This window comes from Xanthomonas sp. WHRI 6108 (assembly GCF_040202385.2).
Lineage (GTDB): Bacteria > Pseudomonadota > Gammaproteobacteria > Xanthomonadales > Xanthomonadaceae > Xanthomonas > Xanthomonas arboricola.
On the sequence record NZ_CP168198.1, the window covers coordinates 2,283,903 to 2,341,573 of the forward strand.

The window sequence follows — 57,671 nt, forward strand, 5'->3', positions numbered from 1 at the left end:
AATTCGGGCGGCGGCGGCTCGGGAAACAGGCAGCGATAGCACGGTGCATGGCCGCGCTTGCGGCCGGCATCGAACACGCTCAATTGCCCTTCGAACTGCTGTACCGCGCCGTAGACCAGCGGTTTGCCGAGTTTGACGCAGGCATCGTTGAGCAGATAGCGCGCAGGAAAATTGTCGGCGCCGTCGACCACGACATCCACGTCCTTCAGCAGGGCTTCGACATTGCCGGCAGTCACGCGTGCCTGCAGCGCCTCGACCTGCACGCGTGGATTGAGCGCGGCAATGCGCTGCGCGGCCGAGCTGACCTTGGCGACGCCGACGCTGTCTTCCACATGCAGGATCTGGCGCTGCAGATTGCTGCGGTCCACCACATCGTCATCGGCGATCCGCAGGTGGCCGACGCCGGCGGCAGCCAGATAGAACGCCGCCGGCGAGCCGAGCCCACCTGCACCGACCAGCAACACGCGCGACTGCGCCAGGCGCTGCTGGCCTTCCAGACCGACCTGCGGCAGGCGCAGATGGCGCGAGTAGCGCTCGAGAAAATCCTGCTCGTCCGGCGGCAGGGTAGGGCGCACCAAGGGAAGGCCGGCGCCGGTCCATGCGGCGGTGCCACCGAGCACCGAAGACACCTGCGTATAGCCGTGCGCGCGCAAGATCTCCGCCGTGTGTGCCGAGCGCTTGCCGCTCTGGCAGATCAGCACGATCTCGCGCGTCTGCTCCGAAAGATGCTGTGCGGGTGCGGTTTCCAGATCGTGTTGCGCAATCGCCAACGCGCCTTCGGCCTGGCCGCCGGCACGCTCGTGCAACTGCCGGATGTCGATCAGCAAGGCGCCTTGCAGGGCGCGCAGGCGGGCGTCTGCAGGGGAGATGTCGTGGCTGCTCATGGCGCCATTGTCGCGCAAACGCAGGCCGTGCGATGCACAGGACTGCCATGTTGGCATCAGGCTCACCAGCACGGCGGTAGCGTGGGCACACAAGGAGACCCCCAATGACCCCCGATATCGACGCGCAATTGAAACAACTTGCCGATGCATTGCCTGATATTCGTCGCCAGCATCCGGACGATTTCTGGGATGTATTCCACGCACGTGCAGAGAGGATCACCGCTGCCGCAGAGTCGCAGGAGCAGGCGGCGCAAATCGTCAAACGCATCGACGAAATCCTGTCGGCGCATCAGCTCGGACCTGCGGATCCCGGTGCCTGACCCGGCGGGCCTCGCTTTACGGGCAGTCTTGCAAGTGCGCATTCGCGGTCCTGAATGCTGAGTATTCCAAGGCAGCCGGACGGCTCGAGCCATGGTCCTTCGAAACAGGAGCTGGTTGCTCAGTGTGCCAGCACCGTCCGAAGTCACCCAACAGGGACGCCATGCCACCTTCACTCCATGTGAAGCGCACTGCGGTGCAGCACGGTTTCCTCTCCAGCTTTCGACGCCGGTACGACGATCGGGTCACGCGACGAGGTCCAGCATGCAGGCACACCTTCTGGCTGGAGATCCATATGAAAGTACGTCACCCGATGTTTGCGGCGCTGACCCTGTGTCTAGGCATCACCGCCGCTGCGCATGCGCAGAACGCAACGCAGGCCGGCATGCCCGCCACTGCCCAGTAACAGGCGGGCACTAATTCCCCGAGCGCGAAGGAGCGTGAGGCGCTGGGCACCCTGAGCGCCATCAACACCAGTGAAATCAGTGCGGCCAATCTCGCGCTGCAGAAGCAGGTGCAAGGTGGCGTGCGCGACTATGCGATGCAGATGCTCAAGGAGCATACCGACAACAATCAGAAGCTGGCCAAGTGGTCGCCGGACCTGTCTGCTGCCGCTGCCAAGGCGCAGATGAGCAAGGCCAAGACCGAACTGGCGATGTTGCAGAAGCTCGATACCAAGGCCTTCGAGGCTGCGTACGTCACGGCAATGGTCAAGGACCACACCGATGCGCTGGCGGCGCTGGACAAGCAACTGATTCCTGCGGCCAAGACGGCACAGGTGCTGGCGCATCTGCAGACCACGCGCAGCCATGTCGCCGAGCATCTGGCGGCTGCCAAGACGCTGCAGGCCGGCAGCAAGGGTGCCGGACGCTAATGCATGCCTGGATTGCCGGCAACACCGGGTGCCGCTGTTGAAGACCCCATGAAGTGGATGCGTCGCCTGATCATCCGGGCCGAGCCGCACCAGATCCTGGATGCGTGGTGCGATGCCAATGTGCAGCGACGCATCCTGCGTGGAGTGGCGGAGCTGGTCGCTGGCGATGGGCATGCATCGCGCTGGGCGCCGCAGGCCACCTGGTGCCGGCGCGGTATTGTCGGGTTGCAGCGTGGTGAGGCGCGCCTGGGTGAATCGGTGCGTTACCAGGTTGATGGCGGTCGCGGCCTGCAGCTGGGCGTGTTGCTGCATGTGCGGACTGCGCCTGGATGCGAGGGCAGTTGTGTCACGTTGAGTCTGCAGGGTGCAGATGAGTGGGAGCGCGCTCGGCCATCGGTCGAGCGCATGCAGCGTGCCCGGCATCTGTGGATGGGCAAGGCGTTACGGCGCCTGCGTAACGGTATGGACGTGTGAGATCGGGTCCGCTCGTCCGCACCTTGTCGATGGACTTCGAATGCCTGGCCCCCCGATTGCAGTTGCTATGGGCGGCCAGGTCTTGAGGGTTCAGTCGGATGGGGTGCTTGCGTCGACCACCCCGGGGAGCGGTTCGGCATTGCCGAAGTGCGGCCGCAAGGCATCCACTCCGTGCTGCGGCCTGGCCAGCGGGGTCAGGTCCTGGCGATTGGCGCGCCGTTGCGCGGTAGAGAACGTGGCCAGCTTGTTGCGCTGATCGATCAGCGGTTGCTGCACCTCGCCATCGCGATTGAACGACCAGGCCAGCATCGGCTCGCCCAGCGGCAATGCATCGCCCGCGGCGGTGCCGTTGCGCGAGTGCCAGGTGTGCCAGGTCTTGCCATAACTGTTGAGCTTGCTGCGCATCAGTTCTTTCTCCGCAACCAGCGGCAGGTTGGGCGCGGATAGCTGGCCCGACAGGATTTCGCCATTGTGCGGATGCCAGAAGTTGCGCTCGTGCTCTGGCAACTGCGCGAACAGTTGTTCGGAAATGATGTACTCGATGCCGGTCAGGTTGGCCTGATCGGTATTGCCGTCGTAGAGCGCGCATTGCGCCAGGTCTTCATTGACCTGATGGCAGTAGTGATGCGCTTCCATCTGTACATCTGGTGCGTCTTTCATCGGATGGAAGCCCACCAGGTAGATGTCGAGCTTGCCGACCGGCCCGGTCGGTTGCAGGACCCTGGCGCCGGCTTCCAGCACATTGGTCTTGGCGCTTTCAGGCGCGCCCGGTGGGGTAACCGAAGGCGGGCTGCGCGAGCAGCCGGCGCACAGCAGGGCGATCCAGAGCGCGGACTGTCGCATGCGATCTCCAACAATGAGTAGTGGGGCCAGCCTACGGAGGCTGATGGTTTGCGAGGCGTGAGCGCGTGCGCAGATATCCAACAGAGCTTCACCTCGCTTGAGCATCTGCTTAATGCCACGGCGGCGATGCTGCGTAGCTACGCATGCCTGGTCGCTCACCCATGTCCGCCACCACCCGCAAGATCGCGACATTCAACGTCAATGGCATCACTAGCCGGCTGCCGCATCTGCTGGAATGGCTACAGCGCGAGCAACCGGATATCGTCGGCCTGCAGGAATTGAAAGCCACGCAGGACGCCTTTCCGGAACAGGCGATCCGCGATGCCGGCTATGGCGTCATCTGGCAAGGCGAGAAGTCGTGGAACGGTGTCGCATTGCTGGCGCGCGGCGCCGATCCGGTGGAAATCCGTCGTGGGCTGCCGTGGGACCGCGGCGATACGCAGAGCCGTTATCTGGAAGCTGCAATTCACGGGGTGGTGGTGGCCTGCCTGTATCTGCCCAACGGCAATCCGCAGCCCGGGCCGAAGTTCGACTACAAGCTGGCGTGGTTTCAACGCCTGATCCGGCACGCCAAGACGCTGGTGGACCTGCCGCACCCGGTAGCACTGATCGGCGATTTCAACGTGGTGCCGACCGACGCCGACATCTACGACCCCAAGGGCTGGCGCAAGGATGCGTTGCTGCAGCCGGAGAGTCGCCAGGCGTACCAGACCCTGCTCGAGCAGGGCTGGACCGACAGCCTGCTTGCAGTGCATGGCGAAACGCCGATTTACACCTTCTGGGACTACTTTCGCCAGCATTTTGCGCGCGATCGCGGCTTGCGCATCGACCACTTGCTGCTCAATCGCACCCTGGCGCCCGGGCTGCAGGACGCCGGCGTGGACAAGTGGGTACGTGCGCTGGAAAAGGCCAGCGATCATGCGCCGACCTGGATCAGCGTGCATGTGCCCGAAGCGGTAGCCGAGCCAGCAACGCAGGCCAAGGCCGTGCCCAGGCCACGGAAGCGGGCCGTGGCAAAGGCAAGCCCGGCACGCACGTCCACGACGAAGAAAACGCCCAAGACTGCGGCGAAAAAGGCCGCGACGCGGTCTGCCGCCAGCAAGTCAACCGGACCCACCAAGCCGCGCAAGCCGGCGAAGAAAACCACCAAGTAACGCGGCAGTGCTAGCCAATACTGCCCGCGTGGCGCTCCATCCGACGCTGCTTGACCCGGTGCAGCACATGCCCGATGAGGGCGGTCAGCAGGATCAACACATTGCTGACGATAAACACGGCATTGCCGACCAGGTAGCTGTAGAGGATGAACAGCACCGAGGCGCTGATCTGGCCGATGAACAGCCAGCGCGAAACGCCCTGTGCCGTATCCGAGCGCCATTGCTTGTAGATCTGGCGGATCAAGGTGGCAATCAGGACGGCACTGGCGAGCCAGCCCACAAGGTCGACGAGTTGCATGCGGCACAGATACCGTGGGGGAACCAGGTGCCACTGTGCGATCTGCCGTGTAGGCGCTGCGTTCTAGCGGCTTCAAGCGACGTGCGCCCTGGTCGAGACGAGGGCATGCATGCAGCAGGATGCGGTGATGCCGCGATCGCTGCGCCTGTACCGGCCGCGTCGGGGGCCGGTATCCTAGCCAGGTCATCCACCGGTCGACCGTGCCTTGCTCATGATCAGCTACGCCGACGCACTTGCGATTGTCCATCGGCAGATCGCCGTGCTTGCCGGCGAGTGGGTGGACAGTGCCGATGCCGAAGGGCGTGTGCTTGCGCAGGCGTTGTCGAGCCCGGCGGAGTTGCCGGCGTTCGACAACAGCGCGATGGATGGATTTGCGTTGGTCACCGCCGGCCGTGGCGCGATCGCCGGCAGCGAACATGTGATCGGTGGCAGCGTTGCCGCAGGCGAGGATGTGGGTGGCATTGCGGCGGGCAGCGCGTGGGAAATCATGACCGGCGCCGGTTTGCCCGCGGGCGCCGATGCCGTAGTGCCGATCGAGCAGGTGGACGTGCTGGCGCACGATGACGCGCGGCCCGGTCGCGTCCGGCTGCGCGCCGATATCCGCGCCGGTCAGCATATTCGTCGACGTGGGGAAGATGTGGCCTTGCACGACCGCGTGATCGAGGCCGGCACCGTCTTGCGCGCCGCACACCTGATGCTGCTGGCCGGGCTGGGCTGTGCGCGGGTGCAGGTGGTGCGGCGTCCGCGTGTGGCCTTGATTGCGACCGGCCGCGAGTTGATTGGCGATCCGGCGCAGCCGTTGCGGCCTGGCCAGATTCGCGATGGCACCAGCAGCTATCTGCTCAGCCAGCTGCGGGCAGCCGGTGCCGAACTGGTCTGGCATGGACAGGTGGGCGATGACGATGCCGGTTTCGATCTGGCGCTTGCACAGGCGCGCGATGCGGGCGCCGAGGTGATTCTGAGCACCGGTGCGGTGTCGCGCGGTCGCTACGATTTCGTGCCCGATGCCTTGGCACGGCATGGCGCGGCGGTGCTGTTCCACAAGGTTGCGGTGCGGCCGGGCAAGCCGGTGCTGCTGGCGCGCTTCGCAGACGGTGCGCTGTATGTCGGTTTGCCGGGCAATCCGATGGCCAGCGCTGCCGGGCTGCGCTTTTTCGTGGAGCCGGCGCTGCGCGGTTTGCTTGGCATGCCGGCCGAGCGCGGCGTTCAGGTTGCGCTGGAAACCCCGATGCAGGCACGACCGCTGTGGCGGCAACACCTGCGCGCACGTTTGACCTGCAGCGCTGCCGGAGTGCTTTGCGTGCAGATCCTGCCGCAGCAGGAGTCGTTCCGCGTGGCGCCGTTGTTGCAGGCCAATGCGTGGGCGGTACTGGAGCCGCAGGACGAAGGCGCCGCGCGCGGTACGACAGCGCAGGTGTTCGGGCTGGGCCATCTGCAGCCGGCTGCACCGGCGATCGCGCCATGAGCCAGCACCTGCACGTCGTGCGATGCCGTGTTGGCGAGCAGGCGGCATGAACGCGAGGCCTGCATGGACGGGCGTGGTGCTGGCCGGCGGCCGTTCCTCGCGGATGGGGCAGGACAAGGCGCTGCTGCAGTGGCGCGGACGTCCATTGCTGGAGCACATGCAGGCGTTGCTGCGCGATGCCGGCGCGCATAATGTGGTGATCAGCGGCGATCGCCCGGACTACGCCGGGATTGCCGACGCGCAGCCGGACCTGGGGCCGCTTGGCGGCCTGGCCAGCGTGATCGATCGGCTCGCCGATGCAACGACACTGGTGGTGGTGCCGGTCGACATGCCGCTGCTGTCCCGGTCATTGCTGGAGCGGCTGCTGGCGCCACCGCATCGGCGCTGCATTACCTTTGAAGACCAGATGCTGCCGATGCGCCTGTACGTGGATGGCGTGGTGCGTGAGGCGCTCACTGCGCTGATGGCCGGCCTCGGTTCGTCACGTTCGCTGCGCGCTCTGCAGGCTGCGCTGCAATGCCATCGCATCGCTGTCACCGCCAGCGAACGCGCCGCGTTCGTCAATTGCAATACGCCCGAGCAGTGGAGTCAGCTCATTCATGAAAATCCAGATTGAAGCTCAGCAGCTGCGCTTCCGCATCGACGAAGCCGAATTGACCGATTTGCTTGCCGGGCGCACGGTCGAGAATCTGAGCCGCTTGCCGAGCGGGCAGGGCGCGCGACTGCTGCGCCACAGCGTTAGCCTGAGCGACGGTGACGCGGCCTGCAATTGCACTGCCGAGCATTGGCAGTTGTCGGTGCCGCGCGATGCGCTGGAACAGCATGCACGGCAATTGCCCAGCCGCGAGGGATTGCGCTTCAGCTTCGATGCCGTTGCTGGCGATGCCGAACAGACGGCGTTGCAGGTGACCTTCGATATCGATGTGCGCGATAGTGCGCGCAAGCGCTTTCCGAAAGCCTGAAAGTGCCATCAGCGCACACGCGCAGCGCTCATGCGTTGATTTTTTCAAGACCTGCAGCAATGCCTGGCACCCGATCGCAGGCCAGGCCACGCGCCTTTAGCGCCGCTTCGATGGCCGCAGCATCGGCATCGCTGTAGCCGGCGCCACTGCGCAACGCGACCACATGCAGGCCTTCTGTGGCCAGTTGCAGCAGCAGATGCTGTTGGGCGTCGGCCTGCTGCGGCAAGGCGCGGCGTGCGGCATCGCGTCTTGCCAGTTCCAGTACCGCATCGGGAATGTCGTCGCCGATCAGCAGGACGTCGGCCAGATTCATCGCACGCAGCGCCTTGATGGTGAGCAGGCCGGGATCGCCCGGGCCGGTGCCGACCAGTTGCACGCTGCCGCGCGCCGGCACCGCGCCGGCATCGTCCAGTGCCGCGATAAATGCGCTTTCGGCTGCGTCGTCGTTGCCGGCCTGCAGCAGCAACGGCACGTCGCCGTCGATGACGCGATCGAACCAGCGCCGGCGCCGGTTCATGTCGGGGAACTGGCTGCGGATCCGCTCGCGATGACGCGCGAACATGCCGGCAAAGCGGCCGACCGAGACATCCAGTTCGCGTTCCAACCGTTCGCGCAGGCGGCGTGCCAGCATCGGTGCGGCACCGGCGGAGGAAATGGCGATGACCAGCGGGTCGCGATCCACGATGGCGGGCACCTGATAGGTCGACAACTCGGCATCGTCCACCACATTGACCAGGCGCTGACGCGCGCCGGCAGCAGCGGCGACGCGTTGATTCAACTCGCCATCGTCGGTGGCGGCGACCACCAGCCACACGTCGTCGATCCAGGCGGGATCGAACTCGCCGTCCAGTTGTTCGAAACGGCCAGCCTGCATCAGTTCCGCCAGTTCGGGCGAGAGCGCATGCGCATACAAGCGGATCTGCGCACCGGCCTTGAGCAGCGCCAGCACCTTGCGCGTGGCGACCTCGCCACCACCGATGACCAGCACGGTGCGTGCTTGCAGGTTTGCGAACAGCGGGAACAACGGCATCAGAAGTACTCCGAAAGGATGGCTCGCACCGACGGCATGTTGCATGGCACCATCAGGCCACGTCCACGCCTCGCTGCCGCCAATGCGTGTCTTGCTGGTCAACGATACCGAAAAGCCGATCGGCGAACTGCGTCAGGCACTGACGCGCGCCGGTTATACGGTGCTCGACGATGTAGCCTCGGTCGGTGCGTTGCTGCACGCGGTACAGAGCCAGCAGCCGGATGTGGTGGTGATCGATGTCGACTCGCCATCGCGCGATACCCTGGAGCAACTGTCGATGCTGCATGCACATGCGCCGCGGCCGGTGGTGATGTTTTCCGGCGATGGCGACGATGCGTTGATCCATGCGGCGGTCGGTGCCGGCGTCACCGCCTATGTGGTCGATGGCCTGGCGCCGGCGCGGCTGGCGCCGATCGTGCAGGTGGCGCTTGCGCGGTTTGCGCAGGAAAGCAGCATGCGCAAGCGCCTGGACGATGTGCAGCAGGCGCTGCAGGACCGCAAGCTGATCGATCGCGCCAAGGGCTTGCTGATGGAAAAACGCGGCCTGAGCGAGGCCGATGCCTACGCGGCGCTGCGCCAGCAGGCGATGAAGCAGAGCGTCAAACTGGCCGAAGTGGCGCGACGCATCGTGGCCATGGCCGAGTTGCTGGGATGAACACATGAGCCAAGCCGACCTCCCCGTATTGCGCGTGGCCTACATGCCGCTGATCGATTGCGCGCCCCTGGTCGCGGCGCAGCGGCTGGGCCTGGATCGCGTCCATGGGCTGCAATTGGACTTGCAGCGGCAGGCCTCCTGGGCCGGCGTGCGCGACCGTCTGCTGGCCGGCGAGGTCGATGCGGCACATGCGCTGGCCAGCCTGGTGTATGCGATCGACCTGGGCATTGCCGGGCCGCAATGCCCGATGGCGCTGTTGATGACGCTCAATCACAACGGCCAGGCGATCACGCTGGCGCCTGCGCTTGCGCAGGCCCTGGAGGAGGGGCAGAGCTTGCCGCAGGCGCTGGCCAGCCTGGGCCGCCGCGCCGTGTTTGCGCAGACCTTCCCGACCGGCACGCATGCGCTGTGGCTCTATTACTGGCTGGCGGCACGTGGCGTGGACCCGATGCGCGACGTGGAGGTGCTCAGCATCCCGCCACCGCAGATGCCGGACGCCCTGGCCAGTGGCTTGGTCGACGGCTATTGCTCCGGCGAGCCATGGGCTGCGGTTGCGCAGGCGCAGGGCAGCGGTCGCCGGGTAATCCGCAGTGGCGAGCTGTGGGCTGGCCATCCGGAAAAGGTGTTGGCCTGCCGACGCGAATTCGCCGCGCTGCAACCCGAGTTGAGCGAACGCCTGACCGCCTGCGTACTGGATGCCTGTCGCTGGCTGGATGCGGACCCGGCAAATCGGGCGCAGTGTGCGCAATGGCTGGCCGAGCCGCAGCATATCGGGGTATCGGCCGCGCATCTGGCCGCTTGCCTGGATGCCGATGCCGAAGCCGAGGCACGTGCGAAGGATGTGACAGCGCTGGTCTTCCATGGCGATGGCGCGGTCAACATGCCGTGGCTGTCGGACGGTGAGTGGTTCCTGACCCAGTTCCAGCGCTGGGGCTGGCATGACATCCAGGAAGACGACATCGCGCGGCTGCGCGATATCCATCGACTGGACAACTATCGGCGCGCTGCCGCACGCGTGGGCGTGGTTTCCCCCGAGGACGACCACCGCAGCAATCGGTTGTTCGATACGCCCTGAGCCCGGATGCCGAGCGCATCAGGCGGTAAGTCAGGCTGGGGTGGGTTGGATGAGAATGGATGCATTGGATCTTGCGGACAGAAGCCGAGGCGACGGCAACGGCGCGAGGCATGTGGTCTGCGGCTTGGTTGCAGGGTCCTTGCCCGCCCACCCTCGCAGGACACGCCGCAAGTACGTCCCTGTAGGCCCTTACGCGGCATCCATGCAGCGTAAGGTCCCGCGAGGGTGGGCGGGCAAGGACTTGTCGAGATGCTCGGTGTGCAGAGTTTTCAATAAAACAGCCTGCAAACTTCCTGGTGCGGTGTCCTCGCCGATTGCGGGACCGTGTGGCGGCATGGATGCTGCCACCGAGCCTGCACGGACGGATTCACGCCGTGTCCCGCGGGCGGCGAGGGCACCGCGCGCTCGACTGACACGGCTTTTGACCTGGATATTTGATCGGTATGCACGCGTCCTAGATGAGGCTTCCGAGCACAGCCGTGCAGTAGCTCTGTTGGGCGCTGTTAGTCATGCCAGGCGACAGTGCCTGCGATACAGGGTGCACGCTGTTGGTGCAAGGCTGCACGAAAGACGGGACTGGTGAGCTGCAATGGCGTGTCGGTAGGCTGTCGTGAAATCGGACGCGCTGCATCCAAAACGCTATTTTTCAATGACTTGTATCGTCGTGATGCTCAGGTGAGCAAGTTGGCACGTTGATTGCGTAGTGACTCCGTGCAGGTGCAACGGCGTACCTGCCACAACACGAACACGATGCAGCGGATCAACGGCGATCCGCACGCATCCAGGACAACGGCGTCCTTCCGGTTTTACCGGAGGGGCGCCGTTTTTTTTGGCCATCGCATTCGAAGAGGTCTCTATGCAGCGCTCGTTCTGGCGATCCGGGCACACGCCCACCTTGTTCGCATCCTTCCTGTATTTCGACCTGAGCTTCATGGTGTGGTATCTGCTCGGTCCGCTGCAGGTACCGATTGCGCAGTCGCTGGGGCTCGATACGCAGCAGCGTGCCTTGATGGTGGCGGTGCCGATCCTGTGCGGCGCGGTGCTGCGGCTGGTGCTGGGCATGCTGGCCGACCGTATCGGTGCCAAGCGCGCGGGCGTTGTCGCACAAGTTGCGGTGATCGCTTCGTTGTTTGGTGCCTGGCAGTTCGGCGTGCACAGCATGGGGCAGGTGTTGTTGCTGGGCGTGTTGCTCGGCATTGCCGGCGCTTCGTTCGCGGTTGCGCTGCCGCTGGCCTCGCGCTGGTACCCGCCCGAGCATCAGGGCACCGCGATGGGGATTGCCGGGGCGGGCAACTCCGGCACCGTGCTGGCGGCGTTGTTCGCACCGATGCTGGCGTTGGCGTTCGGTTACCAGAACGTGTTCGGACTGGCATGCATTCCGCTGCTGCTGACGCTGGTCGTATTCGTCCTGATTGCGAAAGAAGCGCCCGTACCGGTCGCGCGCAAGCGCTGGTCCGACTATGGCCGCGTGTTGGTGGCCAACCGCGACGCGTGGCGCTTCATGTTTTTCTATTCGGTGACCTTTGGCGGTTTTTCCGGGTTTGCCAGTGCATTGCCGGGCTACTTCCACGACCAGTTCGGCTTCGATGCGCGCACTGCAGGGTGGGCGACGGCTGCCTGCGTATTGGCGGGTTCGGTGATGCGTCCGTTGGGCGGTGTGATTGCGGACCGCATTGGCGGCACGCGCGCCTTGCTCACTGTCTATCTGCTGGTGGCTGCGCTGGTGGGCATCGCAGGCTTCGGCGCGGGCGGGGCAATGGTGACGCTGGCCTTGTTCGTACTGACCCTGCTGTGTCTGGGTGCCGGCAATGGCGCGGTGTTTCAGCTGGTGCCGCAGCGGTTTGCGCAGGACATCGGCGTGATGACCGGCTTGATCGGCATGGCCGGCGGCATCGGCGGGTTTGCGCTGGCTGCGGGCCTGGGCGTGCTCAAGCAGCACACCGGCAGTTATGCGATGGGCATGTGGATGTTCGCTGCGTTCGCACTCGGTGGTTGGGCGCTGCTGGCCGGGGTCAAGACACAGTGGCGTAGCGAATGGTCCAGCGCCGGCGCGGCGCGGGTCTGACATGTCGACAGGAATCCAGGCAATGAAGCAACCCAGACTCGTCGTCATCGGCAATGGCATGGCCGGCATCCGCACCGTGGAGGAACTGCTCAAGCTGATGCCGGGCATGTACCAGATCACCGTGTTCGGGGCCGAGCCGCATCCCAACTACAACCGCATCCTGCTGTCGCCGGTGTTGGCCGGCGAGCAGGAGTTCGACGACATCGTGCTCAATCCGTTGCAGTGGTATCAGGACAACGGCATCTGCTTGCATCTGAACAAGGAAGTCACCCGCATCGATCGGGTACGTCGCCGCGTGATCGCCGCCGATGGCACCGAGGCGGAATACGACCGCTTGTTGATCGCCACCGGTTCGGTGCCGTTCGTGTTGCCGATTCCCGGTAACGAATTGAAGGGCGTGATCGGCTACCGCGATATCCAGGACACCCGCACGATGATCGAGACCGCGCGCAGCAAGCGGCACGCGGTGGTGATCGGTGGCGGTCTGCTGGGGCTGGAAGCGGCCAATGGCCTGAAGCTGCGCGGGATGGACGTGACCGTGGTGCATCTGGCCGGGTGGTTGCTGGAGCGCCAGCTCGATCCGGTAGCCGGCAATCTGCTGCAGCAGGCCCTGCGCGCGCGCGGGCTGGAGTTCAGGCTGAGCACGGCGACCAGTGCAGTGCTGGGCAACGCGCAGGGCGAGGTGATTGGCGTGAAGTTCGCCGATGGCAGCGAGATCCCGGCCGACCTGGTGGTGATGGCAGCGGGCATCCGCCCGAATACGCGGCTGGCCGAAGAAGCCGGCATCCACTGCGCGCGCGGCATCGTGGTCAACGACAGCCTGCAGAGCTTCGACCCACGCGTGTACGCAGTGGGCGAGTGCGCAAACCATCGTGGCATTGCCTACGGACTGGTGGCGCCGCTGTTCGAGCAGGCCAAGGTGTGCGCGAATCACCTGGCGCAGTTCGGTATCGGCATCTATCGCGGTTCGGTGGCGTCGACCAAGCTCAAGGTCACCGGGATCGATCTGTTTTCCGCCGGCGATTTCATGGGCGGCGATGGCTGCGAGGAGATCGTGCTGTCCGACCCGGCCGGCGGGGTCTACAAGAAGCTGGTGATCCGCGACGACGTGCTGGTCGGCGCCTGCCTGTACGGCGACACCAGCGATGGCGGCTGGTACTTCAAGCTGCTCAAGGACGGCACGCCGATCCGGGCGCAGCGCGATCAACTGATCTTCGGCGAAAGCGCGCTGGGCGATGCCGGTACCGGCGGACAGGATCGCGCCAGTGCGATGGCCGACAGCGACGAGGTCTGCGGCTGCAACGGCGTGTGCAAGGGCACCATCGTCAAAGCCATCAGCGAGCAGGGGTTGTTCACCGTCGACGAGGTGAAGAAGCACACCAAGGCCGCCAGTTCCTGCGGGTCATGTACCGGCCTGGTCGAGCAGATCCTGATGAACTGCCTGGGCTCCAACTTCCAGGAAACACCGAAAACCAAGGCGGTCTGCGCCTGCACCGATCTGAGCCATGGCGATGTGCGGCGCGCCATTGCCGAACACAAGCTGCTGACCCATGCGCAGGCCTATGCCTTCATGGAATGGCGCACGCCCAACGGCTGCGCCACCTGCCGGCCGGCGATCAACTACTACATGTTGTCGAGCTGGCCGCATGAGGCCATCGACGATCCGCAATCGCGTTTCATCAACGAGCGTGCGCACGCCAACATCCAGAAGGACGGTACCTTCTCGGTGATTCCGCAGATGAAGGGCGGGGTGACCAATGCCGGCGAGCTGCGCCGCATTGCCGATGTCGCCGACAAATACGCGGTGCCGATGGTCAAGGTGACCGGTGGCCAGCGCATCGACCTGCTCGGGGTCAAGAAGGAAGATCTGGTCGATGTCTGGCGCGATCTGGGCATGCAGTCCGGGCATGCGTACGGCAAGTCGATCCGCACGGTGAAGACCTGCGTGGGCAGCGAGTTCTGCCGCTTCGGAACCCAGAACAGCACGCAGATGGGCATCGACCTGGAAACCATGCTGGCCAATATGTGGAGCCCGCATAAGGTCAAGCTGGCGGTGTCCGGCTGCCCGCGCAATTGCGCCGAATCCGGCATCAAGGACGTGGGCATCATTGCGGTGGATTCGGGGTGGGAGCTGCATGTGGGCGGTAATGGCGGCATCAAGACCGAGGTCGCCCGCTTCCTGGTCAAGGTGAGCACCACCGAGGAAGTGCGCGAATACACCGGTGCGTTTCTGCAGCTGTATCGAGAGCAGGCGTATTACCTGGATCGCACCGTGCACTACATCGCACGGGTGGGGCTGGATTACATCCGCGCACAAGTGGTGGATGACGCGGCCAACCGGCGTGCCTTGTACGAACGCCTGCTGTACTCGCTGGAAGGCCTGGTCGACCCGTGGAAGGCGCGTATCGCCGGCGAACGGAAGCAGGAGTACCAACCCTTGCGCATCGCCGCGCCGGCCGCAACGGTGGAGGAATGAGCATGCAGCAGACCGCGTGGATTCGCGTGTGTGCGCTGCAGGAGCTGCCTGCATTGGGTGCGCGCGTACTCGAGATCGAGGGCATTGCACCGATCGCCTTGTTCCGCACCGCCAGCGATCAGGTGTTTGCGTTGCGCGACCGTTGCCCGCACAAGGGCGGGCCGTTGTCGCAGGGCATCGTGGCCGGCGACACGGTGACCTGCCCGTTGCATGGCTGGGCGATCGCCTTGCAGAGCGGCCAGGCCTGCGCACCGGATGTGGGCTGCGCGCCGCGTTACCCGGTCAAGGTCGAAGCCGATGCGGTATGGATCGTGTTGCAGCCGGTATCGCTGCCGGATGCAGTCGCCGAGCCGGCCGCATGAGCGACGGCCAGCAGCTACCTTTGATCGCTGCGGCGGTACAGCCGCAGACGTCTGCGCCGATGCATCGCATCACCCGGTCGACCTGCTGCTACTGCGGGGTGGGCTGCGGGGTGCTGATCCACAGCGAGCACGACACGCATGGCGAACGCATCGTCGGCATCGAAGGCGACCCGCTGCATCCGGCCAATCATGGCCGGTTGTGCAGCAAGGGCCTGGCCTTGCCGCAGACCGCCGCCAGTACGCAGGGGCGCGTGCTCGCGCCGGAGCTGCGTCGTCATCGGCAGGCACCGCGGGCGGCGGTGAGCTGGGATCAGGCGCTCGATCACGTCACCGGCAAGCTGGCGGCGATCGTCGAGGAGCACGGCGCGGACGCGGTGGCGTTCTATCTCTCGGGACAGCTGCTGACCGAGGACTATTACGTCTTCAACAAGCTCGCCAAGGGCCTGCTGGGCACCAACAACATCGACACCAACTCGCGCCTGTGCATGTCCAGCGCGGTTACCGCCTACAAGCTGGCGCTGGGCGCCGATGGCCCGCCCACCTGTTACGAGGATCTGGAGCTGGCACAGACGGTACTGTTTGCCGGCAGCAACATGGCGTATGCGCATCCGGTGCTGTTTCGCCGGCTGGAAGAGGCGCGGGCGAAAAATCCCGCCATTCGCTGGATCGTGATCGATCCGCGTCGCACCGACACCGCGGTCATGGCCGACCTGCACCTGGCGATCGAACCCGGGACCGACGTCGCCCTGTTCAACGGCATGCTGCACCACCTGATCTGGGAGGGTCTGGTGGATGCGCGTTTCGTTGCGGCGCACACCGAGGATTTCGACGCCCTCAAGCACATGCTGCGCGAGTACACCCCGCGCATGAGCGCCGAGATCTGCGGTATCTCGCACGAGGACCTGGTGCAGGCGGCCGAGTGGTTTGGACGCAGCCCGGCGGCATTGTCGCTGTACTGCATGGGCCTGAACCAGTCCGCGCAGGGCACCGACAAGAATCTGGCCCTGATCAATCTGCATCTGGCGACGGGGCAGATCGGCAAGCCGGGCGCAGGGCCGTTCTCGCTGACCGGCCAGCCCAATGCGATGGGCGGGCGCGAGGTCGGCGGCATGGCAACGATGCTGGCGGCGCATCGCGAGATCGGCAATGCCGACGATCGTGCGGAACTGGAACGTCTGTGGCAGTTGCCCGCCGGCCGTCTGAGTGCCACGGCCGGTACACCGGCCGTGCAGTTGTTCGAGCGTCTGCGTGCGGGCACGTTGAAGGCGGTGTGGATCGTCTGCACCAACCCCGTGCATTCGATGCCGGAGGTGGAGGGCATTCGCGCCGCACTGGAACAGGCCGAACTGGTGATCGTGCAGGACGCGTTTTCCGGCACCGACACCGTGCCGTACGCCGACGTGCTGTTACCGGCCGCCAGCTGGGGCGAGAAGGACGGCACCGTGACCAACTCCGAGCGCCGTATCACCCGCGTGCGCAAGGCGGTGGACGCGCCGGGCCAGGCGCGCGCGGACTGGTGGATCGCCCGCGAAGTCGCACGCCGGCTCGAAGCGCGTCTGGCACCTGCCAGCGATGCAGGGCTGTTCGGGTTCGACAGCACCGCGCAGATCTTCGACGAGCATCGCGCGTTGACGGTGGGGCGCGATCTGGACATCGGCGGGCTGGATTACCCGCTGCTGGATGACGCGCCGCAGCAGTGGCCGTTCCCTGCCGGTGCCGCACACGGGCAGGCGCGGCGCTATACCGATGGCGTGTTCGCCACCGGCAACGGGCGCGCGCGCTTCCACGCCACGCCGTATCGCAAGGTGGCCGAGCCGACTTCGGCCCGCTTTCCGATGCGCTTGCTGACCGGCCGCCTGCGCGATCAATGGCATGGCATGTCGCGCAGCGGACGCGTGCCGGCAGCGTTTGCGCATAGCCCCGAACCCGCGTTGCGCATGCATCCGGACGACGCAGCGCGGCGCGGCCTGGTCGCCGGCGAGCTGGTGCAGATCGCCAGCAAGCGCGGTGCGCTGGTGCTGCCGCTGGAACTGTCCGACGAACTGCGCTCGGGCAGCGTGTTCGCCGCGATGCATTGGAGCGGGCAGCACCTGTCCAGCGGCGGCATCAACCAAGTGAGCAGCCCGGCGGTGGATGCGCGCTCGCAGCAGCCCGAGCTCAAGCATGCGGCGGTGCGGGTGGAGAAGGCGGTGTTCGGCTGGCATCTGCTCGCTGCCCGGCGCGGCGATGCGTTGGCCTTGCAACAGGCACTGCAGCCGCTGTTGCGCGATTGCGGCTATGCATCGCTGCGGCTGCATGCCGAGCCGCTGGCCGAGGCCGGCGGGCACTGGGCGGTCCTGCATGCGGCCTGCGAACGCGCGCCGGATGCGCATTGGCTCGATCGCCTGATCGCCGCATTGCAGTTGCCGGCCGGCGCAGACGTGCTGGAGTACCGCGACCTGCGCCGCGGGCTGCTGCGTCGTGTGGGCTGGCGCGTGCAGGACGGCCACAGCCATATCGACGGCCTGCTGCTCAGCGCGGCGCAGCCCAGCGAGGCCAATCAGGCGTTGCTGCGCAGCGCATTGGCAGGCCGGCCCTGGCGCGGCCCGCGGCTGGCGGTGTTTGCGCAGACGCTGGGCGCGCCCAGCGACCCGATCGTCTGCAGCTGCATGCAGGTGTCGACTGCTGCGATCCATGCCGCCATCGACGACGGCGCCGACCTGCACCAGCTCAAGCAACGCCTGGGCTGCGGCACGGTCTGCGGCTCCTGTGTTCCGCAACTCACCCGGCTGTGCCGGCAACCCCGACACGCCTGAGTGCCTGTCCCGACCTCCACATATTGCGAGACCTGCTCATGTCAGTCATTCCGTCCTGCGCGCGTGATGTGGTGTTGTTGTCCGCCGGCCCCGGCGATCTGGATCTGCTCACCATCAAGGCGGTCAAGGCGCTGGCTGCCGCGCAGGTGCTTCTGCTGGACGATCTGGCCAACCCGCAGATCGTCGAACTCGCACCGCAGGCGCGGGTGATCCGGGTCGGCAAGCGCGGTGGCTGCCGCTCGACGCCGCAGGACTTCATCTGCCGGCTGATGCGGCGCTACGCCGTGCAGGGCTTGCGCGTGGTGCGCGTCAAAGGCGGCGAGGCGCTGCTGTTCGGGCGCGCGGGCGAGGAGATCAGCTTCCTGCGCCGCGCCGGTGTGGGCGTGCAGATCATCAACGGCGTCAGTGCCGCATTCGCCGCCGCATCCGCACTGGAAGTGTCGCTGACCCATCGCAGCCATTGCCACGGCATCACCTTCGTCACCGCGCATACGCACGATCACGGCGAGCCGAATTGGGGCGCACTGGCCGCCAGCGGCACCACGCTGGGCATCTACATGGGCCTGCGGCGTGCCGATGCCTTGGCCACCGCGTTGCTGGCGCATCTGCCGGCCAGCACGCCGGCGGCCATCGTGCAGGCCGCCACCCGGCCCGAGCAGCAACGCCGGCTGACCACCCTGGGCGAGCTGGGACTTACCGCCGCCGCCATGCTGCCGGGCTTGCCCACCTTGCTGCTGGTGGGCGCTGCCTTGTCCGAGGCGGCAGCGCAGTGCGACGACCGCTTCGGCATGGCGCTGGAGCAGGCAGCGGGGTGAGCGCGATCTGCTGAGCGCCGCGTGCGGCGATCCACGCACCATCGTCGGCGCGTCTCAACGGGCAACGCGGTGTGCGAGCACGCCCGCGCGGGTGTCGCTACGTGATGCGCACGCGCTACGGGCGAGAGGTCACACCGAGCAAGTCCGGCCTGCGGTGAGCAGTGCGCAGCATGTAGCCGCATCGCTTGCCGCTCCCGGTTCCGGTTTGCTGGCGCATTGGACAGCAGTGGACAGGGCAGGACAGTGATCGATCAGTCCCATGCTGCATGCCCGGTGGAGCGGCGACAGCTGCACAGTCAGTTCGTCGGTATGGCCGCATTGGTAGCGCTACCGATGGATAAAACGCGGACCCTGCCGCGGCGCGTGGCAGGAGTGCAAGATTTGCACAGCGAGCGCAGCTGTTTTTTCCTGCATTGTGGCGCTTGGCGCCGTCTCGCATGGCTGCACGGCTTGGCACGATAGTTGCGTTACCCCTCCTACCAGTGGCGTGATCGACGCATCGAGAGGAGGCACAGTGGAAGACGGACAAAGCAGTACTCGTAGCCGGCGCGGTTTTGCCGCATTGGATCCTGAAAAGCGCCGCGTGTTGGCGAGCAGCGGCGGCAAGGCAGCACATGCCAGCGGGAACGCACACGAATTCACCAGCGACGAGGCACGCGAAGCTGGCCGCAAGGGCGGCCAGGCCGTGAGCCGCGATCGCGATCATATGTCGCGGATCGGCAGCAAGGGTGGGCGTTCCAAACAAGCCAAACCTCAGGAAGAGGCCGTCTAGGCGAGCGTGCGGCGCGCATCCGGCGCGCCGTTCTCGCTGCAGCGGACCGCAGGCCCTGCACGTCACGTGCAGGGCCTGCGGCGTTTTTGCGGACACCTCCGCCGCGTCAGCAGATCGGCCTGAACAATCGATTGCAGTTGTGTGTGTTCTGCGAAGCATCTGCGTCTTGCCTTGCTCGGCCAAGCAGTGGCGCAGAGGTTGATGTGCAATGCATCGTCAGGACCTCGGAAGTTTTTTCACTCGTCCTCGCGCGCACGCGATCGATTGCAGGGAAATATCTGCCCATTCCCCGGCGCGCTCACCCAGGCGACTGCAGGATTTGCATCCATCTGCAGAATTTTCGTGATCAACAGCCTGGGTTGGCTCCCTGGGGATTGATGGAAGGCTCGGGATGCCACCGCATGGCAGCGCGTCTGCGTTGGCCCTTGCGACCGCCAAGCATTGCAGCCGTGTCAGCGCACACGCAGCGTCAAGCCAACGACCGCTTCGTCACGACATTGCGCCTGCCGAAGGTGACGCGCCCGTTGTCGCGGGACTTGTCGACGCGCACACTCGCAAAGTCGGCCCTAACCGGACTCGACCTTACGGGCGGTTGTCATCATCGGGTTCGTCGTCGAATGGACCGCCATGCACGGAGCGCTTACGCTGGCCGTCTTTCATTGGACGGCACCGGTAATGACACAGCGCATGGCGTATCCGATCGGCACACCACGGCAGCCCTGGGGCGCGGCAGAGCGCGCCGCATGGCGCGCACGCCAGCTGCGTCAGCGCAGTCATGCTGACGATGTGGTGCGAGTGATCGATGCACTGGATGCCAGTTATGAGCGCGTGCATTACGGAACGATCCCGGCGGCATCCGAGCAATACCCGTTGATCGCGCTGCGCAGCGTGGCGTGGGACGCCGCTTTGCCCTGCGCGCTGGTGACCGGTGGCGTGCATGGCTATGAAACCAGCGGCGTGCAGGGCGCGCTGCAGTTTCTGCAGCAACGCGCGGCGGCCTATGCAGGCAAGCTCAATCTGCTGGTGGTGCCTTGCGTCAATCCATGGGGCTACGAGCGGATCCAGCGCTGGAATGCCGATGCCATCGACCCCAATCGCGCGTTTCGGCCGGACAGCCCGGCCGCCGAGTCGGCGGCATTGATGCAGCTGGTCGCCCCAGTGGCCGGCCAGATGCTGGTGCATATCGATCTGCACGAAACCACCGACAGCGACGAGGGCGAATTTCGTCCGGCCCTGGCGGCGCGTGATGGCGTCGACTTCGTGCCCGGCAGCATTCCGGATGGGTTTTACCTGGTGGGCGATAGCGAAGATCCGCAACCGCAGTTTCAGCAGGCCATCGTTGCCGCCGTCGCCGAGGTCACCCATATCGCACCTGCCGATGCGAACGGCCAGATCATCGGCGCAGCGGTGGTCGCTCCTGGCGTCATCAACTACCCGGTGCGGCGTCTTGGCCTGTGCGCGGGCGTCACCAACGCGCGCTATCGCACCACTACCGAGGTGTATCCGGACAGCCCGCGCGCAACGCCCGCACAGTGCAACGCCGCGCAGGTGGCTGCGATCTGCGCGGCGCTGGACTACGCGCTCGCCCAGCGCTGACAGCATGGACTGGCGCCAGATCGACGCTGGCGTCGCGGCGATGTCAGCCATCTGCAGCACGGCCCACGCATGCATGCCCTGAGCCACCGCACGGCTAGACTATGCAGTTCTTCAAGCGCATGGACGATCCCGAATGACTCACGATGCGATAGACGGTGCACGCAGACGCCTGCTGGGCGGCGCGATGGGAATGGCCATCAGCGGCGGCGTGCTTGCCAGGCAACCCAAGACGGAGAACACGATGGCGCAAGACACGCAGTGGCAGGACGGCAGCTGGCTCAATCGGCCACGGACCGTCGCAATCAGCGGCGGCACCTTGGACGTGGTTACCGACAAGGCCACCGACTTCTGGCGCAAGACGCATTACGGGTTCACGCGCGATAGCGGGCATTTTTTCGGTATCACCGCCGCAGCGCGCTTCACTGCGCAGTTGCGGGTGCGCGCGCAGTACGAGTCGCTCTACGATCAGGCCGGCATCATGGTGCGTGTGGACGAGCAGCATTGGGTCAAGGCGGGTATTGAACTGAGCGATGGCCGCGCGATGCTCAGTAGCGTGTTGACCAACCCGGTCTCGGACTGGGCGACCGGCCCTTACGAGGCCGACCCCAAGGACTTCTGGATACGCGCCACCGTTGCCGACGGCGTTCTTCGCCTGCAGGTGTCGGCCGATGGCCGGACCTGGCCGCTGGTGCGGCTTTGCCCGTTTCCTGTTGCCGATACGTACCAGGTCGGCCCGATGTGCTGCACGCCGGAGCGTGCCGGGCTGAAGGTGCGTTTTTCCGACTGGACGCTAGGTCCGCCGCTGGGCAAGGATTTGCACGATCTGAGTTGATGGCCGTGTGGCAACGCAGCTTGCGCGCTGCGTTGCCACGCACATCACTGCAGGAGGTGAGGGCGGCGTAGTGTGGGTCGATCAAGGACGATGCACGCGCCGACCGCACGCGGGCAGCTCGGATCACGGCAAGCGCTGTTCTGCCACCGCGCTTGCCACATAGGCCGCCACCAGCTCCGCCTCCATCGGCCGGGCCAGCAGATAGCCCTGCGCTTCATCGCATCCCCAACTGCGCAGCAGCGCGATTTCGTCGGCGTGTTCGATGCCTTCTGCCACGGTGCGATATCCCAGCGCGCTGGCCAGGCGTACCACCGCCTCGGCGCGCAGCTGCATGCCGGTCTTGGTGGCGATGCCGGTCACCAGCGAGCGATCGAGCTTGAGCACGTTGACCGGCAGCTCGGTGAGGTAGCCGAAGTTGCTGTAGCCGGTGCCGAAGTCGTCGATGGCGACATTGACTCCGGCGTCACGCAGGGCGCGCAGCCGTGGTACGGCCTCCACATTGCTGCGCAGCCAGCGGCCCTCGGTGATCTCCAGCTCGATGCGCTGGGTGGGGATGGCCAGCTCCCTGCAGCGATGGATGACGTCTGCGGCGAGATTGCGGTTGCCAAAATCGCGCGAAGACAGATTGATCGACATGGAGAAGTCCAGCCCCTGCGCACGCCAGCTGGCCAACTGCACCAATGCGTTTTCGATCACCCAATTGGTGACGGTGCACATCAAGGCGGTCTTTTCGAACAAGGGGATGAATTCGTCCGGACCGATCGGGCCAAGGCTGGCATGCCGCCAGCGCAACAGTGCCTCGAAGCCGGTCACCGACAAGTCTTCAAGGTTGATCCGTGGCTGGAACACCAGCCGGAAATCGCCTGCTTCCAGCGCCTTTTCGGCATCCAGTGCCAACCGGTACGAACGCTGGATCGCGTCGTCGTGCGAGGCGCTATACCAGCATACGATGGCGTGATTGCTGATCGCATCACCCAGTGCCACCAGCCCCTTGCGCATGACGTCGTTGGTGTCCGGTTGTTGCGGTGCAAAGCGCACGACGCCAGCGTGAAAGGTCAACGACATCGGGATGCCGGCTGCGTCCATCGGCGCATGCAGCATGTCGCGCAGATCGAGCAACAGGTCTTCCATCTCGTCGGGCGCGGAATTCAACAGAAAAAACGCAAAGCGCATCGGTGCCACGTGATAGACGGTGGCCTTGCCGCGCAGCGCGCGCGTCAGTACATAGCTGGCGTGGCGCGCCAGTTCTTCCAGCGGCTGCATGCCCAGTGCCTGACGTGCTTCATTGGCTGCCTGGGTGTCGTAGACCTCGATGAAGGCAGCGATGGTCGGTACGCAGTGGCTGCCGAAGGCGAGGGCATCCAGGTCCGACTGCAACTGGCGTGCATTGAGCAGGCCGCTGTGCGGTTCGCGCCGCCCGGCGCCGAACTGCAGTTCCAGTTGCGCCGCGGCCACATTGGCGAACATCAGCAGCTGTTGGTGTTCCTGGCTGGCCAGGCGACGCTCGCGCGTATCGATCACGCACAAGGTGCCGGAGACGCCGGTCTGCGGTGCACCGACCGGGACGCAGGCAATAAAGCGCGCCGGCAAGCCCGGGAAGGCGGCGTCGCCCAGTTGGATCGGGGCAAGGGCGGCAGGTTCGATCAGTTCCGTGACGCCATTGGGCGCCGCAGACGCATGCCGGCACAATTCAATGGCCTGCTCGACATGGGCGGCACTGATGCCGCGCGCCGCCAGCACGCGCACGCGGCCGCCCTCGACGATGGTCAGTGCGGCCGCAGGCGCAACCAGGGCATGGCACAGCAGACGCGCGATCTGATCGAGCGGCTCCATGCCACCCAGGTCGATCGGCACGCCCGACCAGTCGAACTGCTGTTGCTGCCGTTTGGTGTCCAAAGCGAGCGTCATGTCGTCAGTTTCCGTGTTGAAGATCACACACTGCCTGGCTACTACAAACAAACCGAGGTCGTTGACAGGTGACGATCATCGGGCACTAAAACCTTTTCGAATAAGCCGGCCTCTTCAATAAACTCCATCGCAGGATATCGAGCGCGACAATAAACTGGACGGGCGGAGTGGCTGCACACAAATACCGCAATCAATGAATGGCGTCGAAAGTTGGTGGTGGTCTTAATGGTAAAAGCGGGCTCATTAAATCAAATGACGGCACTGCATTGATCAGGTTTTCACTCCTGCACCGCAACATCCCACACAAAAGTTGTAGTCGAAATGGTTCGGCTCGCTAATATCCGGGTGACCGCATCAGATCGCTTTAAATCATTCGGACTCATCCAGCCATATTCCGCTTTACCACTGAATTATGCCATGTTTTATTTGAATTCTGCCGCACATGATCTGTGGCGCCTGCCGCATGAGGTAGCGCGATAACGCTGACGGGCACGAGTAAACCAGTCGACAGTTTGGGCGTGTGTCATGGATAGTTTCCTGGTTAGTGATATTCGGCACAGTTTCAGGCATGGCGCTTTCCCTATTAATCTCCCACTATTATTCGCAGGGAATGGTATTAAACGTACTCATCCGTAGGCGATACCGGTTGGTACGGCACAAGCTGTTTTAAACCGACTCGACAGTAAATCAACTTTCTGCTGTTGGAGAGCGCGTGTGTGTGTGCGTGAGTCTCTGCACGGCGATACAGGGGGAATAAAATGAATCGTGCATTTGCGCTGGTCTGGAACGCGGCGATTGGTAATTGGGTGGTGACGCACGAGCTGGTACGTCGGCGGCGCAAGCCCGGGGCAACCCGCCGCAGCGTGTCGAGCCTGGTCGTGCTGGCGGTGGGAGCCGCCGCACCGATGCTGGCCTGGGGGGCGTGCACACCTGCACTTCCAGCAGCGGGCGCCACCGTCACCTGCACGGGGTTGCCAATCACCAGCAACAGCTTCGCAAGCAGCGCAAACAACCTGACCATCAACGTTGCGGCAGGCACGCAGATGACCGCCGGGCTGCTGGGCGGCACCGCCATTGCGCTCACCGGCACCAATGCCACGCTCAACAACAGCGGTACGATCGACCCCTCGGCGCTCGGCCTGTTGTCGGTGTTGAGCACCGGCGTCAGCATGGGCAATGCCAGCTCCACCACGGTGACCGCCAATAATCTCGCCACCGGCGCGATTTACGGCACCGGCGGCCTGCTGGGGGCGAACCTGCTCAATCTCGATGGCATGGCGCTTGGCATCACCTCGGCCAGCAATGGCGTCGTGCAGATCAACAATGCCGGGCTGATCGATAGCCGTGCATTGTTGAACCTGTCGGTGCTGAGTGCGGATACGCCGGTGATAGCAGTCAGCGGCGGCGGTACCGTCAATGCGGTCAACACCGGCACCATCAACGGGCGCGTCGGCTTCCAGAGTTCGGCCACCGGCAACAGCTTCGTCAACGCCGGCACCATCAACGGCAGCGTGTCGATGGGGGCGGGCAGCACCAACAGCTTCACGGCGGTGACTGGCGGCAGCGTCAACAGCGGCGGCGGGCTGGCGCTGGAACTGCTTGGGCCGGGGGGCTTGCTGAGCTTCGCGCAGACCGGTGTGGTGGATGGCGGCGCAGGCGGCACCAATACGCTGATCCTGCAGAATTCGGCCACCGGCACTGGCAGCGGCAGCACCGGCGTCGGGACGCTCAGCACCGCGCAATACATCAATTTCGGCAGCCTGCGCGTCAATAGCGGCACCTGGTCGGTCGGGGGCGGAAGCAACTTCGGCAGCAGCGCGCTCAATGGCGGCGTACTGCAGTTCGCCAATCCTGCGCAGCTAGGCACTGCCATCACCGCCAATGGCGGTGCGCTGGAGGCGACAGCCGCCGGCCTGAGCCTGTCGCCTGCCGGCGGCATCGCCTTGGGAGCAGGTGGCTTGACCCTGCAGGGCGCCAATGCCCTGACCATTGCCAGCCCCATCGTCGGTACCGGTGCGCTGACCAAGACCGGGACCGGTGCGTTGGGCCTGACCGGCAGCAATACCTTCAGCGGAGGCGTCAACCTGCTCGGCGGCTCACTGACGGTGGGAACCAATGGCGCACTGGGAACAGGCGCCGTCAACGTGTCAGCCGGCAGCGTGCTTTCCAGTGCGGCGGTCGACTTGCCGAATGCGTTCGTGCTCAACGATTTCATCGGCATCGGCGGCGCCAACACCTTGCGGATTGGCGGCGGCATCAGCGGCGCCGGCGCGTTGAACAAGATCGGCACCGGCACGCTCACCCTGGGCGGCAGCAATACCTATGCAGGCGGCACGACGCTGGGCGCGGGGACGCTGCGGATCGAAACCAATACCGCGCTCGGAGCGGGCACGGTGACAGCCGCCGGTGGGCAGCTGGATACCAGCGCTCCACTGACCCTGGCCAACAATGTTGCCTTGACCAATACGCTGGGCCTGGGCGCCAGCGGCAACGCGCTGACCCTGACCGGCACGCTTGCCGGCGCGGGTGGTGTCAACAAGACCGGCACTGGCACGCTCGCGCTCAACGGCGCCAACACCTTCGCTGGCGGAACCACGCTGGCATCGGGCACCTTGCAACTGGGCAGTGCCTCGGCACTGGGAACCGGCGGCTTGAACGTCACCGGCGCGTCCAACCTCAGCAGCAGTGCGCCACTGACGGTGGCCAACGGCATCAGCCTTGGCGGACCCTTGAACTGGACCGGCGCGCAGGCGCTGACATTGAGCGGTGCCATCAACGGTGGCGGCAGCCTGATCAAGAGCGGTGCGGGCGACCTCACCCTAACCGCTAACAACGCCTACACCGGTGGCACCAGCTTGAGTACCGGGCGCCTGGTGGTGGGCTCGAACGCGGCCCTGGGCACCGGTACCCTGACCGCAAGCGGCGGCGAGCTGGATGCCACCGCTGCGGCAACCCTGGGCAACACGATTGCACTCACCGGTAGCTTGGGGGTGGGCAGCAGCGGCAATGCCTTGAACCTGACCGGCGCCATTGGCGGCACCGGTGCGTTGACCAAGCTCGGCACCGGCAGCTTGACCCTGGGCGGCCTGAACACCTATGCCGGCGGCACCAACCTCACTGCCGGCACCTTGCAGGTGGCCAGCGGCACCGCGCTGGGCACGGGTGCGTTGAACGTCACCGGCAATGCGGCCCTGCAAAACACGGCGGCCACCTCGTTGAGCAACGCGATCGCGTTGACTCCAGGTGCGCTGACACTGAGTGGGGCGCAAGCATTGACACTGAGTGGCGCGATCAGCGGCACCGGGAGCCTGATCAAGTCCGGCAGTGGCGACCTCACGCTGAGCGGCAACAATCTGTACAGCGGCGGCACCACGCTCAGCGCCGGCACACTGACGGTGGGCAGTGACACCGCGCTCGGTGTTGGCGCGCTCAGCGCAGCAGCCGGTACCACCCTGGACAATGCAACCGTCAGCACGCTGGCCAATGCCATTGCCTTGGCCGGCCTGGTCAATGTGGGTGGCAGCAACGCGCTCACGCTTACCGGCGCCATCACCGGCGTGGGCAGCCTGGACAAGCTGGGCCCCGCCAGCCTGACCCTGGCCGGTAACAATAGCTACACCGGCGGCACGCGCCTGAGTGCAGGCAGCCTGATCCTGGGCAGCGACACCGCCTTGGGTCTTGGCACCCTGACCGTCGGCGGCGGACTGCTCGACAGCACCGCCGCACGCGTGCTCGCCAACAACGTGGCGCTGGAAGCGGACCTGCAGCTCGGCGGCAGCCAGGATCTCACCCTCACCGGTGAGGTCAGTGGCGTGGGTGGCGTGGTCAAGAACGGCAATGCTGCATTGACGCTGGCTGGACCCAACAGTTTTGCCGGTGGCGTGGATCTCAATGCAGGCGCGCTGCTGATCGGCGACGGCGCAGCACTGGGCACCGGGGCGCTGACCGCTGCCGATGGCACGCAGCTGCAGGCCACTGCCGCGACCACGATCGGCAACGCTGTGGTGCTCAACGGTGCGCTTTCGCTCACCGGCAACAACGATCTGGGCGTCACCGGCATCGTCAGTGGCGCAGGCAGCCTGATCAAGCAGGGCGCCGGTGCGTTGACCCTCACCGGCAACAATGTCTATACCGGCGGCACCTTGCTCGACACCGGCATCCTGTCGGTCGGCAGCGACAGCGCGCTCGGCACCGGCGCGCTCACCGCTGCCGATGGCACACAGCTCACTGCCAGCACGGCGGTGACCTTGCAGAACGCGGTCAATGTCGCCGGCCAACTCGCCATCGATGGCCAGAACCTCACCCTCGATGGCGTGGTCGACGGCGCCGGTCGCCTGATCAAGAACGGCAGGCAAACGCTCACGCTCAATGGCAACAACACCTGGGCGGGCGGACTGCAACTGCAGGGCGGCGCAGTGGTGGTCGGCAGCGACACGGCATTGGGCTTGGGCACGCTGAGCGCCGCCGCGGGCACCACACTGGATGCCAGCAGCGCGGTGACGCTGGGCAATGCACTTGCGTTGAATGGCGCACTCACCTTGCCTGGCACGCAGGACATCACGCTCAACGGCGTCGTCAGCGGTATCGGCAGTCTCGACAAGCAAGGCGCTGCCACGCTGACCTTGGCCAATGCCAATACCTTCAGCGGCGGCGTTGCGCTGGATGCGGGGCGTGTGGTGCTCGGCAACGACGCTGCGCTGGGCGTGGGTGCGCTGCTGGTCGGCGGCCCTGCCGAACTGGATGCCGCTGCCGCGCTGACGCTGGGCAATGCGGTGCAGTTGAACGATCAGCTCACGCTGGTCGGCAGCAACGATCTCGGTTTGAACGGTGCCATCACCGGCAGCGGCAGCCTGATCAAGAATGGCGCCACCACGTTGTCGCTCAACGCGAGCAACAGCTATAGCGGTGGCACCACGTTGACGGCCGGCACCATTGCGGTCGGCGCCAACGACGCACTCGGCACCGGCAGCCTGTCGGTGGTCGGCAATGCAGCGCTGAGCAACGCGATTGCGGTGGCGCTGGGCAACGACATCGCGCTTGGCGCAGCGCTCACCGTGGATAACGGTGCGGACATGCTGGTCAGCGGCAGCATCAGCGGTACAGGCGACTTGATCAAGACCGGTGCCGGCACCCTGACCTTGAATGGCAGCAACACCTACACCGGCCCGCTGGCGATCCAGGCCGGCACGCTGGTTGCGAGCACCGCCGCGTCGCTTGGCAACGCCAGCAACGTCGATGTCGTTGCAGGGGCGGTGCTGAATCTCAGCAACGGCGGCCTGATCAGCGCGCTCAGCGGCGCCGGCAATGTCACTACCGATGCCGGCGGTACGCTGCAGTTGGGCGGTGGCGATTTTGGCGGCAGCCTTGGTGGTGGCGGCAATCTGGACAAGGTCGGCGCCGGCACGGTGCGCCTGCTCGGCAACAGCGCGATCGGCGGTGCCACCCAGGTTAGCGGCGGTACCCTGGATGTGATCGGCACCCTGGGCACCAGCGCAGTGAACGTGGCGCTAGGCGGCACGCTGACCGGCACCGGCACCACCGGCAACGTGGGAAGCAATGTGACCATCGCCGACGGTGGCCGGCTTGCATTGACCAGTGGCTCCTCGCTCAGCGTGGGTGGCCTGACCCTGGCACCGGGTGCGTTTTTGGATGTCGCACTGGCAGCGCCGAGCAATACGCGGCTGCTCGCGGTCAATGGCGACCTCACCCTGGACGGCACGCTCAACATCACCGACATCGGTGGGTTCGGCACGGGTGTGTACCGGCTGATCGACTACACCGGCCTGCTCACCAACAACGGTCTGGCGATCGGCCTGTTTCCGGGCAGCGTGGATCTCAGCCAGCTCGCACTGCAGACCGCCATCGGCCAGCAACTCAACCTGGTGGTGACGGCACCGGGCAGCATCGTGCAGTTCTGGGATGGTGTCCAAACCACCGCCAACGGCACCGTCGACGGCGGTGCAGGAACCTGGGGGGCGGCGACCAACTGGACCAACCAGGACGGCAGCGCCAACAGCACCTGGCAAGGCGATTTTGCGGTCTTTGCCGGCAACGCAGCCGCCGTCGGCGTGGTGGGCACGCAGAGCATCGGCGGCCTGCAGTTCGTCACCGATGGCTATCAGCTGACCGATGCCGGCGCGGGTGGATTGGCTGTGACTGCGCCGTTGACCGCGATCCGTGTGGATCCGGGTGCAACCGCCAGCATCGATGTCGCCATTTCCGGCAGCGGTGGCGTGGAAAAGCTCGACACCGGCACGCTGGTGCTCGATGCGGCCAACAGCTATACCGGCGGCACCGCCCTCAGCGGCGGCACCCTGGTGCTGGGCGACGCGCAGGCGCTGGGCACCGGCACCCTGACCGCAGCAACCGGCACCAACCTCGATAGCAACCAGGTATTGGCGGTCGGCAATGCAGTGGTACTCGATGGCGCGCTCAACCTGGTCGGCAGCAACGACCTGCGCCTGTCCGGCCCGATCAGCGGCGCGGGCAGTGTGATCAAGAACGGCGCGTCCACGCTTACGCTCGACGGCGCCAACAGCTACGTCGGCGGCAGCGTGTTGAACGCAGGCACCCTGGCGGTTGGCAGCAACACCGCGCTCGGTGTCGGCAGCCTGTCGGTGCTGGGCAATGCCACTTTGAGCAACGCGATTGCGCTGGCACTGGGCAATGCGGTCAATCTCGGTGCCGATCTGACCATTGCCAGCGCGGACGATCTGGGCCTGACCGGGGTGCTGAGTGGCGCGGGTGCGTTGACCAAGACGGGCCTGGGCACCTTGACCTTGTCCGGCGGCAACACGTTCACCGGCCCGGTGTCGGTGCAGGCCGGCGTGCTCGCCACCGCCGCCCCCGGCGCGTTGGGCAACACCAGCGTCGTGGATGTGGCCGCAGGTGCCGGGCTCTCGCTCGGCAGCAATGCGGCCTTGGGTGCAGTGACCGGGCAGGGCAACGTCGCGGTGCTGGGCGGCACCACGCTGCAGCTTGGCGCCAACAACGTCGGCAGTACTTTTGCCGGCAGCCTGAGCGATGCAGGCAATCTGGACAAGGTCGGCACCGGCACCTTGCAGCTCACCGGCACCAGCGCGCTTGGCGGCACCACCCAGGTCACCGCCGGCACGCTGGACGTGGATGGCACGCTGGCCAGTGCAGGTGGCCTGACCGTGGGCAGCGGTGCCAGCTTGAGCGGCAGCGGCGTGGTCGATGCGGCGGTCACGGTGAATGACGGCGGCCGCCTGGTGGTGACCAGTGGCGCCGTGTTGACCACCGGCAGCCTGAGCCTGGCTCCCACTGCCACGCTGGACGCGTTCCTGGGCATCCCCAGCCAGACCGGCGTGTTGGCGGTCAATGGCGATCTCACCCTGGACGGCACGCTCAACATCACCGACATCGGCGGCTTCGGCACCGGTGTGTATCGCCTGATCGACTACAGCGGTGGCTTGACCGACAACGGCCTGGGCATCGGCACGCTGCCAGGTACGATCGATCCCACCCAGCTGACGTTGCAGACCGCGCTGGCCCAGCAGATCAACGTGGTGCTGCTGGCGCCCGGCAGCAACGTGCAGTTCTGGGATGGTGCGCAGACCATTGCCAATGGCAGCATCGATGGCGGCGCAGGCGTCTGGGCCGCAGGCCCCACCAACTGGACCTCGATCGATGGGCTGAGCAACAGCGACTGGCAGAACAGTTTTGCCGTGTTCGCCGGCACCGCCGGCAATGTAGGCGTGCAGGGCACGCAAGGCATTACCGGCATGCAGTTCATCAGCGACGGGTATGTGCTGAGCGATGCTGGCGGCGGTGCATTGAGCGCCAATGCGGCCACCACCATCATCCGTGTCGACCCTGGCGTCACCGGCACCATCGATGTGGGCATCGGCGGCACCGGCACGCTGCAGAAACTCGACACCGGCACGCTGGTGCTGAGCGCCGCCAACACCTACACCGGCGGCACCGCGCTCGGCGGCGGCACGCTGGTGCTGGGCGATGCGCAGGCACTGGGCACCGGCACGCTGACCGCGGCAGCCGGCACCAGCCTCGATACCGACCAGGCATTGGCCGTGGGCAATGCGGTGGTGCTCGACGGTGCGGTGACGCTGCTTGGCAGCAACGATCTCGCCCTGACTGGCGCCATCAGCGGTGCCGGCAGCGTGATCAAGACCGGTGCATCCACGCTCACGCTCAGTGGCAACAACAGCTATGCCGGCGGGACCGCGCTGAGCGATGGCACCTTGTCGATCGGCAGCAACAACGCGCTGGGCACCGGCAGCTTGTCGGTGGTCGGCGCTGCGGTGCTGACCAACCCTGTTGCCGCAACCGTGGGCAATGCGGTCGTCCTCGGCGCTGCGCTGAGCGTCGACAATCCGGCAGACCTCACGCTTGCCGGCGATATCAGCGGCAGTGGCGCCTTGATCAAGACCAACACCGGCACGCTGACACTGGACGGCAGCAACAGCTACACCGGTGGCACGACGGTCAACGCCGGCACGCTGGTTGGCGACAGCGCCAGCCTGCAGGGAGCCATCGTCGACAATGCGACGCTGGCGTTCAACCAGGCGGCCGATGGCGTGTTCACCGGTTCGATCACCGGCACCGGCAGCGTGATCAAGGATGGCGTCGGTGCACTATTGCTCAACGGTGCGAACGCGTACACCGGCGGCACCACGATTGCGGCCGGTACCTTGATCGGCGACACCAGCAGCCTGCAGGGCGATATCGCCAACAACGCGGCACTGGTGTTCAACCAGAACACCGGCGGCGTGTATGCCGGCACGCTCAGCGGCACCGGCTCGCTGCAGAAGGCCGGCACCGGCGCGCTGCAACTGCTCGGGCCCAACACCTATACCGGCGGCACCGTGATCAGCGCCGGCAGCCTGATCGGCAACACCACCAGCCTGCAAGGCAATATCGTCGACAACGCCACGCTGGTGTTCGATCAGGCCAGCGATGGTGTGTTCGCCGGCGCGGTCAGCGGCACCGGCAGTGTGGTCAAGCAGGGGACGGGTGCGTTGACGCTTGCCGAAGCCGGCAACTACAGCGGCGGTACCGTACTTGCCAGCGGTAGCTTGGTGCTGGGTGATGCACAGGCGCTGGGCACCGGAACGTTGACCGCCGCGACCGGCACCACGTTGGATACCGATCAGGCACTGACAGTGACCAACGCAGTCGAGCTGGCAGGTGCAGTCGCGTTTGCGGGCAGCAACGATCTCACCTTGACCGGTGCTGTGACCGGCACCGGTGGGTTGATCAAGAATGGGGTTTCCACGCTGACACTGGATGGCAGCAGCAGCTACACCGGTGGCACGACGGTCAACGCCGGTACGCTGGTTGGCGACAGCGCCAGCCTGCAGGGAGCCATCGTCGACAATGCGACGCTGGTGTTCAACCAGGTGGCCGATGGCGTGTTCACCGGCTCGATCACCGGCACCGGCAACGTGATCAAGGATGGCGCCGGCGCACTATTGCTCAACGGTGCGAATGGGTACACCGGCGGCACCACGATCACGGCCGGTACCTTGATCGGCGACGCCAGCAGCCTGCAGGGCGATATCGCCAACAACGCGGCACTGGTGTTCAACCAGAACACCGGCGGCGTGTATGCCGGCACGCTCAGCGGCACCGGCTCGCTGCAGAAGGCCGGCACCGGCGCGCTGCAACTGCTCGGGCCCAACACCTATACCGGCGGCACCGTGATCAGCGCCGGCAGCCTGATCGGCAACACCACCAGCCTGCAAGGCAATATCGTCGACAACGCCACGTTGGTGTTCGATCAGGCCAGCGATGGTGTGTTCGCCGGCGCGGTCAGCGGCACCGGCAGTGTGGTCAAGCAGGGGGCGGGGGCGCTGACGCTGGTTGCGCCCAATACCTATAGCGGTGGCACCACCATTGCCAGCGGCAGCCTGATCGGTACCACCACCAGCCTGCAGGGCAATATCGTCGACAACGCGACACTGGTGTTCGACCAGGCCGGCGATGGCACGTTTGCCGGCAACATCACCGGCAGCGGTACGTTGATCAAGAACGGCGCGGGCGCGTTGACGCTGGATGGTGTCAACGCCTATCTCGGTGGCACCACGATCAATGCGGGCACATTGATTGGTGATACCGACAGCCTGCAGGGCAATATCGCCAATGCCGGCGCACTGGTGTTCCAGCAGACCGCCAATGGCACCTACGCCGGGATCCTGTCGGGTACCGGCAGTCTGCTCAAGGATGGTGTGGGCACCTTGCTGGTCACCGCAAACAGCAGTGGCTTCACCGGCCCGACCACCATCGTCGCGGGCACCCTGAGCGTGGGTAACCCGGCCAATCCGGGCGCCGCGTTGGGCGGGCCGGTCACGGTGGGCCCGGGCGGCACGCTCACCGGCAGCGGCAGCATCGGCGGCCTGACCTCCGGTGGCACCGTGGCGATCGGCGGCAGCACCGGCACGATCAGCGTCGGCGGCAATGTCGCGCTTGCAAATGGCTCCACCCTGCAGGTCACGCCCGGTGCGGGCGGCACGGTGACGCCGATCAGCGTGGGCGGGGCGGCCACGCTGGCACCTGGCAGCACCCTGCAACTGGTACGTGCGACGGACCTGCCGTTGTTCACCGAGATCCCGGTCATCAGCGCCGCCGGCGGGCTGACCGGTCGGTTTACCAACGTCGTTTCCGACTACGCCTTCGTCACGCCGAATGTCAGCGCCAGTGCCACGGCGTTGTCGGTATCGTTTGGTCGCAACACCGTGGCCATGGTCGATGCGGTCACCGCGCCAAACCAGCAGGCCGCCGCAGCTGCGGTGGATGGCTTGCCGACCACCAGCCCGGTCTACCAGGCAGTGGTGCGCCTGCCCGACGACCCGCAAGCGATCAGCACGGCGTTTGCCTCGCTGTCGGGCGAAAGCCATGCCAGCACGGCGACCGCTTTGCTGGATAGCCGCTTCCTGCTGAGCGGCGTCGGCAATCATCTGCGTGGCGACAGTCAGGATGCGCGGGTGGGCGATACCACGGTCTGGATCACCGGCCGTAGCCTGCCCAATCGTGTCGATGGAGATGCCAACACCGCTTCGGTGCGGCGCGAGGACAACGGCATCATGGCCGGTGCAGAACGGCGCATTGGCGAGCGCAGCGTGGTCGGTGTCGCGGTCGGTAATCAGGATATCGAAACCCGCTCGCGCGAATCCTTGGATCGTTCCGATATCGATGGCACCCATGCGGGCATCTACGCCCAGGCCGATTGGTCCGCGTTCGCTGTGCAGGCTGCGGTCGACTATGCGGACTACAGCGTGGACAGCAGCCGTCGGGTGATGTTGCCCGGCGTGCTCGAAGAGCGGCTGACCAGCAATTACGATGCAAAGGCCGTCACCGTGTCGCTGGAAGCGGCCTGGAACCTGCGCACCGGCAATGCGGTGTACAGCCCCTTCGTTGCGGCGGACTACACGCACCTGAAGACCGACGGCTTCGACGAGCGCGGCGGCATTGCCGGGCTGTCGGTGGACAGTGCCAAGGACGAGTACACCACCAGCACGGTGGGCGTACGCGGGCGTTGGCAGCTGGGTGCGGCGGCCGGGGTGTATGCCTCGGTGGGTTGGCGGCATGCGTTCGGCGACCGCGCCGTGGAGCGGTCGGCCGGCTTTGTCGGCAGCGGTTCGCAGTTCTCGGTGCAGAGCGTCACGCTGGCCAAGAACGCGGTAGTCGGCGAACTGGGCGTCAGCCTGATCACCTCGCCCAACAGCCGCATGGCGTTGTCGTTGCAGGGACTCAACGGTGATGGCCAGACCGCATACGGCGGCCAGGTCACCTGGGGCTGGAGCTTCTGATTCACCGCAGACCAAAAAGCCCCGGCATTGCCGGGGCTTTTTTTTGCCTGATGCACAGTGCTGCATGGCATCGGTGGTTGCAGTGACCAAGTGCGGTCGGGTGCCGGTCGCGATCAGAACTGCCAGCGCAAGCCGACATTGGCATTGATGCTGTTGGCATCGGAACGACCGCGCTCGGCGCCCACGTTGCCATAGATGGAGAAGGCATCGTTGAGCTGGTAACGCACGCCCACCGAGGCACGCGCCGACTGCTTGGACACCGGCTCGCCGGCCACGTTGAAGCGCGCTTCCGGCAGACCAGTGAACCAGGCGGTGAAGTCCGAGTTCGGATTGCCGAGCAGCGAACGGTAGGCGATCAAGCCATCGAAGCCCCACTTACCGCGCACCAGATGACCGCGCACACCCACCTCGCCATAGCCGGCACGCAACGTGTCGCTGTTGGCGCTCAACCCCAGCCCGGTGGCCGAGGCTTCGCTGAAGGCATCCTGGGTCTGGCTGACCACGCCTGCGGCAATGAACGGCGACAGCCCTGCCTGCGGCATCAGGCCGACTTCGGCACGCAGCGACCAGTTGGTGTCGTGGCGGCGATCCTGCAGGCGTTCGCCGATGCTGCCGGCCTGCACCGTGCGTTCGGTGTCCACATTGCTCATGCCGTAGGAACCGATCCCGGACACGTACGCCTGGCCGATCGGCTGATACAGATATGCGGTCATCGCGTAACGGTCCGAGCGCAGGCGGCTGGCCGACGCATCGATGTGCGCACGGTCCTGCCCCGAACTCAGCGCCGCACCCACGACGGTGCCGGCGCTGCCCATCGGCAGATCCACGCCGACGGTGGTGGCCTGCTGGGTGTAATCGGCCGAGTCGAAACCCTTGCCGCCCAGTTCGCCGTCCAGATAGCTGCCCTGCATCCAGGTGGTCAGCGTGGTGGTGTCGGCCAGGTAGGGCAGGCGATCGGCCGCCACACGTGCATCGTTGAGTGCGGACTGGAAGCCCAGCGTGCGCTCGATGCCGTGTACCTGGCCGGCCAGGGTCGGCAGCGATGCGGCAACCTGCGCATCGTTGGCCGCCAGCAGCGCGCCGGTAGCGCTGATCAGGCCACCCAGGTTATCCGTATCGCCGGAGGCCACACGCGTATCCAGCACCTTGACCAGCGTATCGGCCTGCGTGGCACCGTTGATCACCGACTGCGGCGCACCGGCCGCCTGCGCGCTGGCAGCGGAAGCATTGCGGGTCAACGTGGCGGTGACGGTGGTGGGGTCGTAGGCGAGCGAAGCAGTCCAGAAGAAGTTGTTGGCGTACTGCACCCGATCGAAGCTGCCCTGCAACGTGCCGGCCTTGACGATCTTCTCGCTGCTGCCGACGTTGTAGCCAGCCGCTTCCGGCAGCAACAGCAGGTTGCCCTTCAGGCTGGCCTGGCCGGTGACGGTCAAGCCCTTGCCCAATTCGATGGCGGTGGTGCCGGTGTTGTTGGCCAGGCTGTAGCCGCCGTTGATGACACCGCCGCGCGATTCGAACGTGGCCGAGTTGAGCACAATGACATCCGAACGCAGGCTGCCCGACAGTGCGAGCACGCCGTCGCTGACGCTGGTGCCGCCGGTGTAGCTGTTGTTGCCGCTGAGCGTGAGCCTGCCGGCGCCGTTCTTGGTCAGGCCGCCGGCGCCGGAGATGTCATTGCTGAAGGTGCTGTCGTAGCCGGAGGTCACATTTGCCGCCCAGTTGCTGGCGAACTGGCTCGGGCCCTTGATCGCCTTGGCCGCATTGACCAGGCCGAAGCCGTACAGCGCATCCACGCCGGGGTCGCCCAGGTCGGTGGCGGTGGTCAACAGGGTCTGCTGCAGGTTGGAAGCACTCATCCACGGATACACGCCCAGCACCTGCGCCGCGATGCCGCTTACAGCGGCCGTGGAGAACGAGGTGCCGGCGATCTGGCCCTGCAGCTCGGTGCCGGCCAGCGCGGGTGCGAAGTAGCTGCCCGGCGCCACCAGGCACCACTGTGCGGCGGCGCCGCAATGGTTGGAATAGCTGGTCAGGCCGGCGGCATTGCCGGCGCTGTCGATGTTGACCGCGCCCACGGCCAGCCAGTTGTTGCGCAGACTGGCTTCCTGCACCGGCGTCGCCGCCGGGTAGGAGGCTTCTGCCGCGCCTTCGTTGCCGGTGGCGGCCACGATCAGCGCATCGGCCTGCACCAGCGGGGTCAGCGCATACTTCCAGGCCAGTGCGGCATTGGCACTGCTGGCTGCATCTGCATACGAGGCGCCGATCGACAGATTGGCGATGCGCACGCCGGCTGCCGCCAGGTCCACCGCCGCGCGGCGGGTCTGCTGGGTACCGCAGGAGTTTTCGGCGCAGATGCGCGCATAGAACAGGTCCGCATCCGGCGCGACACCGCCGGCGAAGCCGTCCTGGGCGGTGCCCAGCACCAATGCCGAGACGACGGTGCCGTGGCCGCGCAACGCGTTCGATGCGGATTCCGGGGTGCCGGGGGTGTCGGTGTAATCGTTGGAGGTATCGACCTTGTCGCTGATCGGCGCGTAGCTGCCATAGAGGTTGTCGTCCAGCACCGCCAGCTTGACGCCCTGACCCTTGGCGCCGGCCTGTTGTGCCAGATCCGCATTGGTCGGCACCAGCAGGTTGCTGGCCAGGCCCTGGTAGCGGGCGGGGGCAGGTGCCGGCGTCGGCGCGGTGTTCGGCAGCGGGTCGGCCGCGGTGGTGTCCGGCGTCGTTGGAGTCGTTGGAGTCGTGGGCGTGGTGGGCGCTGGGGGAGTGGACGGCGTCGGGGCGACCACCGTGGTCTGCGGTGGGTCACTGCGGACATTGCCGCCACCGCCACCGCCGCCACAGGCAGTCAGGACAAGGCAGGAGGCGATCGTGGTTGCGAGTAGCGAGCGATTCATGGGTTGGTCGATTCCGGTAATTAGCGCGCCGCAACTGCAAAAATTCTAAAATTTGGCGCAGACGATTCCAGCACCGGGAAAAGCCGGTGTGGCGTTGGATTTCACGCGTTATTCACTTTATCCGCCGCGAATCTGTCCCCTCAGATAAGCGCTCCGGATAACACGGTGATGCGCCGATGCATCGAACCATGTGCTTGCGAGATTGTTTAACGGCGCTACCGGTAAACTCTAAAACATGAACGGACAGTTGCTATTCAGAGAAAAACATCCCGCATAGGACTTCACGATTTAGTCCATAGCCAAAACAGATTAAAAAGCGCCTTATCAGGCTCGACTGCAAGGAAATGTCAGAGCGAACGCGACAATAAGTCGTCACGAATCTCCGGGGGCGGCAATCCTAAATGCGACGACTCTCGCAGGTAATCAGGAAATGCGTCGAAGATGTCGGTAAATTGCCCACATGGTGTAGCGGATTCGACTGTAAGTTAGCAGCTCTAACGGACTCTTCTGTATCGGGCCTGATCGGATGAGTTTTATCGCAGTGACATCGAAGTTATATTAAATTTTCTGCTGCAGAACGAATATATCCGCCGCATTTATATTGACCAAAAGCGAGCGAACCCTGCCATTGTGCCCAATTCCCCGATTTTCCTGCATGAAATGCGCAAAGGGATATGCTCGAAGAAACGCTGGATATTCAGCGCGCCGAATGAAACGTCGAGACAGGCACGTCCTCGCTTCAGGCCATCAAGCTGAATGCTGGGAGAATATTCAAGCCGATCTTTTTGGGGGAAGAACCAACATTCGGCGTTCCCCCTACAGCCGATTACTCTGACTCTGTTCTTATCGGCGCCGCTGCGTGCGCCACGCAAGGTGCGACATCGGTGTCATCGCGACGTGGCCGAGCCTGTTCAGGCCGCAGCGGTTTTGTCGAGAGTGTGCCGCTGGCGCTGCGCTAGCGTCTGCATAAATTGTTCAAGTTGCCGCGCCGCCAAATTTGGGCATCACAGCTATGCTCGAGCCCGATGAGTACCCACTGCACCGAAAGCATGTCCACGGAAGGCACCGACCAGGGCCTGCCGTACCGCGTGGTCGCTCGACAGCTCGGGCATCGGCGCATCGTGTTGGAGACCTTGCAGGTCTGTGGGCATCCCGTACCGCTGCCGGCCGCGCCCACCTTCGGCTCGCTGCAGACCGCGCTGGAGATCGGCACCAGGCTGGCCGAGCAATACATCGGCCAGTTGATCGTCAAGCAGGCCGGTGGGCGGCCGGGGCTGGCGGCTGGCCCGGCGCCGCTTTAGCGGGGCCCGATCGGTTTCGACGTGGTGCCGTGGGCAGCCGCATTCGCGCCGGCAGCATGCGCTGCGGTTGTCGAACCCCGCCGCAGGCTCACTGGGCCCTGGCTTTGGCCAGTGCCGCCTTGGCGCGTGTGCCGGCGGCCGCACCGACGCGCTTGTCCAGCACCTGGGCCAGTTCGTGCAGCTGCGCCTCGGTCACGCCGATGTTCAAGCCGATCTTCAAATGCGATTGCAGTTGCGCTTCCACGCCTTCCAGGGCGGCGAGCACGCTGATCGTGGCCAGTTCACGGCTCACCCAGTCCAGGTTGTCGCGGGCAAAGATGTCGCCGAACAGATGCGTCTTGAGGTGCTGATCGATTGCCGGCGCAAACGCAAACAACGGCCCGGTCACCGGCGCACCGGCCAGACGGGTCTGGTTGGCGGTGCCCAGCGCCAGCAGCGCATCGCCGCTCGGTACCGGGCCGGGCTCGTGTCCCGGCGCATCGGCGATGCCGCGCTGCTTGCGTGCATCGACGACCTGCATCAGCGCGGCCAGTGCATTGAGGCTGCGCGGAAACCCGGCATATGCATACAGTTGGACCAGTACCTCCTTGCAGTCGCTGATGCTCAAGCCAGCATCGAGGCCCGCCTCCAATGCGGTGTTCAAGCGGTCGATATCGCCGGTGGCCGCAAACGCGGCAATCGGCGCAATGGCCTGCTGGCTGGGCGACAAGGTGGCGTGTGTCGTCATGGACGTGATCTCCGAAGGATGTGCTGCCGCGGGGGAGGGGGCAACAGAGAGCAGGGCAACTGCGCCCAACAACAGCGCAGCCATGGGGAGCGCGCGGCGCAGCGCGCTCGCGCATGGCATCGCATCTCTCCACCGATCTAGGGGCAAGGCAACGCGAATCCAAGCATCCACTGCCGGACCGTGCGATGCAGATGGCGCCCCAGCTGCGCGCACACCATGTCGAATCGAACGCACCACGCTTGCGTTTTTCATCGCCGTCTCCTTGCCATACGTACCGACAAGCAGCATGAGGCAGATGCAACGCCGCTCCATCCATCCAGCTTGCATGGTCCTATGAATGGCGCTCATCACTGCGAACGCGCATTGGAATTCAAGCCATCCTGGATGCGTACTGCTGACGAAACCGCCGGGGCAGGGAATCAGTGCTAGTCCTGGCCATGCAGCTCGTGCAATCGCATCGGTACGGTCCTATTCTGTGTCCCTGTTTGAAGCGGCGCTGGCCGGGCATGCTGGTCGTGTCGGTCATGGTCAACGCGGTTGCCAGCAACATCATTGCGAATGCTTTCATCTGCCTGCTCCTCCAGTGGATGGAGCCCAGCGTAGAGAGCGGCCTGGAGCACGCACATCTTTCTATGACCTGTGGTCATGGCAGCGGTCCAGCGGTCGCTCGGCAGGATGAGTGGTTTCGGTTTTGCTTGAGCAGCGCAGCCTTGGAAGGGGCTGGATGTCTCCATGCCCGCCACGCCAGAGCGCCTACATTCCACTATTCTGTCGTCGGCTTTTGCAGCGACAAATCCAGCAGGTTGAGAAGCCACATCAGCTGCCTGTGTCAAAGAGCGGGTGATTGCCTGCTCGGTTTGAGTTACAACCGTTCTTCTACCGGTAGTTGATTGATGAAAAATTCACGCGGCGATGGTGATGGGATTGGCCGCACCTTCCATGGCTGTCCAAGTGCGCAGTTTTGCGGCTGCTGCAGCACGACATTTGAGAGGCAACATGACAAGTAGCGGCAGGGAGCTCCTGAAATGGATTGCGCTTGTTTTTATGACCTTCGATCATGTAGTCAAGGCACTGCTGGATGGCTATGTACCGGTTCTATCTGAACTCGGACGCATAGCCTTCCCAGTTTTCGCTTTGATCATGGCCTTCAATCTCGCGCAACCTGGAACCGACTACGCGAAGTCGGTAAAGCGACTGGCTGGCTGGGGGCTCATTGCACAGCCGTTCCACGTATGGGCATTTGGTTTCCTGCTGCCGGTCAACATCCTTTTCACCTTCGCACTTGCGACTTGTCTCGTCTGGTCAATACAAGATCGCCGCTGGCTGCTGGCCTCGTTTCTTGGACTGCTTGCGCCGCTGGCCGTCGACTATCAATGGATCGGAGTTTGGCTTGTAGGGGCGGCATGGAGCTGGTTTCGCACTGGCGGAACGCTGCAGTCACTTGTCGGCCTGGCTTCTACAAAACCGACTTTAGCCAAATTGCCGTGGAGGTTGTGGATCTGCATGGGACTATTGTGTTGGAACAACGGCAATGGTTGGGCCTTGTTGGCACTTCCGCTGATGCAGCTCGGCAGGCTGCAATTACCGCTACCCCGGCTACGTTGGGCGTTTTATGGTTATTACGTTGCGCACTTGGCCGTGATCGGCCTCATCTGGACAGTGAGTTAGCCGCGTCCCGCGCTGGGGATGCTGTTTTGGACCGATAGTCTTGGGCAACGAGGTCTGAACCCGGGGCATGACGGATTCCGCGTCAGAGCAGCCCATCGCGCAGAGAAGACCCAGCATCACCGCGCTCATCACGTGGCAGCTGGCAGCATCGGGGCACGTTTCACCAACGCGCCCAATGAGTCCGCCATGAATTCAACTGCCATGCCCGCCCGATCCTGGGCCATCCATCCGTTCCATGCAGCCGTGCTCGGCGGTGTGTGGCCGCTGTTTCTCGGTGCCTTGCTGAGCGACTACGCTTACTGGAGCAGTCATCAGATCCAGTGGGCCAACTTTGCTGCGTGGCTGCTGATCGGCGCGATGGTATTGACCACCATCGCCTTGCTGTGCGCGATCGTCGGCTTCGTTCGCGGAAGCCGCAACCTGATCTATGTGATTGCGCTCGGTGCCGCATGGATTGTCGGCTTCTTCGACGCCCTGCATCATGCACGCGATGCCTGGGCCATCATGCCGGCGGCACTGGTATTTTCTGCGATTGCGACCGCATTCGCGCTTGTTGCAACCTGGTCGGGGCTATCCAGCCTGCGCGTGGGAGGTGCCCGATGAAGCGTCATATCGTTACCGTCCTGTCGGTGTCCATTCTCGCCGCCGCACTCGCTTCCTGCGGCAAGGCGCCCGAGCTCAAACAACACGGCGCCAGTCCCGAGCTGCCTGCGCCGGATCGCGGCCTGCTGCCCGACATGACCATCGCCGAGCCGGCAGCCTGGGGCGAGCGCAAGCCCACCGTGCCCGCGGGTTACCGCATCGCTGCAATCGCCACCGGTCTGGGCATCCCGCGCCAGACGCTGGTGTTGCCCAATGGCGACATCCTGGTCGCCGAAGGCCGCGGCGGCAATGCACCCAACCTCAAGCCCAAGGACGTGATTGCCGGTGCGATCAAGGCCAAGGGCAACACCTCGGTCAAGAGCGGCAACCGGCTGACGCTGTTGCGCGATGCCGATGGCGACGGCACCTATGAACTGAAGACCGTGTTTGCCGACAAGCTCAATGCGCCGTATGGGCTGGCGCTGATCGGCAACGCGCTGTACGTGGCTAATCAGGACGCGCTGGTGCGTTTTGATTATCAGCAAGGGCAGACCAAGGCCAGCGCTGCACCCAGCAAGGTCACCGACTTGCCGTCGGCCATCAACCACCACTGGACCAAGGCCCTGACCGCCAGTGCCGATGGACGCTATCTGTATGTTGCGATCGGCTCCAACAGCAATATCACCGAGCGCGGCATGATTGCCGAGGTCGACCGCGCCCAGGTCTGGCAGGTGGATCCGGCAACCGGCGCCCACAAGAGCTATGCCACTGGGCTGCGCAATCCCACGGCATTGGCGATCCAGCCCGGCAGTGGCGCACTGTGGGCGGTAGTCAACGAGCGCGACGAGATCGGCCCGAATCTGGTGCCCGACTACCTCACCTCGGTACGTGAAGGCGGCTTCTACGGCTGGCCCTACAGCTACTGGGGCAAGAACGTGGACACGCGGGTCATGCCGCAGGATCCGCAGAAGGTCGCCTCGGCCATCGTGCCCGACTACGCGCTGGGCTCGCATGTCGCCGCACTCGGTGTCGCGTTTTCGGCGGCCACGATGGGAACGCAGTTTGCCGACGGTGTGTTCGTCGGTGAGCACGGCAGCTGGAATCGCGACCCGCCAGTGGGCTACAAGGTGGTGTTCGTGCCGTTCCGCGATGGCCGCCCGGCGGGCGACCCGATCGACTTCGTCTCCGGTTTCCATGGCGACGATGGCCTGACCCGCGGCCGCCCGGTCGGTGTCACGCTCGATCCACGTGGTGCATTGATCGTCGCGGACGACCTGGCCAATACGATCTGGCGAGTGACGCCGGATGCGGCGCCTGTCGCGCCGCAAGCGGCTGCACAGTAAGCCTGCCTGTCTACCCGGTTCTGCAAAGAACCGGGCAGTATTTGACGTGTTACCTGCGCCGGAGTGCGGGGCAGGCTACCTGTAGGGCTTATCGGGAACAACCTAACTTTTCAGAGGCGCCGGTCTTCAAGGCACGAGCCTCTGTTGGCCGTCTATCAGCATCGCGATTGATTGGCCTCGAATGCAACTGTTAGGGATGTGCGTCGATGAATACCAAGCGCGGCACCGTCTTGGCGGACCAGCACAAGGGATAGGCATCGCCGTCCCGTTGACATACAGTGCCGGCCCCCGCGTCGACCTGGACGACGCATGCATCAGTGCGATGGACCTCTGATGAGCCAACCGGCTAGACGCAATCACCAAGGCAAGAACAGACGGAACACGCTCTGCCGATCACCCGAGGCTTGTTGTTGATGTTGTTCAGATGTTCGGTGGTTGTTGTCGTGACGCTCTTCGCTTCACCTCTTATCGCAGCGGAGCTGGTCGGCCGGGCAACCGTGACCGATGGCGACACCATCACTGTCGCGCAGAAACGTATCCGCCTGTGGGGCATCGATGCACCGGAAAGCGCGCAGCAATGCACCAGCAACGCTGGCAGCGCCTGGCCTTGCGGCCGACGTTCCGCTGCCGCACTGGATGGCTACCTGCTCGACAAGACGGTTCGCTGCCAACCCAAGGACACCGATCGCTATGGACGGATCGTGGCCGAGTGCTATGTGCAGGGGCAGTCGGTCAACCGCTGGATGGTGCAATCCGGTTGGGCGGTGGCCTACCGCGAGTACGCCACCGCGTTCGTTGCCGACGAGCGCAACGCGCAGCAACAACGGCGCAACCTCTGGGCCGGCAGCTTTCAGATGCCTGCTGATTACCGACGCGGCAAGCGCACGCAATCGACACAGCGGGCTCAGGCCGCAGTGCAGACGCAGACGCCTGCGCACTGCACCATCAAGGGCAATATTTCCAGCAAGGGCAGCAAGATCTTCCATATGCCCGGGCAACGCGATTACACGCGGACCAGCATCTCACCTGCCAAGGGCGAGCGTTTTTTCTGCACAAGCCAGGAAGCGATCAATGCAGGCTGGCGACGCGCGGCGCGCTGATGGCTGGCAAGGTGTGCGATCCAGCGTCGAGCAGCTGATCGCGACGCTTGTCGATCCTGCTGGGTGTTTTGGTCAACCAACCCAGCGCGGCGCAATCACCACACCTGAAACATGCACATGCGCCGCAAGGTGTGAGCTGCGTGCTGACCGCCACGCCAAGAGCGGCTGACAAAACATAGCCAACGTTCGTCGGTGCTATGGACGAGGGACTCGGAACCCCAAGCGTAGGAGTGATGCAGATTCCGAGCACCGGGCGCGCCCGCCTGACGGCCGCGCAGTAGTTCTGTTGGCCGCTCTAATGCCCGACAAAAGCCTCAATATTCTGCACTAGGCTGCGGCGTGTGTAGGGCTTGCTTAAAAACGTCGTCCGGCTGGGTAAGCCATTGGGGGAATGCCCCAGACCCGATGTCAGGATCGCCGGCAGATTGTTGCCATCCGCGCGCAGATACGAAATCAGGCCGTATCCATCCAATAGCCCCGGCATCTGCAGATCGGTAAAAACCAGCGCGATCGCCGGGTGCTTATCGATATGCTCCAGCGCGCCCTGCGCATCGGTTGCGGTGACGACCGCATAACCGCTCTCGGTCAGCAGCAGCGTGGCCAACTCGAGCGTGTCAGCATCGTCCTCGACGACAAGAATCAGTTTTTCGTTTGTAGAGCCCATAAAGCAGGTTTTCTGAGGATGCATGCATCACACTACGTTTCCCACGCGAAAAACACGTGATCGATTTGAGAACCATGAACAGCACGCAGGACTTTCCCGACCATCGCTACCGACAGGTCGTCGAGCTGTCACTGGATTCCATCAAGGAAATTGCCTTGGACGGACGCGTCAGGTTCGTCAACGCGCATGGTCTGGCGCGTGTGGCGTCTGTCGATGCCGCCTCTGTGGTGGGTCTGCCCTGGGTGTCGTTATGGCCGAAGCGATTCAGGCCGCGCGTGCGGCGGGCGCTCGCTGCTGCCGAGCGCGGCGAGTCGCAGCAGTTCGAAACCGAATGTACGAATGCAGACGGGCAGCTCCAGAGCTGGTTGGTGTCGACAAGCCCGCTGCGTAACGCGGATGGCCGGATCGAGGGCGTGCTGGCGGTCAATCGCGACATCACCGAACGCCGGCAGTCGCAACTGGCACTACGCACGCTCAACCAGACGCTGCAGGCCCGCACCGAGTCTGCAATCCATCACGTTGAGCCTGCTGCAGCGGCGACGCACGACCAAGTACGTGCAGAGGCGCAGTCTCCAAGCATCGAGGTCGAGCTGGATATTGCACGTGCTGCGCAGCGCCTGGCCGAGCGCGTGGCCGAGCGAGCGCAGGAGGGCGAGGCTGTGGGGCAACTGTTGGCCGGTGTCGTTCACGACCTGAACAACGTGCTGCAAACTGCGGGCGCTGCCATCGATGTGGTTCAGTCGCGCGGCGCCCTTGGCGAAGCGGATCAGAAGATTTTGCGCATGGCAGAGACCGCTCTGCAGCAGGGCTCGGTCATGGCGCAACGCCTGCTGGGCTTCGCGCGCAAGCATCCTTATGCTCCCGAACGCGTCGAGCTCAATGCGCTGGTCGCACGCCTGCTGCCCCTGCTTCAACAGGCGGCAGGCGCTGCGGTATCGGTCGAGTGGGAAACCACGACTTGCGACAGTGCCGTACTGGCGGATCCACACACGCTGGAACGGGCCTTGTTGAACCTGGTGATCAATGCGCGCGATGTCTGCGCGGTGCGTGGCAGGGTCTGCATCACGGTGGCGACGCGGACGCTAGCAGATGTGGATGCTGCCGGTCGTCGCGCCGGCGATTATGTCACCCTCTCTGTCCAGGACAATGGCAGCGGCATTGCACCGGAGATCCGCGATCAGCTGTTCGACGCCTACTTCACCACCAAACCGGCAGGCAAGGGCACCGGGCTGGGCTTGGCACAAGTGGATGGGGCGGTCAGGCAGGCCGACGGCTATATTGAAGTGCAGTCGATGCCAGGGCAGGGCGCCTGTTTCACGCTTGGCTTCCCGGCAGCGGAGCCGACTGGTTGCTGACATCAGAGATGCCGGCGACGCCTAGATACTTTCGAGAATACCTAGCGGCGTCACGGTGCATCTGCCCATCCATTGTCTGGCGTAGTGGTGCGCGGCAAGTTGCGTGTCGAATCGCATCTCGCGCCTGTGCCCATACAAGGTGATCCCATCGTCGAACGACACCAGAATCTCCGGGAAGAAGACGCCGTCCAACAGAACCGTATGTGCAGTCAATCGATAACGACCAATCTGCCGGAACATCGTGGAGTCCATCATGACCTCGGTAGCGGTAATGGCCGGCGTGAAGCGATTGCATGAAGTCGAGGAGCAATTGCACCTTGATCGCTATGTTTTCGATTTGCAAGCAGCGCGGATAATGATCTGCAGGTAGCCTGGAATCGGAAGAGCACAATCGCGGTGGTTTATGCACAGCCCGCTTATGCAAATAAATGCGAGCTCGAATGTCGTGATTGCTTGTCGCGCCGAAACGATCGAGCAACGGCAGTGGTGGGGTTATCTGCGATGTTTCCACGGGCGATCGTCTCCAGCATCGGCCATCACTACGTCTGCTTGTTGCTGGACACATCTGACGATGTACCCGATGGCTAGACCTGACTCTCCAGTACCGGCTCGCCAGCCAGGACGGCAATCTCCAGTCGGGTCAGGTGGTCGCTGAATCCGCCGCTCGCGCGGGCGATGCGGCGAGCACTGGTATTGACGACCGGCTTGACCAGGCGGGCAATCTGCATGCCTGCGCGCTCTAGCGCCGAAACCAGCGCCACGTCTTCGCTGCACTTGAGCGCAGAAAAACCACCGGCGGCCACGTACGCAGCCACACTCATGCCAAGATTGGCACCATGCACATGCGGATGCCCGTCGCGGCGGATTTCCTTTGCCAGGAAGGCCTGCCGTGTTTCGGGACGGAAATCGTGCCAGTCGGTCACCTCCACCACGCCGCAGAACACATCCGCCGCGCAATCGAGCTGTGCCGAAAGCCAATCCGGCGGCACGCAGGTGTCGGCATCGGTAAACGCAAGCCAGCGTGCCCCGCGCGCAATCGCGGCCGATGCCGCCGCTGCACGCGCAATGCCGACACCACCTGCGGTAGTGACGGTTCTTGCGCCGTGTGCGCGTGCAATTGCGCCGGTGCCGTCGCTGCAGCGGTCGAGCGCGACATGGATTTCCACGCGCTCTCCCGCCAAATGCGGGTGCGCGGCTGCCACCAGAATGGACTTCAGGCACTTGCCGATCAGATCCTCTTCGTTATGCGCCGGAATGGTGACCGCGATCATCGCAGCTGCTCCTGTTGCGCAATCGACGGCCCTGACATCCAGGCCTGCAACACGAAGTCCGCATCCTGGTAGCAGCACAGCGTGTCCATCGCCAATGCCTGGTTCAGCGCGCTGTGGACCTGCTCGGCGCTGCGCAACGCGCCATCGAAGTCGTGCCGCCAGTGACATGCCACAAGGCAGCCGTTGGCGGTGAGCGAGCGGGCGAACAACGCCACGGTTTTTTCGAAAGCCGCGGCGTTCAGGTAATAACCCACCTCACTGAAGACGATCAGGTCGAACAGCCCTTCCGGCCAGTCCGACGGATGCGCCGCCTGCTGCAGCGTGACCGCAGGCAGTGCCTGCAGCCGCACGCTCGCCAGCTCGACCGCCTGCTGCGACAGATCCGTCGCCAGCAGCGTGTCACAGCGCTGCGCCAGCTGCGCGGTTAGCTCGCCATTGGAACAGCCAAATTCCCAGCCACGCGCGAACCTCGGATAGGGCAGGGCACCGAGCAGGATGTCGCGCTTGCGCTGCTCGTACCAGCGCGAGCGATAACCGAACGGGTCTGCATCGGCGTACATCTGCTCAAAGTGCTCAACGCTCAGCGCGGTCATCGGATGAAGACCTCGAACGGCCGCGCAAAGCGCTCCAGCACCGGCGGCGGCAGAATCGGCTCTGCAACGGGTGGCGTGCAGTGGCCCAACTGGGTGGCAAAGCACGCAATGGCGCGCTGCTTGGCACTCAGCACTGCGGGCGATAGATCGAAGCGCACGGCAGCGCCATCGGCAAATACCCCATCTTCCGGACGCGACCAATGCCACGCCCATACCGGATATTGCAGACGCCGCGCCGACTGCGCCTTGCACGCGGCATGGGTCGCACGCGATGCGGCTTCATGATCCGGATGGCCATCGCGCTCCCAGGTCACCAGCACGGTGTCATGCGCAGTGATCAGATCGCCGAGGGCCTGTGCCATGCGCGCTTCGCATGCCGCCAGCGCGCCATCGCCCAGTGCGAGGTGGGCCAATGCGCCAGGCAATACACCCAACTGCTGCACGGCGGCATCCAGTTCCAGGCGCCGCGCCGGGCCCAGCACCTGTGGCTGCCAGCCGGGTTCGTCGGGGTAGGCCTGCTCCCCATCGGTCAGCGCGACGATCATTACCTGTACGCCTGCGGTACGCGCAGCGGCTATCAACCCGCCACATCCAAGCACCTCGTCGTCCGGGTGCGGTGCCACCACCACCAGGCGCTGGCTACCTTGCATCAGTTGCGACAGCGTGACGCGTGGCAGCTCGCTCAGGTACGGCGCGGAGCGCCATGCTGTTTCCGGCGTGCCTGTGCCCTCGATGGGCTGCCCGGCTAGATCTTCCAAGGCAATGTCTCCTGTTGGCATAACTCGCCCAGCGCCTGCAGGTCGCGTTCTGCGTGATGCTGCCGAATAAACACCGACAGGTCGGCGCAACGCTGCGCATGTGCGCGGTTGCCGCACAGCGGGCCTGGCCCCAACGCACGCGCGACCCGATCCAGCGTGTCGCGCGCCACCGCTTCGACCACGCTGCGTACCTGCAGGACGCCACGCAGATGTGCCTGTTCCGGCTGCGCGTCGATGCGCGTTGCCAGCTGACGCAACAACGCAGCTGCAGATGCCAGGCCTGTATCGATGGCACCCAGATGCGCGGCGGCATGCGGATCCTTGCTCACACGCGCAGAGGCACGCAGCACATCGGCAACCGCGGCGGTGGCGCCGAACCAGCACGCGGCGATGCCGGCACCGCCGTGCCAGAATCCAGGTCGGGTCAGGTACGCATCACCTGCGCCAATCTGCCGCGCTGGCGTATCGGAGAAGCGAACATTGGCCGTCTCGATGCCTTGCATGCCGACCGCCTGCCACGCACTGCTGTCGATCTGAATGCCGGGCTGATCCAGCGCCACGGCAAACAGGCAACTGGCGCCTGCTTGGCGCGTCGTCACCAGCGCATGCGTCACTTGCGCCGCACCCGAACACCACGCCTTGGTGCCGTTGAGCACTTGTCCGGAAAAACGCATATCCGAGCCGGGCGGCTCGGCCGCCCACACCGCCCAACGCTGGGTCTGCGTGATGAGGTCCACCCCCAGATCGGCACAGATGGCTTGCGCGTCGTAATGCGCTTCCAGGAACTTGGCCGCGCACAGGTCGTCTGCCGCGATATCGGCAAGCGTCTGCCAGCGCTCCAGGGTGCGACCACGCCCGGGAAGCGGCAGCGTCGGATGTATGTGTAGCCACTTGTCCGCAATCGACTGCTTGAGTCCGTCGGTGCGGGCAGAGTCCGTGTGCGATGCAAAGGCAAGGGTGTGCGATGAAATACGTGCGCTCATCGGGCCACGCTAAGCAGCGCAAGGTGCAAGGGGTGTGACGCGTGACAACGGTTCTCGAGGTGAGAAGCGAACAGAAGCGCAGGGATATCACTGCAACTTGCTGCGCAAATCGATACTCAGGAAACAACTGCGGCCCTGCCGCAGCCCGACGACGCGAGCGCACTCTCGGATCTGGATGGCGCTGCGCCCACCGCCGATTGGACGGTGCATGCCGGCGCGTTGATCCTGGTGCGGACCGACGGCCGCATCGCCCTCTGCAGCCATGCCGATGCGCCGGAACGTCTGCACGCGGACTGCAGGCATGTCTTTGGCCAGGCGACAGAGGGCGCCGCACGTTGCGCCTGCCGTGATCGGCTTCTCCCACCGCACGATGGCGCTGCGCAGGCCGGCACACCGGGAACGCTGCTCCCGCTTTGCTAGGATGCGCGCACATGCTATCCAGGAGGCCAAGCGCATGACGCCCACAGTGTTTCCCGAGCCCGAGCTGTTCCTGCCGCAGCGCGGCGAGCCCGCGTTGCGGTGGGGAGTGCTGGGGCCTGGAGCGATCGCCTCCGCGTTCGTGAGCGCGCTGCGCCGCCATACCGGGCAACGACCATTTGCAGTGGCCTCGCGCACGCGTGCGCGTGCCGAGGCCTTTGCCAGCACCTGGGCGATGCAGCGCGCCTATGACAGCTACGAGGCGCTGGTCGAGGACCGGGATGTCGACATCGTCTATATCGCCACCCCGCACAGCGAACATCTGCAGCAGGGCTTGCTGGCGCTGCGCGCGGGCAAGCATGTGTTGATCGAAAAGCCCATGACCACCTGCGCCGACGATGCACGCGTGCTGGTGCAGGAGGCGCGGCAGCGCGGTCTGTTCCTGATGGAAGCCATGTGGAGCCGCTACCTGCCGCATACCTCGGTGCTGCGGAAACTGCTGGCCGATGGCGCGTTGGGCGAGCTTCGCCATGTGTTCGCCGATCTGAGCCAACGCGGCCCTGACGATGCGACGCACCGCCAGCGCAATCCTGCGCTCGGCGGCGGCGCGCTGCTGGACCTGGGCGTGTATGCGGTGCAGTTCTCTTCGATGATCCTGGGTGCACCGACCGCGATCACGACCACCGGCGCGCTGACCGACACCGGCGTGGATGCCTTCTCGACCATGGTGCTGTCGCATGGCGGCACTGCGCAATCCACACTGATCAGTTCCATCGTGGCCCGCAGCAGTTCCACCGCCTATGTCACCGGCAGCCAGGGCCGCATCGACCTTGCCGGCGAGTTCCACAACCCGACCGCGCTGAGCCTGGTCGGCAACGACCACGCCAGCATGCCGGCAGCGTGGACGGATCCGACCGGAATCAGTGGCTACGCGGGCCTGTCGTGGCAAGCGACGGCCGCGGCGCGTTACATCGGGGAAGGGCGCAAGGAATCTCCACTCCATCCGCTGGATGAAGTGATCCAGATCATGACCACCCTGGATGCGGCGCGGGCACAGCTGGGATAGCGGGTAAGACGTCTGCAGCAGCCAAGGCGCGTTGGCAGAAGCGGCGTACGACCAGGCACCTTGTTCACCGCCGCATCGCCAATGCAGCAGGTATTGCAGCTGATGCGAGCCCGCCTGTCTGCCAAGCTGCGCAGGCGAGCGACGATCAACGCGTAGCGCGCAGCAATGCGGTTTTTCACTAACAGGAAGGGATCGACGCTCTTCAAGCGCCGCCCGACGCGCAGGGCCGGCCGCAGCAAAAACAAAACCCCGCGTCTGCGGGGCCTTGTGGTGATCTATGTGCGCGATGCGCGATGGACGCGCTTCAGCACTGCCAGGCGCATTTTGTTCGCCGCGCTTAGGGCAGATCGCATTTGATTTTCGCGTCCACATAATAGGGCTTTGGGACGTCCGGGTTCTTACTGGTCCTCTCGAACACCACCTCGAACGAATCCAGATCCACGGTACCGTTGCGCGACTTGCAGGCGTCCTGCAATTTCTGCTTTACCGCCGCGATACCCGCGTCGCGATTGGCGCCATCGGCGCTATTGGTCAGATTGGCGATCTCGGCAAATGCAGGCGAACTCAGACCCAGCAGGCAACCGACAGCCATAAGCGTGTGCAGCTTCTTCATACAGTCTCCTTTGCGATGTCTATGATCTTCCGGGGGCATGGACGACAACGGCGATCGATATTCAGCGCAACAGAGCGCCGCGTGCGGTCCAGCCCGGCGCAGCATAGGCCGGGCGGGTTAAGGCCTCGTGCACGTGCTCGTACCTGCGGTAATCGAGCGCTTTGGCGTATGGGTCGGTTGCAGATGCGCTCAGCGCTCAAACGCAAACGGCCCGGGCGAGCCGGGCCGTTTGCGATGCCGCAAATCAGAACTCCTGCCAGTCGCTTGCATCGTGCGAGGTGCCTGCAGCCACTGCGCGTTTCGCTGCAGGTGCCTGGCGTGGCAAGCTTTTGACGGCGGCGGGCCGGCCGGCAATCTCGCTGAGCTTGGCCGCAACCGGCGGTGCCGGCCGCGTGGTGCGCGTGCTGCCCTCGCTGATCTTGAACACCGATACCGCCTGCGTCAGCTGCACGGCCTGCTCTTCCATCGAGCGTGCGGCGGCGGTGGCTTCTTCCACCAGCGCGGCGTTTTGCTGCGTGGTTTCGTCCATCTGCGTCACGGTGGTATTGACCTGCTCGATACCGGCCGACTGCTCCTGCGACGCCGCGGAAATCTCGCCCATGATGTCGGTCACGCGCTGCACGCTGGCTACGATCTCGGCCATCGTGGCGCCTGCGGTATGCACCAAGGTCGAGCCTTCGGCGACCCGCTCGACCGAATCGTCGATCAGGCTCTTGATCTCCTTCGCCGCAGCGGTGGAGCGCTGGGCCAGGGTGCGGACTTCCGATGCCACCACCGCAAAGCCGCGGCCCTGTTCGCCGGCACGTGCCGCTTCCACCGCCGCATTCAAGGCCAGGATGTTGGTCTGGAACGAGATCCCGTCGATGACGGAGATGATGTCGGCAATCTTCTTGGACGAGGCCTCGATACCGGCCATGGTGCCCACCACCTTGCTCACGATCTCGCCGCCCTGCGATGCCACGCCTGCCGCACCGATCGCCAGTTGATTGGCCTGACGGGCGTGTTCGGCATTCTGGCGCACGGTGGAGGTCAGCTCTTCCATCGACGCGGCGGTTTCTTCCAGGTTGGCGGCCTGCTGTTCGGTACGCTGCGACAGGTCCTGATTGCCGGCAGCGATTTCGCTGGCGGCAGAATTGATCGACACGGCCGAGTGCTGGATACGGCCGACAATCTCGGCCAGCTGCGCGGCAGTGGCGTTGGCATCATCACGCATCTGCGCGAACACGCCCTTGAAGTCGCCGGTCATCCGCGCGGTGAGGTCGCCTGCGGCGATGGACTGCAGCAGCGACGACAGCGATTGCAGGTTGCCGTCGGCAGTGGCCATCAACTGGTTGAGGCTATCGACCATCACATGGAAGTCGTACTGGAAACGCTCGGCATCGCCGCGTGCGCTGAAGTCGCCGTTGGCTGCGGATTGCGCCAGCTGCTTGATCTCGCGGTTCATCGCAGAAAGGTTGGCCTTTACCTCGTCCATGGTCTGCGTCAGCACCGCCTTCTCGCCGGGCAGGCGGTCCATGCTCTCGCTGAGGTCGCCGATGGCGTAGCGCCCCATGATGCGTGCCAGGTTGGTCTGCACCGCCAGATGCGACGCCACCAGCGTATTGGTGTCCTTGGCCATGCGGCCGTAGTCGCCAGGAAACGCCGCAGCATCGATGCGGAAACTGGTCTGGCCATCATCGTGTCGCCTGGCCATGTCGCTCTGCGCGTCGAGCAAGGATTGCAACTGCTTCTGCATGCCACGCATGGCACGCAACAGGCGGCCGGTTTCATCCTTGGCGTCGCTTTCCACGTCGTTGTCCAGCTGGCCGTTGGCAATCGCCTCTGCGGCGTTGGTGGCGCGTGCAAGCGGCTGGGTCAGGCTGCGGGTGATGAGCCAGGCGAGCAGGCTGCTGATCACCACCACGGCAATGCCACCGAAGATGATCAGCAGCTTGCCGCGATTCATCGACGCTACCGCATCGGCATAGGCTTGCTGGCTCTGGCCTTCCTGACGGGTCACCAGTTCGCGGATCTTGTCCTGCCACGCCATCGTCGCCGGGCGTGCCTTTTCGCTGAGCAAGGCTTGCGCAGGCGCGTTGTCGTTTTGAGCGGCAAGCGCCATGACCTGGTCGTTGATCTTGCCCGAGATGGCGCGTCGCGCGTCCATCTCGGCGCGAATCTTGCGACCTTCCTCGGAGCTGGGCAGCGTATCGAGCTTGGCCCGCAGGTCGTTGTAGCGCTGGCGCTGCGCCTTGATGGTGGCCAGCGCTTCGTTGTTGAGTTCGTCGCTGGTGGCCATGGCATAGGTGCCCAGCGCGATCAGGATCGATGAGTTGGCATCCAGCATGCCGTTGCCGATCTGGATCTTGGCCATGCGGTCAAGCACGATGAAATCGAATTGCTGTCGTGCTTTGGCCATGGTGACCAGGCCGGTTGCCACCAGCAGGCTCGACAACAGAATCAGGATGCCGAAGGCGACGCCGAGACGGCGCCCGACGTTATAGCGTTGCAAATAGGCGGTCATGCGGGTCGTCCTGATGTCCAGTGGGTGGCACCGGCGGCAGGTCGCGTGATGTTCGCGTGAATGCCTCGGCAACGTGATAACGACGCAAAAATCGGAAACTTGAACCAATCATCCCGGCTCGTATTTAGGGTGCGTTTTTATTCACGCCGGTCAGGAAAAAACCGACTGGTAGCGCGACGACGTCAGCACGATACTGAAGACGTTGCTCGCATCCGCGCTGCTCTTGATGTCTGGTCTGTGCCGATTGACAGGCAGCCGCTGCATGAATGACCCATCTGATCATTCCGTCGTCGGCGGCGCGCGATGCAGCGTCCAGCGCAAGCGTTGCTGGCGCGATGCGCATCGATCTGCCGCTGCGTCGCCTGGCCGGCATCTTGTGTCTGCACGCAGTGTCGGCAAAGGCGAACTCGCAAGGACGTCGGCAAGGTTGCCGGCACGTCGGAAGAAACGTACCAGTGCGGTTGCAACGGTTGGCACCATCGCTGGTGTCAGGCATGCGCGCTGGCCGGTGTCTCGATACGTTGGTCAGTCGGCGCTTCCGCTCCGGATGTCATGTGGTGCCATCACCGGCTCACTCCGCCACCACGTCCCAAGCGTGATCATGGTTGGCATGAACAGCAGTCAGATCACCGCGCGAACGATCACGGTCACCCCGGCAAGCACCGCATCTGCCGGCAGCGAGGTGGTAGTGCAGTTGTCGGCCAGCCCGGACCCGCGCTGGCAGGCGTGTTTCCATTTCGTCGTGCAAGGCCGCGATGGCTTCTTCCTGCAGGGCAGGCCGGTATTCGACAACGCAAGTTTTCACGGGATCTTGCAGGCCGGGCAAGCCGAGGCCTTCCGCCAGGAACTGCCGGATCTGCTGGTATCGGCCAGCGCGCTCGCACGCGCGCAGGTGAACAAGGACGCAGCGCGATAGGCGTGCCGCTTCAGCGGTAGGAAATTCTCAGAGAGTCGTGTCCGGTGGCGGGCACTGGTGACCAGCCCAAAAAAGCGATGGGACGGCGAGGCTGCTTGTCTGCACGACCGCCGGGCATCCATACGCCGTGAACAACATCGCTACTGCACGGCCCCAACGCTACCTGCACGTGGCACGCAGCACGACAGATCGAGCGCCATATCCCAGCGCTCCAGTCCGGGCGCATAGCCATCCACCGTCACTTGCTGCACCACAAAGCCGAAGCGGGCGTAGAACAGCCGGGTATGTTGACTGGTATCCAACAGGACACGTCGGACATCCGGCATCTGGCGCAATGCTTCAAGCCGGGCCAGGAGCAACTGCGTCCCCACGCCGCAACGGTGCAGACGCGGGTGGACCATGCCCCAGCACAAGCTCGCCGTGGTGCCATCGGCGCCGATCGCGTAGCCGGCGGCGCCAGCGACAGCGTTGCCGCGCTCCAGTAGCTGGTAGTGCCACGCCGCGGCGTGATGGCTCAGGAAGCTGGCGAAGTCGGCACGTTCACCGGCGCTGAAGAACACCGGCACATTCGCATCGAAGAGCGCCATGCAGGCGTCGAAGTCCCGAGGTTGATACGGCCGAATCGTGTCCATCTGCATAGTCTGCCTCAGACGCGCAGATGCCATGCAGCGGCATGACATCCTGCCCCGTGACCGCCACGCCTGCCGCGCCACCTACGCTCAGGCCCGGGCCGTCGCCTCGCGCACAAAGTCTTCGTAGGTACGCAGCGGACGCCCCAGCATGGCCTGCAGTTTTTCTACCGCACCATCGGCCGCCTGCATGCCGTGGGTCTGGATGCCGGCCATCATCAGGCGCATGTCGTAGGCCAGCCAGGAGGGGCCGTAGGCGGCCATCTGCGCTTCGAAGGCATCCACGTCGTCGCCCGCGTAGGCGATCTCGCGCCCAAGCGCCGCACTCCAGACCTTCGCGGCGGAGGGGCCCGTCACTGCATGCGGGCCGACCAGTTCGAGCGTGACACGCTCAAGTGCGGCGGGTGCGCGGTCGCGGCGCAGCAACTCGGCAACCGCGATGTCGGCAATGTCGCGCGCATCGATCATGGCCACACCTGCCGAGCCGATCGGCATCGGGTAGACGGCGTACTGTTGAATCGTCTGCTGGATCATCGCCTCGTTCTGCATGAAATACGCCGGGCGCAGAATTGTGGCAGCAATATCGAGGCTTTCGATCATGCGCTCGACCGTGTGCTTGCCGGTGAAGTGCGGCACGTTGGTGAACCTGTCGGCATGGATCACCGACAGGTACACGATGCGCTCGATCCCTGATTCTTTGGCAAGATTCAAGGCGATCAGCGCCTGCGTCACTTCGTCGGGAGTGACCGCATTCAACAGGAACAAGGTGCGCACCGACGACAACGCGCCGCGCATCGACGCGACGTCGGTGAGGTCTGCGACCACTTCAGTGACACCGGTCGG

General features: G+C 64.8%; 44 protein-coding genes (2 of these 44 cut by a window edge). 26 read left to right on the plus strand and 18 right to left on the minus strand.

Annotated features, from left to right (window positions below):
• Positions 1 to 884, minus strand: partial view of a molybdopterin-synthase adenylyltransferase MoeB gene (gene moeB / locus ABQ039_RS09795; RefSeq protein ID WP_184611999.1) — the 5' portion only. Its footprint begins 259 nt before the window's first position; the window shows 884 of its 1,143 coding nt (coding positions 1–884); it begins with the start codon at positions 882 to 884; its stop codon lies beyond the left edge, outside the window.
• A 104-nt stretch (positions 885 to 988) separates the two neighbouring features.
• On the opposite strand from moeB, the gene ABQ039_RS09800 reads away from it, so the two are divergent.
• The 3 genes from ABQ039_RS09800 to ABQ039_RS09810 all read left to right on the plus strand — a co-directional run bounded on the left by ABQ039_RS09800 (position 989) and on the right by ABQ039_RS09810 (position 2,550).
• Positions 989 to 1,204, plus strand: a complete 216-nt coding sequence (locus tag ABQ039_RS09800; protein WP_184517433.1) for a hypothetical protein — start codon at positions 989 to 991, stop codon at positions 1,202 to 1,204.
• 446 nt (positions 1,205 to 1,650) lie between these two features.
• Entirely contained in the window at positions 1,651 to 2,076 is a 426-nt protein-coding gene (locus tag ABQ039_RS09805; RefSeq protein ID WP_260298194.1) for a DUF4142 domain-containing protein, read from the plus strand.
• Between the two features lie 48 nt (positions 2,077 to 2,124).
• Positions 2,125 to 2,550 (plus strand): hypothetical protein, encoded by a 426-nt coding sequence (locus ABQ039_RS09810; protein ID WP_184611997.1) that lies wholly within the window; start codon positions 2,125 to 2,127, stop codon positions 2,548 to 2,550.
• Between the two features lie 90 nt (positions 2,551 to 2,640).
• On the opposite strand, the gene ABQ039_RS09815 is transcribed toward ABQ039_RS09810, so the two are convergent.
• Complete coding sequence (locus ABQ039_RS09815) at positions 2,641 to 3,393, minus strand: OBAP family protein (RefSeq protein ID WP_349777812.1); 753 nt, start codon at positions 3,391 to 3,393, stop codon at positions 2,641 to 2,643.
• A 161-nt stretch (positions 3,394 to 3,554) separates the two neighbouring features.
• Between ABQ039_RS09815 and xth the strand changes: the two genes are divergently transcribed.
• On the plus strand, positions 3,555 to 4,547 hold the full coding sequence (xth, locus tag ABQ039_RS09820; RefSeq protein WP_349777811.1) for an exodeoxyribonuclease III: 993 nt from the start codon (positions 3,555 to 3,557) through the stop codon (positions 4,545 to 4,547).
• Between the two features lie 10 nt (positions 4,548 to 4,557).
• Here the strand turns inward: xth and ABQ039_RS09825 are convergent, their stop codons facing one another.
• Complete coding sequence (locus ABQ039_RS09825; protein WP_184380360.1) at positions 4,558 to 4,845, minus strand: PQ-loop domain-containing transporter; 288 nt, start codon at positions 4,843 to 4,845, stop codon at positions 4,558 to 4,560.
• A 211-nt stretch (positions 4,846 to 5,056) separates the two neighbouring features.
• On the opposite strand from ABQ039_RS09825, the gene ABQ039_RS09830 reads away from it, so the two are divergent.
• From ABQ039_RS09830 to ABQ039_RS09840, 3 genes are read left to right on the plus strand one after another with little or no spacing between them, the layout of a single operon-like run.
• The gene (locus ABQ039_RS09830) at positions 5,057 to 6,310 is read left to right on the plus strand and encodes a molybdopterin molybdotransferase MoeA (RefSeq protein WP_349777810.1); all 1,254 of its coding nucleotides are present in this window, start codon (positions 5,057 to 5,059) and stop codon (positions 6,308 to 6,310) included.
• A gap of 46 nt (positions 6,311 to 6,356) precedes the next feature.
• A complete protein-coding gene (locus ABQ039_RS09835; protein WP_349777809.1) occupies positions 6,357 to 6,926 on the plus strand; it encodes a molybdenum cofactor guanylyltransferase in 570 nt (189 codons plus the stop codon).
• Complete coding sequence (locus ABQ039_RS09840) at positions 6,910 to 7,272, plus strand: hypothetical protein (RefSeq protein ID WP_349777808.1); 363 nt, start codon at positions 6,910 to 6,912, stop codon at positions 7,270 to 7,272. The genes ABQ039_RS09835 and ABQ039_RS09840 overlap by 17 nt, the downstream gene beginning before the upstream one ends.
• Before the next feature lie 28 nt (positions 7,273 to 7,300).
• Here ABQ039_RS09840 and ABQ039_RS09845 read toward each other — a convergent pair whose 3' ends face one another.
• Positions 7,301 to 8,302, minus strand: coding sequence for an NAD(P)-dependent oxidoreductase (locus ABQ039_RS09845; RefSeq protein WP_349777807.1), 1,002 nt, complete (start codon positions 8,300 to 8,302; stop codon positions 7,301 to 7,303).
• 82 nt (positions 8,303 to 8,384) lie between these two features.
• Between ABQ039_RS09845 and ABQ039_RS09850 the strand changes: the two genes are divergently transcribed.
• From ABQ039_RS09850 to ABQ039_RS09895, 10 genes are all read left to right on the plus strand, one after another.
• Positions 8,385 to 8,957 (plus strand): ANTAR domain-containing protein, encoded by a 573-nt coding sequence (locus ABQ039_RS09850; protein WP_349777806.1) that lies wholly within the window; start codon positions 8,385 to 8,387, stop codon positions 8,955 to 8,957.
• Between the two features lie 4 nt (positions 8,958 to 8,961).
• Entirely contained in the window at positions 8,962 to 10,032 is a 1,071-nt protein-coding gene (locus tag ABQ039_RS09855) for a CmpA/NrtA family ABC transporter substrate-binding protein (protein ID WP_349777805.1), read from the plus strand.
• An 895-nt stretch (positions 10,033 to 10,927) separates the two neighbouring features.
• On the plus strand, positions 10,928 to 12,097 hold the full coding sequence (locus tag ABQ039_RS09860) for a NarK/NasA family nitrate transporter (RefSeq protein WP_181098362.1): 1,170 nt from the start codon (positions 10,928 to 10,930) through the stop codon (positions 12,095 to 12,097).
• A 58-nt stretch (positions 12,098 to 12,155) separates the two neighbouring features.
• Positions 12,156 to 14,573 carry a nitrite reductase large subunit NirB gene (gene nirB / locus ABQ039_RS09865; RefSeq protein ID WP_260298190.1) on the plus strand — a complete coding sequence of 806 codons (2,418 nt, stop codon included), beginning with the start codon at positions 12,156 to 12,158 and terminating at the stop codon, positions 14,571 to 14,573.
• Positions 14,570 to 14,935: a nitrite reductase small subunit NirD gene (nirD, locus tag ABQ039_RS09870; protein WP_081008620.1), complete on the plus strand. Its 366-nt coding sequence runs from the start codon at positions 14,570 to 14,572 to the stop codon at positions 14,933 to 14,935. Before nirB ends, nirD begins: the two co-directional genes overlap by 4 nt.
• Positions 14,932 to 17,730, plus strand: a complete 2,799-nt coding sequence (locus ABQ039_RS09875; RefSeq protein WP_184611987.1) for a nitrate reductase — start codon at positions 14,932 to 14,934, stop codon at positions 17,728 to 17,730. Before nirD ends, ABQ039_RS09875 begins: the two co-directional genes overlap by 4 nt.
• Positions 17,731 to 17,798: 68 nt before the next feature.
• Complete coding sequence (gene cobA, locus ABQ039_RS09880) at positions 17,799 to 18,545, plus strand: uroporphyrinogen-III C-methyltransferase (protein ID WP_184352759.1); 747 nt, start codon at positions 17,799 to 17,801, stop codon at positions 18,543 to 18,545.
• Between the two features lie 514 nt (positions 18,546 to 19,059).
• Positions 19,060 to 19,317 (plus strand): KGG domain-containing protein, encoded by a 258-nt coding sequence (locus ABQ039_RS09885; protein WP_024940389.1) that lies wholly within the window; start codon positions 19,060 to 19,062, stop codon positions 19,315 to 19,317.
• A gap of 675 nt (positions 19,318 to 19,992) precedes the next feature.
• Positions 19,993 to 20,913, plus strand: coding sequence for a M14 family metallocarboxypeptidase (locus ABQ039_RS09890; protein ID WP_184611986.1), 921 nt, complete (start codon positions 19,993 to 19,995; stop codon positions 20,911 to 20,913).
• A 133-nt stretch (positions 20,914 to 21,046) separates the two neighbouring features.
• The gene (locus ABQ039_RS09895) at positions 21,047 to 21,745 is read left to right on the plus strand and encodes a DUF1349 domain-containing protein (protein ID WP_024940387.1); all 699 of its coding nucleotides are present in this window, start codon (positions 21,047 to 21,049) and stop codon (positions 21,743 to 21,745) included.
• A gap of 123 nt (positions 21,746 to 21,868) precedes the next feature.
• Here the strand turns inward: ABQ039_RS09895 and ABQ039_RS09900 are convergent, their stop codons facing one another.
• Entirely contained in the window at positions 21,869 to 23,680 is a 1,812-nt protein-coding gene (locus tag ABQ039_RS09900) for an EAL domain-containing protein (RefSeq protein ID WP_154831991.1), read from the minus strand.
• 731 nt (positions 23,681 to 24,411) lie between these two features.
• Between ABQ039_RS09900 and ABQ039_RS09905 the strand changes: the two genes are divergently transcribed.
• Positions 24,412 to 35,442 carry an autotransporter-associated beta strand repeat-containing protein gene (locus tag ABQ039_RS09905; protein WP_349777803.1) on the plus strand — a complete coding sequence of 3,677 codons (11,031 nt, stop codon included), beginning with the start codon at positions 24,412 to 24,414 and terminating at the stop codon, positions 35,440 to 35,442.
• Positions 35,443 to 35,555: 113 nt separating this feature from the next.
• Here the strand turns inward: ABQ039_RS09905 and ABQ039_RS09910 are convergent, their stop codons facing one another.
• Entirely contained in the window at positions 35,556 to 38,339 is a 2,784-nt protein-coding gene (locus ABQ039_RS09910; protein WP_349777802.1) for a S8 family serine peptidase, read from the minus strand.
• A 1,025-nt stretch (positions 38,340 to 39,364) separates the two neighbouring features.
• On the opposite strand from ABQ039_RS09910, the gene ABQ039_RS09915 reads away from it, so the two are divergent.
• Complete coding sequence (locus ABQ039_RS09915) at positions 39,365 to 39,640, plus strand: hypothetical protein (RefSeq protein ID WP_184627768.1); 276 nt, start codon at positions 39,365 to 39,367, stop codon at positions 39,638 to 39,640.
• 88 nt (positions 39,641 to 39,728) lie between these two features.
• Here the strand turns inward: ABQ039_RS09915 and ABQ039_RS09920 are convergent, their stop codons facing one another.
• A complete protein-coding gene (locus tag ABQ039_RS09920) occupies positions 39,729 to 40,367 on the minus strand; it encodes a carboxymuconolactone decarboxylase family protein (RefSeq protein ID WP_349777801.1) in 639 nt (212 codons plus the stop codon).
• A gap of 996 nt (positions 40,368 to 41,363) precedes the next feature.
• Between ABQ039_RS09920 and ABQ039_RS09925 the strand changes: the two genes are divergently transcribed.
• The 4 genes from ABQ039_RS09925 to ABQ039_RS09940 all read left to right on the plus strand — a co-directional run bounded on the left by ABQ039_RS09925 (position 41,364) and on the right by ABQ039_RS09940 (position 45,060).
• On the plus strand, positions 41,364 to 42,035 hold the full coding sequence (locus ABQ039_RS09925) for a TraX family protein (protein WP_065031373.1): 672 nt from the start codon (positions 41,364 to 41,366) through the stop codon (positions 42,033 to 42,035).
• A 186-nt stretch (positions 42,036 to 42,221) separates the two neighbouring features.
• The gene (locus ABQ039_RS09930; RefSeq protein WP_046345946.1) at positions 42,222 to 42,638 is read left to right on the plus strand and encodes a hypothetical protein; all 417 of its coding nucleotides are present in this window, start codon (positions 42,222 to 42,224) and stop codon (positions 42,636 to 42,638) included.
• On the plus strand, positions 42,635 to 43,960 hold the full coding sequence (locus ABQ039_RS09935; protein ID WP_184627770.1) for a sorbosone dehydrogenase family protein: 1,326 nt from the start codon (positions 42,635 to 42,637) through the stop codon (positions 43,958 to 43,960). Before ABQ039_RS09930 ends, ABQ039_RS09935 begins: the two co-directional genes overlap by 4 nt.
• A 413-nt stretch (positions 43,961 to 44,373) precedes the next feature.
• Positions 44,374 to 45,060, plus strand: coding sequence for a thermonuclease family protein (locus ABQ039_RS09940; protein ID WP_349777922.1), 687 nt, complete (start codon positions 44,374 to 44,376; stop codon positions 45,058 to 45,060).
• A gap of 295 nt (positions 45,061 to 45,355) precedes the next feature.
• On the opposite strand, the gene ABQ039_RS09945 is transcribed toward ABQ039_RS09940, so the two are convergent.
• The gene (locus ABQ039_RS09945; protein WP_372358761.1) at positions 45,356 to 45,748 is read right to left on the minus strand and encodes a response regulator; all 393 of its coding nucleotides are present in this window, start codon (positions 45,746 to 45,748) and stop codon (positions 45,356 to 45,358) included.
• Between the two features lie 50 nt (positions 45,749 to 45,798).
• Here ABQ039_RS09945 and ABQ039_RS09950 point away from each other — a divergent pair, with 50 nt between their 5' ends.
• Positions 45,799 to 47,079 (plus strand): PAS domain-containing sensor histidine kinase, encoded by a 1,281-nt coding sequence (locus tag ABQ039_RS09950; protein WP_184455933.1) that lies wholly within the window; start codon positions 45,799 to 45,801, stop codon positions 47,077 to 47,079.
• Between the two features lie 21 nt (positions 47,080 to 47,100).
• On the opposite strand, the gene ABQ039_RS09955 is transcribed toward ABQ039_RS09950, so the two are convergent.
• The 6 genes from ABQ039_RS09955 to ABQ039_RS09980 form a co-directional block, all read right to left on the minus strand.
• Positions 47,101 to 47,319, minus strand: coding sequence for a hypothetical protein (locus ABQ039_RS09955; RefSeq protein ID WP_349777800.1), 219 nt, complete (start codon positions 47,317 to 47,319; stop codon positions 47,101 to 47,103).
• Positions 47,320 to 47,663: 344 nt separating this feature from the next.
• Positions 47,664 to 48,350: a glycosyltransferase family 2 protein gene (locus ABQ039_RS09960; RefSeq protein WP_184611975.1), complete on the minus strand. Its 687-nt coding sequence runs from the start codon at positions 48,348 to 48,350 to the stop codon at positions 47,664 to 47,666.
• The gene (locus ABQ039_RS09965; RefSeq protein WP_024940658.1) at positions 48,347 to 48,943 is read right to left on the minus strand and encodes a class I SAM-dependent methyltransferase; all 597 of its coding nucleotides are present in this window, start codon (positions 48,941 to 48,943) and stop codon (positions 48,347 to 48,349) included. The genes ABQ039_RS09960 and ABQ039_RS09965 overlap by 4 nt, the downstream gene beginning before the upstream one ends.
• Positions 48,940 to 49,701 carry a PIG-L deacetylase family protein gene (locus tag ABQ039_RS09970; RefSeq protein WP_184611973.1) on the minus strand — a complete coding sequence of 254 codons (762 nt, stop codon included), beginning with the start codon at positions 49,699 to 49,701 and terminating at the stop codon, positions 48,940 to 48,942. The genes ABQ039_RS09965 and ABQ039_RS09970 overlap by 4 nt, the downstream gene beginning before the upstream one ends.
• Positions 49,689 to 50,684, minus strand: a complete 996-nt coding sequence (locus ABQ039_RS09975) for an acyl-CoA dehydrogenase family protein (RefSeq protein ID WP_349777799.1) — start codon at positions 50,682 to 50,684, stop codon at positions 49,689 to 49,691. Before ABQ039_RS09975 ends, ABQ039_RS09970 begins: the two co-directional genes overlap by 13 nt.
• An 87-nt stretch (positions 50,685 to 50,771) precedes the next feature.
• Positions 50,772 to 50,987, minus strand: a complete 216-nt coding sequence (locus ABQ039_RS09980) for a hypothetical protein (protein WP_349777798.1) — start codon at positions 50,985 to 50,987, stop codon at positions 50,772 to 50,774.
• A 151-nt stretch (positions 50,988 to 51,138) separates the two neighbouring features.
• Between ABQ039_RS09980 and ABQ039_RS09985 the strand changes: the two genes are divergently transcribed.
• Positions 51,139 to 52,167 (plus strand): Gfo/Idh/MocA family protein, encoded by a 1,029-nt coding sequence (locus ABQ039_RS09985; RefSeq protein ID WP_054592714.1) that lies wholly within the window; start codon positions 51,139 to 51,141, stop codon positions 52,165 to 52,167.
• A 337-nt stretch (positions 52,168 to 52,504) separates the two neighbouring features.
• Here the strand turns inward: ABQ039_RS09985 and ABQ039_RS09990 are convergent, their stop codons facing one another.
• Entirely contained in the window at positions 52,505 to 52,780 is a 276-nt protein-coding gene (locus ABQ039_RS09990; protein ID WP_024939953.1) for a hypothetical protein, read from the minus strand.
• A gap of 244 nt (positions 52,781 to 53,024) precedes the next feature.
• Entirely contained in the window at positions 53,025 to 55,283 is a 2,259-nt protein-coding gene (locus ABQ039_RS09995; RefSeq protein ID WP_102256747.1) for a methyl-accepting chemotaxis protein, read from the minus strand.
• 610 nt (positions 55,284 to 55,893) lie between these two features.
• Between ABQ039_RS09995 and ABQ039_RS10000 the strand changes: the two genes are divergently transcribed.
• Complete coding sequence (locus ABQ039_RS10000) at positions 55,894 to 56,199, plus strand: hypothetical protein (protein WP_065031404.1); 306 nt, start codon at positions 55,894 to 55,896, stop codon at positions 56,197 to 56,199.
• A gap of 140 nt (positions 56,200 to 56,339) precedes the next feature.
• On the opposite strand, the gene ABQ039_RS10005 is transcribed toward ABQ039_RS10000, so the two are convergent.
• Both ABQ039_RS10005 and ABQ039_RS10010 read right to left on the minus strand, forming a co-directional pair.
• Positions 56,340 to 56,786: a GNAT family N-acetyltransferase gene (locus ABQ039_RS10005; RefSeq protein WP_166771387.1), complete on the minus strand. Its 447-nt coding sequence runs from the start codon at positions 56,784 to 56,786 to the stop codon at positions 56,340 to 56,342.
• Positions 56,787 to 56,918: 132 nt separating this feature from the next.
• A protein-coding gene (locus ABQ039_RS10010; protein WP_349777797.1) for an NmrA family NAD(P)-binding protein crosses the window boundary here: on the minus strand, positions 56,919 to 57,671 show its 3' portion. It continues 117 nt past the right edge of the window; only the last 753 of its 870 coding nucleotides appear in the window; its start codon lies beyond the right edge, outside the window — the gene reads right to left on this strand; its stop codon occupies positions 56,919 to 56,921.

What these genes read in the sequence shown, in the direction of transcription:
- ABQ039_RS09800 (WP_184517433.1), top strand. Translation starts at nt 989, where the DNA reads ATGACCCCCGATATCGACGCGCAATTGAAACAACTTGCCGATGCATTG.
- ABQ039_RS09810 (WP_184611997.1), top strand. Translation starts at nt 2,125, where the DNA reads ATGAAGTGGATGCGTCGCCTGATCATCCGGGCCGAGCCGCACCAGATC.
- ABQ039_RS09815 (WP_349777812.1), bottom strand. Translation starts at nt 3,393, where the DNA reads ATGCGACAGTCCGCGCTCTGGATCGCCCTGCTGTGCGCCGGCTGCTCG.
- xth (WP_349777811.1), top strand. Translation starts at nt 3,555, where the DNA reads ATGTCCGCCACCACCCGCAAGATCGCGACATTCAACGTCAATGGCATC.
- ABQ039_RS09825 (WP_184380360.1), bottom strand. Translation starts at nt 4,845, where the DNA reads ATGCAACTCGTCGACCTTGTGGGCTGGCTCGCCAGTGCCGTCCTGATT.
- ABQ039_RS09830 (WP_349777810.1), top strand. Translation starts at nt 5,057, where the DNA reads ATGATCAGCTACGCCGACGCACTTGCGATTGTCCATCGGCAGATCGCC.
- ABQ039_RS09835 (WP_349777809.1), top strand. Translation starts at nt 6,357, where the DNA reads ATGAACGCGAGGCCTGCATGGACGGGCGTGGTGCTGGCCGGCGGCCGT.
- ABQ039_RS09840 (WP_349777808.1), top strand. Translation starts at nt 6,910, where the DNA reads ATGAAAATCCAGATTGAAGCTCAGCAGCTGCGCTTCCGCATCGACGAA.
- ABQ039_RS09845 (WP_349777807.1), bottom strand. Translation starts at nt 8,302, where the DNA reads ATGCCGTTGTTCCCGCTGTTCGCAAACCTGCAAGCACGCACCGTGCTG.
- ABQ039_RS09850 (WP_349777806.1), top strand. Translation starts at nt 8,385, where the DNA reads ATGCGTGTCTTGCTGGTCAACGATACCGAAAAGCCGATCGGCGAACTG.
- ABQ039_RS09855 (WP_349777805.1), top strand. Translation starts at nt 8,962, where the DNA reads ATGAGCCAAGCCGACCTCCCCGTATTGCGCGTGGCCTACATGCCGCTG.
- nirB (WP_260298190.1), top strand. Translation starts at nt 12,156, where the DNA reads ATGGCCGGCATCCGCACCGTGGAGGAACTGCTCAAGCTGATGCCGGGC.
- nirD (WP_081008620.1), top strand. Translation starts at nt 14,570, where the DNA reads ATGAGCATGCAGCAGACCGCGTGGATTCGCGTGTGTGCGCTGCAGGAG.
- ABQ039_RS09875 (WP_184611987.1), top strand. Translation starts at nt 14,932, where the DNA reads ATGAGCGACGGCCAGCAGCTACCTTTGATCGCTGCGGCGGTACAGCCG.
- ABQ039_RS09890 (WP_184611986.1), top strand. Translation starts at nt 19,993, where the DNA reads ATGACACAGCGCATGGCGTATCCGATCGGCACACCACGGCAGCCCTGG.
- ABQ039_RS09895 (WP_024940387.1), top strand. Translation starts at nt 21,047, where the DNA reads ATGACTCACGATGCGATAGACGGTGCACGCAGACGCCTGCTGGGCGGC.
- ABQ039_RS09905 (WP_349777803.1), top strand. Translation starts at nt 24,412, where the DNA reads ATGAATCGTGCATTTGCGCTGGTCTGGAACGCGGCGATTGGTAATTGG.
- ABQ039_RS09910 (WP_349777802.1), bottom strand. Translation starts at nt 38,339, where the DNA reads ATGAATCGCTCGCTACTCGCAACCACGATCGCCTCCTGCCTTGTCCTG.
- ABQ039_RS09915 (WP_184627768.1), top strand. Translation starts at nt 39,365, where the DNA reads ATGAGTACCCACTGCACCGAAAGCATGTCCACGGAAGGCACCGACCAG.
- ABQ039_RS09920 (WP_349777801.1), bottom strand. Translation starts at nt 40,367, where the DNA reads ATGACGACACACGCCACCTTGTCGCCCAGCCAGCAGGCCATTGCGCCG.
- ABQ039_RS09925 (WP_065031373.1), top strand. Translation starts at nt 41,364, where the DNA reads ATGACAAGTAGCGGCAGGGAGCTCCTGAAATGGATTGCGCTTGTTTTT.
- ABQ039_RS09930 (WP_046345946.1), top strand. Translation starts at nt 42,222, where the DNA reads ATGAATTCAACTGCCATGCCCGCCCGATCCTGGGCCATCCATCCGTTC.
- ABQ039_RS09935 (WP_184627770.1), top strand. Translation starts at nt 42,635, where the DNA reads ATGAAGCGTCATATCGTTACCGTCCTGTCGGTGTCCATTCTCGCCGCC.
- ABQ039_RS09940 (WP_349777922.1), top strand. Translation starts at nt 44,374, where the DNA reads ATGTTGTTCAGATGTTCGGTGGTTGTTGTCGTGACGCTCTTCGCTTCA.
- ABQ039_RS09945 (WP_372358761.1), bottom strand. Translation starts at nt 45,748, where the DNA reads ATGCATCCTCAGAAAACCTGCTTTATGGGCTCTACAAACGAAAAACTG.
- ABQ039_RS09950 (WP_184455933.1), top strand. Translation starts at nt 45,799, where the DNA reads ATGAACAGCACGCAGGACTTTCCCGACCATCGCTACCGACAGGTCGTC.
- ABQ039_RS09955 (WP_349777800.1), bottom strand. Translation starts at nt 47,319, where the DNA reads ATGTTCCGGCAGATTGGTCGTTATCGATTGACTGCACATACGGTTCTG.
- ABQ039_RS09960 (WP_184611975.1), bottom strand. Translation starts at nt 48,350, where the DNA reads ATGATCGCGGTCACCATTCCGGCGCATAACGAAGAGGATCTGATCGGC.
- ABQ039_RS09965 (WP_024940658.1), bottom strand. Translation starts at nt 48,943, where the DNA reads ATGACCGCGCTGAGCGTTGAGCACTTTGAGCAGATGTACGCCGATGCA.
- ABQ039_RS09975 (WP_349777799.1), bottom strand. Translation starts at nt 50,684, where the DNA reads ATGAGCGCACGTATTTCATCGCACACCCTTGCCTTTGCATCGCACACG.
- ABQ039_RS09980 (WP_349777798.1), bottom strand. Translation starts at nt 50,987, where the DNA reads ATGCCTGCAGTCCGCGTGCAGACGTTCCGGCGCATCGGCATGGCTGCA.
- ABQ039_RS09985 (WP_054592714.1), top strand. Translation starts at nt 51,139, where the DNA reads ATGACGCCCACAGTGTTTCCCGAGCCCGAGCTGTTCCTGCCGCAGCGC.
- ABQ039_RS09990 (WP_024939953.1), bottom strand. Translation starts at nt 52,780, where the DNA reads ATGAAGAAGCTGCACACGCTTATGGCTGTCGGTTGCCTGCTGGGTCTG.
- ABQ039_RS09995 (WP_102256747.1), bottom strand. Translation starts at nt 55,283, where the DNA reads ATGACCGCCTATTTGCAACGCTATAACGTCGGGCGCCGTCTCGGCGTC.
- ABQ039_RS10000 (WP_065031404.1), top strand. Translation starts at nt 55,894, where the DNA reads ATGAACAGCAGTCAGATCACCGCGCGAACGATCACGGTCACCCCGGCA.
- ABQ039_RS10005 (WP_166771387.1), bottom strand. Translation starts at nt 56,786, where the DNA reads ATGGCGCTCTTCGATGCGAATGTGCCGGTGTTCTTCAGCGCCGGTGAA.